A 57,465-nucleotide genomic window follows, 5' to 3' on the forward strand; every position below is an offset into this window, starting at 1 on the left:
ACTCCTCCTTTTTCCAAGGGTAAAGTTTGCCGAAAAACTAACGTCCCAGGTGGTCCAGATTTCTCATTGCAGATCACACAGCCCGCGTTCGCCGCTCGGTGCCACATGCAGGTGATAGGCGCCGCCAGCGTCGTCGGCGAGATACACGGCCGAGCCGCGCCAACCGCTCGTGCGTGTACCGGGCGACAGTGCGGCGGCGGCCACCGCCAGCGCCAGCCACGGGCTCTCGTCCTGTGGCACAAGGACGTCGTCCTTGTGCTCGATCAGAAAGGCGGTAGTCACACCGCCCGCGATGAACGCCGGATGTTCGAGACACCGGATCAACGCCTGGCGGTTCGTGCGAATGCCCAGCACCACCGTGTCGCGCAGCGCCTTGACCAGCGAGCGCCGCGCGTCCTCGCGCGTCTTGCCCGCACCGATCAGCTTCGCGAACATCGAGTCGTAGTACGGCGAGACGACGAAGCCACTGCGCACCGCGTGCTCCACGCGGATATCGTCGGGGGGCGCCCACAGTTCGATCGAACCGCTCTGCGGCAGGAAGCCGTTGCGTTCGTCCTCCGCGCACAGCCGCACTTCGATCGCATGCCCGGCAAGACGCACGTCTTGCTGACCGAAGTCGAGCGCGTCGCCCATCGCGACGCGCAGTTGCCATTCGACGAGATCGATGCCGGCGATGCATTCGGTGACCGGATGCTCGACCTGCAAGCGCGTATTCATCTCCATGAAATAGAACTCGCCGGACGCATCGAGCAGAAACTCGAACGTACCGACCCCCTCGTAGCCGAGCGCGATCGCCGCGGCAACGGCCGCGCTGCCCATGCGCTCGCGGGTTTCAACCGGCAGGCCGGGCGCGGGCGCCTCTTCGATCACCTTCTGGTGTCGGCGCTGCACCGAGCAGTCGCGCTCGCCGAAATGCACGCCATTGCCATAACGATCGACGAGTACCTGAATCTCGATGTGGCGAGGCTCGCGCACCACCCGCTCGACGATCATGCGCTCGCTGCCGAACGCCGCAAGCGCTTCGGAGCGCGCCGATTCCAGCGCGCGCTGGAACCCGCCCGCGTCTTCGACAACACGCATGCCGCGCCCGCCGCCCCCCGCGGTCGCCTTCACAATCACCGGATACCCGATGCGCGCCGCCGCCTCGGCGAGCGCGCCGGCATCCTGCGCTTCGCCGTCGTAGCCCGGAATGCATGGCAACCCGGCTTCGCGCATGAAGACCTTCGCCTCGGCCTTGTCGCCCATCACGCGGATCGCGTGCGCGGATGGGCCGACGAACGTCAGGCCCGCGTCGACGCACGCTTGCGCGAACGCGGCGTTCTCCGACAGGAAGCCGTAGCCCGGGTGAATCGCGTCGGCGCCGGCACGTTGCGCCGCCTGTACGATCGCCGCGATGTTCAGATAGGACGCCGTGGCCGGTGGCGCGCCGATGCATACGGCGCGCGTCGCCATCCGCACGTGTGGCGAGTCGGCGTCCGCATCGGAATAGACCGCGACGGTTTCGATACCCATTGCGTGGGCGCTACGGATGACACGCGCGGCGATTTCACCGCGGTTGGCTATCAACAGCCGTTTGATGCTACTCATGGATTCCGGTCTCTGGGTAAATTGTTAGCCTGGCGACTCGGCGCGTCGATGCCCCTCACGGACGCGCGACGCCGAACTGCATCGGCACGAGTTGCCGGTGCGCGGCCGCCTCGCAGAGTTCCAGCACCCTGGCGACCACGCGGCGCGTATCGCGCGGATCGATGACACCGTCGTCGAGCACATGCGCGCTCGTCGCGAACACGTCCATCTGACGCTCAAAGTTCTCGATTACCTTACGGGAAATCTCCGCGAGCCTTTCTTCGTCCACTTCACCAGTCTTGCGAAGCATCGCCGCGCGGCTCACGCTGACCATCGTCTGGGCAGCCTGCTCCGCGCCCATCACTGCCGTCTTCGCGTTCGGCCAGGAAAAGCTGAAGCGCGGATGAAAGCCCTTACCGCACATCGCGTAGTGCCCGGCGCCGAAGGACGCGCCGCAAAATATCGTGATCTGAGGAACGCTCGCGTTGCTGATTGCCTGGATCAACTTCGAACCGTGCTTGATGCTGCCCGCCTCCTCGAACGCGCGGCCGACCATGAAGCCTGTCGTGTTGTTCAGATAGAGCAACGGGGTCCGCGACTGACAGCACGCCTGAATAAAGTGTGTCGCCTTGGCCGCGCCGGCTGGCTCGATCGGTCCATTGTTGGTAATGATGCCGACCGGCCGCCCTTGCACCGATGCATGGCCGCACACGGTCGCCGAGCCGTAGCGCGCTCCGAATTCGCGGAAATCGGAATCGTCGACGATCCGGGCGATCACTTCGCGCATATCGACCGGGCGGCGATGGTCGTCAGGCATCACGCCGAGCAATTCCTCCGCGCTGTAGCGCGGATCACGGAAATCCAGTTGCCGAGGTAGCGGCGCACGCGCCTGCCAATTTAAGGAACCGACGATTTCACGCGCGAGCCGCAACGCGTCGCGATCGTCTTCGGCCAGGTAGTCGCCGAGGCCCGACACCGACGTATGCATTTCCGCGCCGCCAAGTTCCTCTTCGGTCGCGACCTCACCGGTTGCCGCCTTGAGCAATGCCGGCCCGGCGAGGAACGCGCGCGAACGTCCGCGCACCAGCACGATGTAGTCCGACAGTCCGGTCTGATAAGCGCCGCCGGCGGTAGACGGACCGTGCGTGACCGTCACGACCGGGATGCCGGCCGCCGACAGGCGCGCGAGATTACGAAACTTCTGCCCGCCGTTGACGAAGTTCTCAACGCGATAGGCCAGCAGATTGGCGCCGGCACTCTCCACCAGTTGCACGAAAGGCAGCCGGTTCTCCAGCGCGATCTCCTGAATGCGCAGCAGTTTCTCAAGCCCCTTCGGCTGGAACGCACCCGCGTCGATGCCCGAATCGGTGACGCTTAACATGCAGACAGTGCCCTCGATCGAACCGATTCCGGCGATCAGGCCGCCCCCCGCAATTTCCCGACCGTCCGCGCGCGTGGCGCCCAGACCGTAGCCGGCAATCGAACACAGTTCAAGAAACGGCGCCCCCCTGTCCAGCAGCACGCTCAAGCGCTCGGCGGGCAAGAGCTGCCCACGTTTGCGGAAACGCGGCGCGGCGGCTGCCGACACCTCGCGCGTTGTCGCCTCGATCGACCGAAGCCGTTCCAGCCGGTCGATCATTGCCCGCCGGTGACGGGCAAAAGACTCGCTGGAAGGCACCAGCGTTGACTCAAGCACTGACATGGGATTGCCTATCGTAAATATGATCCATTTAAATTTGCATCTGATGCAAATACGAGATATTCTTCTGTTTGGTCGAATTTTACGTATACAGGCATTATTTCCAAGATAAATCTGCAAATTAGCGGGTTAACACGGGTGCATAGACATAGAAATTAATAATCTATTTTCATTGAGTGCAAATGCAGAGGGTGAAATGAAGGCAACCCCCCCCAATCCCATCGGCGCGATCGAAAAGGCGTGCCGGGTCCTGAAGGCAATGAGCGATGGTCGCAACGTCCGACTTGTGGACATCGCGGATTACTGCGGCCTGGACCGCTCGACCACGATGCGCGTGCTCGACATCCTTATTCGCGAAGGCATGGTGGCGCGCGACGCCGACTCGCGGCACTACCGACTCGGTGCGGAGATCGTCAGGATCGCCAACGGCGTGGAGGAGGAGATCGATTGGCGCGCGGTGGCGCGCCCGAGTCTGCTCAGGTTGAGCGGAGAATTCGGGGACACGTCGCTGATGTCCGTGTTGAGCGGGCTGGAGATGGTATGCGCCGACCTGCAGATCGGCGAGTACCCGGTTCGTGCGAATTTCCAGGCGCTAGGCAGCCGCCGCACGTTAGGCGTGGGATCGAGCGGGCTCGCGGTGCTTGGCGCCATGCGCGACCCCGAGCGCGAGGCTGTACTGGCGCAGATTGCGCCGCGCGTCACGCACTATCCGATGCTGACGGATACGTTTTTGCGCGAGGCGATCGCGCGCGTGCAGGAAAATGGTTATGCCGTGCTGATCGATGCGGTCGTCCATCGAATGGGGGGGATCGCGGCGGCGATCCGTTCCCCTGATGGCGAGGTGATTGCCGCTGTGGCGATCTCCGCGCTGTCGGAGCGAATTTTGGAGCGGGAGACCGAGCTTGCGACGGCAGTGAAAAAGGAGGCGGCAGCTATCGAGGTCGCGCTCGCTCGCGCAAAGACTCGCGTGTGAAGCGCTAAGCAGACGAGACCCCTGCCCCCTGGTCAGGGGATGACTCGCTTAGGCATTGTTCGGGCATCGCTCAGACATGACCTGCGGATTTCGATTCGACTATGCGGATCGCCTCGGACGCGCCCCACCCTGCGATGAGGCATCGGCGCTGGTCTGACGGCTCTCGATGACAGCGCGCGTGCGCTGGGAAATTCGGGCCGCGGCCTCCTTGATCGATTCAACGAGCCGATCGAGATTGGCGAACTGCAGACGCTGCGTCGGCACGATCACCGCGAGCGCGCCGACCGCCTCACCCGAGTCGTCGGTGAATAGTGGCGACGCAAGCGCCGAAATCCCGACTTCAAGTTCGTCTTTCGAGAGATAAAAGCCTGCGCGCCGAATCCTGAGCAGCGACCCGCGAAAGTCCTCGAGCGTCGTGCCGAGCCCGCTCTGCGCGATATCTTCGGGATATTGGTCGAACAGGCTCGCGAGCTTGGCCTTGGGGAAGGTCGACAGGATCGCCTTTGACGCGGCACCGAGAAAAAGGGGACGTGGACGCCCCCGACCGTACCTGAGGTCAAGCGATGCGTCGTGCGTCTCTCGATGGGTGTCGACAAGCTCGTTCCCATACCACCGAGACATCACGACGTCGAAACCTGAATGCTCGCTGAGCTCGCGCATGATCGGCTGGCCGACGGCAAGCAGTGGATCGGACACGCGCAAGTGATAGTCGAGCTTGATGATGCGAGGCCCAAGCCCATAGTCCCCTCCCGCAAACCGCACGAGCAAACCCGCATCCACCAGCTCTCGCACATAGCGGTAAGCCGTCGGAATCGAGCAATCAAGCTCCGCGCCAACGTCTTCGGCAGACAGAAACGGCTTGGCCTCGGAAAACAGATCGAGGATGGATAAGACTCTCGTGATGCTCGACATCTGGACAGTGAACCCTGTGGACGTGCGTGAATTATAGCCAGAGCGAGCGGCCGCCTGGTCGGGCCCATTCGCACGTGCAAAGCGCGCGCGAGGGTCGGACACTCCCCCGCGGCATCACGCGAAGTCCGACCCCGATTCAAGCGACGACGCATTACCCCCTGCTTTTCGTCACCCGATCACACAAGCCCCATGCGTGCCGCCATCTCCGCCTGCCAGACGCTTCGAGGCCGGAAGCCAGGCAGGGTGCGCGCGTGGCGCTCGACATCCGCCATCAGTTCGGCGTCCGGCCGGTCGAAGTCGACCGGCACGCGCATCGGCTGGTCAACGTACCACGGCGTATCGACGAAGAGTTCCAGCCGGTTGCCCTCCGGATCTCGTGCATAGATCGACACCGCATTACCGTGGGTCACGGGGCGGATCTCGTCAAGCCCCTCCGCCACAAACTTTTGGTGGAACTGCCTGAGCGTCGCAAGACTGTCCGCCTCCAGCGAAATCTGGTTGATCGGATTGAACGCCAGATGCGCCGGTCGCCCACTCGCAAGCACGATCTGATGGTGTACCGCCGGATCACGACTCAGAAATACCAACCGCACTTCGCCATTCGGCGTCTGCAACTTGCCACGATCCGTCACCGTAAACGCCAACACCCGCGAATAGAAATTCTCGACCCGCGCCATGTCGTTCACATAGAACCCCATGTGGCTCAACGAGAGACCCTGCCGCTTCTGCTTCATTCCTTCCATGTCTGCCTCCGATAGTGATAAACCCTAACGAAAAACACGTTGTGTCATTCGTTAAATTTAGTTTATTCTCAAAATACGATAAACACACTAATTTTTTACGGCGGTGTGCCCATCAAAACCACCGTTATTTATCATCGGAGCATCAATGAAACTTGCCAGCTTCTCCACCTCCCAGGGTCCTTCGTTCGGCGTGGTTCGCGACGACGTCATCTTCGACCTGGGCAAGCGCCTTGATGGTCGCTTCGCGGACCTCAAGGCGCTGATTGCCGCCGACGCCTTCAGGGAAGCGGCTCAGGCCATCGAGGGCGCGCAGGCCGACTACGCGCTCGCGGACGTGACGCTGCTGCCGGTCATCCCCAATCCTGAGCAGATCTTCTGCGTCGGTCTGAATTACGCCGAGCACGTCAAGGAAACGCATCGCGAAGTGACCGAACAGCCCGTGATTTTCATGCGGCTGCCCGCCTCCCAGGTCGGCCACGCTCAGCCGATGCTGCGCCCGCCCGAGTCCCAGCAGTTCGACTACGAGGGCGAGATCGCGGTCATCATCGGTCGCGGCGGACGTCGCATCGCCGAAGCCGACGCGTGGGAGCACATCGCGGGCTACGCCTGCTACAACGACGGCTCCGTGCGCGACTGGCAGCGTCACACGACGCAATGGGGGCCGGGCAAGAACTTCTATCGCACCGGCGCGTTCGGGCCGTGGATGGTCACGCGCGACGAGATCGCGCCGAACGCGCTGATGACGCTCGTCACCCGCCTGAACGGGCAGGAAGTGCAGCGCGCAACCACGGAGATGCTCATCCACGGCATCGCCCGGCAGATTGCCTATCTCTCGACGTTTACGCCGCTTTTCGCCGGCGACGTGATCGTGACCGGCACGCCGGGCGGCGTGGGTGCAAAACGTAACCCGCCGCTGTTCATGAAACCGGGCGATGTGGTCGAAGTGGAAGTGGATCGCATTGGCGTGCTGCGCAATTCGATTGCCGACGAAGCGTAAGGGTCGTGACCGGGTGCGGCAGCGGCACGCCGCGCCCGGTGTCTGAACAGCGGGAAACGAACATGTCAAATCAAACTATTCCAACGCCTACATGCGACTACGATGTCGCGATCATCGGCCTCGGCCCCACCGGCGCCACATTGGGTAATCTGCTTGCGATCCAGGGGTTGCGGGTGCTGGTGCTGGAGCGCGACAAAGACATCTTTGCGCTGCCCCGCGCGGTGCATTTCGATGGCGAATGCATGCGCGTGTTCCAGACGATCGGGATTGCAGACGCCCTGCTCCCCAACCTGTTCGTCGGCCCGGGAATGAAGTTCGTGAACGCGCAAGGCCAATTGCTGATCGACTGGCCACGTCCGACCCACATTGGACCTCACGGCTGGTGCGCCAGCTACAAATTCCACCAGCCCGATCTGGAGAATGCATTGCGCGAGCGCCTCGCGCAGCAACCCAACGTTGAAGTCCGTCTGCGTCACGAGGTATTTTCGCTCGACGAGACAGCCGACGGCGTGGAAGTCCGCTTCGAGGACACGCGTTGCGGCAAACTGGGACGCACCACGGCGCGATATGTCGTCGGGTGCGACGGCGCGCGCTCCATTGCGCGGCGCTTCATGGGCACCGAGCTCACCGATCTGAAATCGCACGAACGCTGGGTCGTGGTAGACGTGATGCTCAATGCGCCACGGCCTGAACTGGGCGACGTCTCGATTCAGTATTGCGACCCGGCGCGGCCGACCACTTATACGCGCGGCCCCGGCAACCGTCGTCGCTGGGAAATCATGGTGATGCCTGGCGATGATGCGACGCAACTCACGACCCCGGAATGGCTGTGGGACAAGCTCGCTCGCTGGATCTCGCCCGCCGATGCACGGCTTGAGCGCTCAGCCGTCTACACATTTCATTCCGTCGTTGCCAACGGCTGGCGCCGTGGGCGGTTGCTGCTCGCGGGAGACGCCGCGCATCAGACACCGCCCTTCATGGGCCAAGGCATGGCCGCCGGCATTCGTGACGCGTCGAATCTCGCATGGAAACTGGGGGCCGTACTTCGCGGTGAAGCCTGCGACGCGCTTCTCGATACCTATGAATCGGAACGCTCGCCGCACGTACGCGAATTCATCGAGACCGCCGTCCAGCTCGGCGCGGTCATTCAGACCACTCACCCTGACCTTGCGAACGCTCGCGACGACGAGATGGCTGCAGCGATCCGCAATTTCGTCACGCCGCAACCGAAACTTGGGCCGGGGGAGTGGGTGGACGACCCCTCGGGCACTGCGGGACAGATTGCCCCGCAGCCTCGCCTGAACGACGGACGGCGGCTTGACGACGTCGTCGGCTACCGATTCGCACTGGTTGCCTTACCGGAGTTGCTCAGCGAGTGCCCGGATCTGCCGGATCAGGCGGCCCGCGCAGACGTCGAGCTGATCGCAGGCGACGATGCCTCGATCCGCGAGTGGTTCAGGTCAACCGGCGCCGTCGCCCAATTGGTGCGCCCCGACCGCTACGTATTCGGTGTCGCGCCTGACAGGCATGCCCTGGCACAACTGCTTGAAGAGACACTGACTCATCGGCGCACGGCAAACGCCTGATCGGCCGCCATCGCGCACGCATACCCCTCGTTGGACAAAGAAGCCAACCCTTTCTGGAGACGTCATGGAGACAACCCGCAACCCTGTCGGCGAACTTGGCCGCTCACCCTCCGCCGGCCTGACACGCTCGCAATGGAAGATGATTCTCATCGCGAGCCTGGGCGGCTCACTGGAGTTCTACGACTTTATTGTGTACGGCTTTTTTGCGCAGTACATCGCCGCGCAGTTCTTTCCGAACGCGTCGGCGCTGTTGAGCATGCTCGCCGCCTACTCCGTGCTGGCCATCGGCTATGTGATTCGACCGCTCGGCGGCATCGTGCTGAGTAGCTGGGGCGATCGTTATGGCCGCCGGCCGGTCTTTCTCGGCTCCATCGTTGTCGTGACCACCGCGACGATTTGCCTTGGCCTGCTGCCGAACTACGCGCACTGGGGGATCACCGCATCGATCTTGCTGATCGTCCTGCGCATGCTTCAGGGATTCTGTGTCGGCGGGGAAATGCCCGGCGCCATTACGTATGCAGTGGAAGCCGCGCCGCATCGCGCCGGCCTGGCCGCCGGCGTCATCATCTGCGCGGTGAACGTGGGCGTATTGCTTGCGACCGTCGTCAACCTCGTCATCCAGAGCTCCCTGTCGAGCGCGGATGCCGCGGCGTATGGCTGGCGCGCCGCATTTTTGTTCGGCGGCCTGTGCGGCATCGTGTCGTACTGGATGCGACGCAACCTCGACGAGTCTCCGGAGTTCAAGAAGATGCACGGGGCCGTGATCAAGCAACCGTTTCGCGAAACGCTTCGGCACCACGGTCAATCGGTTGCCGCTGCCGCGCTCACGATCGCGGTCATGGCCGGGGTCAATGGCATCCTGTACGGACACATGCCGGCTTACCTCGTGCAACAACTTCACTATGCGCCACGTACGGCAGCGATCGCGCAGAACGCCTATCTGATCGTCAGCTCGTTTGGCCTGCTCGCCGCGGGCTGGCTTGGCGACAAGGTGCCGCGCCGGTATCTTCTGCGCGCGTCGGCCGCGCTGCTGGTGGTATTGAGTTATCCGTTCTATTACGCGCTGGTCGGCCACACCGTGAATCTGGTGACCCTGTTCATCCTCGCGGGGGTGGTCTTCTCGCTCGCCAGCGGTACGTGGGCATCCGTGCTTGCCGATCAGTTCCCGGTTCAGGTGAGGTTCAGCGGCATCGCACTCTCGTATAACGCCTCCGTCCTCGTCTTCAGCGGTTTCGCGCCGTTGCTGGCGACCATGCTGATCCGCGAGACCGGCTCACTGGCCGCGCCGGCGTACTTCGTGATCGGGGCCTGCGCGATCGCGCTGCTCGCGAGCTTTGCCCTGCCCGCCAGCCGATCGACATCGCCGAGCGCATTGCCGACGGACCGACTCAACGGCGAACCATCGCGCTGAACCTGCACCGCCGCGCCGCCACGAGTACGGCGAAAGCCACTGATTGTGCCTTTCGCCGCCTGCACTCGCTCAGTCCGCGTGAGCGCGATCGAACGCCCACACTTCGGGAAAGCCCATCAACTCGCACATTTGCGAGAACGGATACAGGGCGTTGTCGATGCTCATCGTGCCCTTGCCGGCCTTGATCTGCGCGTACGCGTGCTCAAGGGCGCGCGCGGCGGCCAGGAAGCCCGTCGCCGGATAGATCGCGATGGAAAACCCAAGCGACTGCAATTGCGCCGGCGACAACTGCGGTGTGCGTCCGCCCTCGACGATATTGCACAGCAACGGCACATCGAAGGATTTGCCGATCGTCTCCAGCTCCTCCACGCTCTCGGGCGACTCGATGAACAGGACATCCGCGCCCGCCTTCACATAGGCCTCGCCTCGGCGCAATGCCTCGTCCAATCCGAGCGATGTGCGGGCATCGGTACGCGCCACGATCTGGAAGTTCGCGTCGTCGCGCGTCTGCGCCGCGACCTGGATCTTCTTGACCATATCGCCGGCCGGAATCACCCGGCGACCCGGCGTGTGGCCGCACTTCTTCGGAAATTCCTGGTCTTCAAGCTGAATCCCTGCCGCCCCCGCCCGCTCGTAGCCACGCACTGTGTGCATGACGTTGAGCAATCCACCGTAACCGGTGTCGCCATCGCAGATCAACGGCGTGCGGCTGTTACCGCAGAACGCCGTCACACGATTGAGCATGTCGGTATAGGTCGCCAGGCCGGCATCGGGCACGCCCAGATACGAGGCCACCGTACCGAAACCGGTCATGTAGAGGCAGTCGAACTGCATCGCGTCAGCCATGGCGACCGAGATCATGTCGTAAATCCCCGGCGCGACCACAATGTCTTGCCGAGCCAGTTTCGCTTTGAGTTGACTGCGTTTTTCTTGGGCGTTCATCACAATTCCAATAAGTCGGTGAAGCAAGATTTCCGACGCGCTGGACTATCGACCCGCGCGTCGTTTCGAATCCGGACGCCGTATGGCGCCGGACGTCAGCGTTGCGATTTCCCGGAGAATTCCGACTCGCCGAGCGCGGCCGTACCGAGCCCGCCCGCGTTCGGTGCGATGTCCTCCAGCGAGCGGCGATTGGTCTCGATGCCGAACAGCGCGAGCACGATCGACATGGCCGCCAGCACGCACGCAATCGTCGTGAGGACGTGCTGGATACCGCCGGAGGCATAGAGTGTGACGACCATCTGCGGTGCGAGAATCCCCGCGATGCGGCCGGCACAGCCCGCGACACCGTTGCCGCGCATGCGGTTCTCTGTCGCGAAAAGTTCGGGACAATAGGTCGCGATACCCAGCGCCACCATCAGATAGGTCAGCGTGAACAGCAGGAAGCCGAGTACGGTCGCCATTTCCACGCTAGTCGAGTGGCCGTAGGCCCACCCCACCACCGCCGCAAGTGCCGAGACCGCGATCATGCCGTTCTTGCGACCGATCCGGTCGGCCACGAGCACGCCCACCAGCGCACCTGCCGGACCGCCGAGCGACATCAACGTGGTGTAGCCGAGCGACGACGCCATGCCGATGCCCTGCTTCATCAGGAACGTCGGCACCCAGACGATGAAACCGTAGATCACCACGTTGATACCGATCTGCACGCAGATCGCCACCACCGTGCGACGAATCTGCGAAGGTGTAAACAGGTCCAGCAGCGTGGTGGGCCGCGTGACGACCGGCGGCATCTGGCGCACCGGGGGCAATACGCCGCCGCGCGCCGACTCGGCTTCGGCCGCACGCAGAATCGCGTCGGCCTCTTCGAAACGTCCCTTCGATTCCAGCCAGCGCGGCGATTCGGGCATCTTGGTGCGCACGAACCACATGACCAAGGCGCCCACGCCCACGATCGCGAACATCGCGCGCCAGCCAATCGAGGGAATGATCAGATAACCGAGGAACGTCGAGAAGAACAACGCGGAATTCGTGATCAGCGACAGGTAGGCCGACCACTTGCCGCGCACCGCGGGCGGCACGAACTCACCGAGCGAGCCGTAGCCAACCACGATCTCAGCGCCAAGCCCAAGCCCCATGAAGAAGCGACACACGATCAGCCACGTCATGTTGGGCGCGAATGCACCGGCGAGCGACGCCAGACCAAAGATCGCCAGGTTGAACTGATAGGTGAACTTGCGTCCCTTGCGGTCACCCAGCACACCCGCCGTCAACGCACCGAGCAGCATGCCAACAAAGGTCGCCGACAGAAACGTGGCGTTGAGCTGCATTGTCGACCATCCGCTCTTGGCCAGGGCCCCCAGCACGCCGCCGGCCAGGTAGATGTCGAAGGAATCGAGGAACATACCGCCCCCGATCAGCCACAGGATCCGGCGATGGAACCCAGAAATGGGCAGCCGGTCCAGCCGGGGCCCCGCGTTTATCGAACTCAACATGCGCTGTCTCCTCCGTCGTTATCGACGTGATGTTTTCGGGTACTGCTGATGGAACCGGCTAATCCCCTGCCAACGCGGGCGCGACGGTGTTGCCCGCCGGCGTGCGTGACGCACGGCCCAGCACCACGCTCTGCGCCGCAGCGATATGGCAGCGCACGATCGCCTCGGCCCAGACGCCGTTGCGCTGTGCAAACGCGTCGACGATTTCGAGGTGCTGTCGTGCGCTGCGCTCGCGGTCTTCGGGGTTGTAGGTGTCGAACGTCCACTTGACGAGTGGCGTCTCTTTCATCGACTTGAGAGAGCGGTCGAGGCGGCCGTTGCCAGCGCCGCCGCTGATGATCGCGTGGAAGGCATCGTTAAGCGCAAACCAGCGTTCGGTCAGCGCCGCCGTCGGCGGCTCGCGCGCAATATCGAACATCGTCACGGCCAGTTCGCGCAGCCGTGCGACATCGTCGTCGGTCGCCCGTTGCGCCGCGCGACCCGCCAGATACGGCTCGATCAGCAACCGAGCCTCGAAAATCTCGCGCGCGTCCTGCTCGGTCCACGCCCGCACGCGTACGCCATAGTTGGGCACCGCTTCGACCCAGCCCTCCGCATCAAGCCGGCGCAAGGCCTCGCGCACCGGCGTGCGGCTCACGCCGAAGCGTTCCGCCAGTTGGGTCTCACGCAGATACTGCCCCGCGGCGTACTCGTGTTCGGCCAGCGAGGTCTTGATGGCCAGGTAGACATCGGCAGAGGACAGGGTGAGCGGCGAAGACGACATTGTATGCAATGTTTAAATATTTACGAGATTTCCTACTTACTTCAGGCGAATTTTGTAAACATTGTATGCAATGTTGCGAATCGCTGGATCGGTAATTCCCCCTAGACAGGCCCTCGCGGCGACAGCGACGGCTTTGCTGCGCCCTTTTCAGGTTCCCGCGCCACCGTGGACGCGGAGGCACGCGATGGCGACGCCATTCAGGCCTTTGGGCGACGCAAATCGAACATCGGCCCGATCTCCGCATAGTCGCCGAGATAGCCCGCGCGCATCACCGGATGCGCCTTCGCCGTATCGAAGATGCCGTCTTCGCGCAGATACTCGCGGCGGATGTGCACGCCGACGACCTGCCCCAGAGCGAGCCAGTTGTCCATCGGCTTGCCGTCGAGATTGTGCAGGCGCACGATCTGCAGCAACTTGCATTCGAGCGAGGCGGGCGACTCGGCCACATGCGGTACGTCGACATTGACGCCGGCGGCCTTCGTCAGCCCTGCCAGTTCGAACTCGTCGACGTCGTGCGGCACGGGGGCCGACGTCCGGTTCATCTGCGCGACGAGCGACTTGCTCGTGAAATTCCAGACGAACTCGCGCGTGGCTTCGATGTTGGCAATCGAGTCCTTGTAGCCCTCGCTGCAGAAACCGACGATCGGCGGAAACGTCGCGAAAGCGCCGAAGAAGCTGTAGGGCGCGAGGTTGACCCGGCCGTGCGCATCGTTGCTGGAGATCCAGCCGATTACGCGCGGCGCGACAATCGCCTTGAACGGATCGTGAGACAGACCGTGACCCTTGGCCGGGTCATAGAAGTGAACGTCGTTGGACATGAGGCAGTGAAGATCCACGTGAATGAATGCCCCACACGATATCGCATTGCCACAGGCCGCAGGTCAACGACCAACCAAAGATTCGCCAGACGAAACAAGAATTCCGACAGTCAAAACACGCCACGCTTCAGGCAACCGCCCCACCTACGCCCCGAATGCCGCATGAATAAAGGCTTGCGGCGCCGCCCGGGTGGTCTCCGGCGAGATTCACCGATTTATGCGACGATTGCCCGTGTTGCGTCGCGCAAGGCGACGCGTTTTTCATTGCGCGCGCCGCCACGGCGCCGACAGACCATGCCCACCACGCTCAAGATCGATTTTGTCTCCGATGTCGCCTGTCCCTGGTGCGCCATCGGCCTCGCCTCATTGAAGACGGCCCTCGGCCGCCTGGGCGACGATGTCGAAGCCGACCTTCATTTCAGCCCCTTCGAACTCAATCCCGACATGCCGGTCGACGGCGTTCCGCTCGCCGATTACATGTCGCGCAAGTACGGCCTGTCGCCGGAACAGTTGGCACAGAATCAGGCCAACATCAGCGCGCGGGCGGCGGCCGAAGGGTTCCCGATGCGCATGGACCTGCGCACGCACGCCTACAACACGTTCGACGCGCATCGTCTGCTGCACTGGGCGCAGACTGTCGGCAACGACACGCAGCTCGCCCTGAAGGAAGCGCTGTTGCGCGCCTACTTCGTCGAGGGCAAGCGCACGAGCGACCCTGAAGTGCTCGTCGACGCCGCGCGGCAGGCCGGCCTCGACACGGCGCGTGCGCGCGAGATCCTCGCCTCCGACGAGTATGCGGAGCAGGTGCGCGCGCTTGAGCGCCACTACCAGAATCTCGGCATCCAGTCGGTGCCGGCGATCATCTTCAACAACCGGCATCTCGTGAGCGGCGGACAACCGCCGGAAGTGTTCGAACAGGCCATTCGTCAGATTCTGGCCGAGGGCTGATCCGTCATGTCGTCCCTGCCCCCGATCGCCGATACCGCGGCGGCCAGCGCCCCAGCGGCGGCGCACACGCACGAGCCGCCGGCCACCGGGCGCGGTCTCGCCATGACGGCGATTCTGCTCGCCGTCTCGCTCGCCAGCCTCGACACCGCGATCGCCAACACGGCCCTGCCGCAGATGGCACTCGATCTGAAAACAACGCCGTCGGCATCGGTCTGGATCGTGAACGCGTACCAATTGGCGATGGTGGCGACCCTGCTTCCGTTCGCTTCGCTCGGCGAGCGCGTCGGGCACAAACGCGTCTTCATGTCGGGCGTGGCGGTGTTTCTCGTGGCGTCGCTGCTGTGCGCCCTGTCGCCGACGCTCGGCTTTCTCGCAGGCGCTCGCGTCTTGCAGGGCGTGGGGGCTGCTGCGGTCATGAGCGTGAACATCGCGCTTATCCGGTTCCTGTATCCGGCGCATCAACTTGGGCGCGGGGTGGGCCTGAACGCGTTGATCGTCGGTATTTCGTTCGCCATCGGGCCAACGTTGGCGTCGCTCGTCCTCGCGTTCGGGAGCTGGCCGTGGCTGTTCCTGATCAACGTGCCGACGGCGTTGCTGGCGCTGGCGTTCTCACGCCGCAACCTGCCCGACACACCGCGCAGCGCGCACAAGCCGGACATGATCGCCGCGTTGCTCAATGTGGCGACGTTTGCGCTGCTGATCTTCGCGCTGAGTCAGAGTGCACAACGGGCCGATTGGCGTCTGACGGTGACGTGCTTCGTGGGCGCGCTCGTGTTTGGCTGGGCCCTGATTCGCCGAGAGCGTGGCCATCGCGCGCCGATGCTGCCAGTCGACTTGCTGCGTCTGCCCGCCTTCGCGCTCTCGACGCTCACGGCCATCTGTGCGTTTGCGACGCAGGGACTGGGACTCGTTTCGTTGCCGTTCTATTTCGAGAACGTGCTGCATCGCAGTCCTATCGAGACAGGCTTTCTGATGACGCCCTGGCCGTTTTTCGTGGCCGCGATTGCACCCTTGGCGGGACGTCTGTCCGACCGCTATCCGCCCGGCGCGCTGGGCGCGATTGGCCTGGCGATGCTGAGCGCGGGTATGGGGTTGCTGGCGATCATGCCCGAGCACGCGCAACTGTGGGATATCGGCTGGCGGATGGCGTTGTGCGGCCTGGGGTTTGGTTTCTTCCAGTCGCCGAATCTGAAGGCGTTCATGCACAGCGCACCGCCGGAGCGCAGTGGCGGGGCAAGCGGCATGGTGGGAACGTCGCGACTGCTGGGGCAAGCGACGGGCGCTGCACTCGTGGCCCTGGCGTTGGGCATCGCAGGCGCCCAAGGTTCGTTGTGGGCGTTGGCGTGGGGGGCGGCGTTCTCGGCCGCAGGGTGTCTTGCGAGCGGGTTGCGATTGGTGCGACGTCAAGCTTGAAAACGCAGAGGGGAAACACGACAGGGAACCGACGTGTTCCCCCAAGGCGATTCAGGAGGACGATTCGGTGACCCGCCGTTTGACCTTGATGTCGGCCACCGGGATCACCGCGGCCACCGCATCCCCGAGCAAGCGACGCAACTCGGCGGGTTGGCCGACCAGATCGGCCAACGTGTAGCGGTCGAGCACCGCAAAATAGGTGCGCAGCGCCTCGCCCAGCACGCCGCGCAGGTTGCACGCCGACGTGATGACACAGGCGTTATCGCCTTGGTGGAAGCACTCGACCATCGCGAAGTCGGGCTCCATCGCCCGCACTACTTCGCCAAGCCCGATGCGCTCCGGGGCGCGTCCCAGACGAATCCCGCCCGAGCGCCCGCGCACCGTGTGCAAGTAGCCCAATTGGCCGAGCTTCTGCACGATCTTCACGAGGTGGTTCTTGGGGATTTCGAACGCATCGGCCACGGCCTGCACGTGCACCAACTCGTCGGGGTGAACCGCGACGTAGATCAGGGTGCGCAAACTGTAATCGGTGTGGTCGGTGAGTCGCATTCGACGGGGGAAGCGCTGCAGGAACGGGTCAGGCGGCACCCAGTGCCGCCTGCGACTATCGCGAACCAGTTTAACATGGCTTTCATAGGCATCTTATGCTGCGCCGAAGCCCTGCGCCGCCGGTATGCCTCGACTCGCCAAGGGTTCGCCCTACCAGCGCACGGTCATCCCGCCCATCCAGGAATAGTCATAGGTCTGCGGATTGAGGCCGCGTCGATAGCCGACGTCCAGATCCAGCCACGACTTCGGGCTATAGATCGCCCCGAGAATCATGAACGCCGGATGGGTCCGCTGCGTAAAGTCGGGGTTCTGCGAGGCGCCCACATCCAGAATGAGTTGCGTTGTCGGCAACACGCGATACAGCACCGCCCCCGAGACCTTCCACAATGACTGGCGATCCCCTTGACGGTTCGGCTGATAAGCGGCCCCCGCGTTGAACAGAAACGTCCATTTGTCGATCTCGTATTGCGTGAGCAACGTCGCGCCGGCGTTCACCCGGCCGCTGCCGAGCCCGCGCTGGTCGTTGCCCGTCGGGAAACTCAGGTACGGCTTGAGGCCGATGCTGAACGCCCCGTCGTCGTACATCCGCCACTTGGCGCCCGTCTCCACATCGCCGACACCGTTGCCCGCTGCGTCCGAGCGGTTTTGAAGGTGCGTATAGGGAACGTCGACATACAGATCGAGCGCCTCTCCCACCCCTCGGGTGAGCGTGCTGTTCCAGAGCGTCTGGCGGCCGATTTCCGGCTGCTTCGACGTCACTTCGCCATTCGTCTCGAACTGCCAGTTGCCGTCGCCCTGTGTGCCGGTATCGTCGGACACCAGCGGATGGGCGGCGAAGGCGCTGAGCGGGCAGAGCAGCGCCAGAGACATCAGTTGCTTCTTCATGAGTCGTTCTCTTGCTTACGTGTGCCGCCCCGGTGCGGCGAGCGGCGGGGCGGGCGTGTGTGAGTGTTGGCGCCCGCCCGGCCGGGCGGGAGCGTTGTATCAAATCAATGGGGAAATGATTCGGCCGTCTCGGTCGACGCGGCCGATACCCAATCAGAACCAGCGGCCAAAGCGGCGGATGTAGATCGTCTTCACCACTTGGGCGAGGGCGATGTAGCCGAGCATGGTCGCGGCGAGCCAGTAGAAATACGTCCCCGGCAGGGCCACGAAGCCCAGCGCTTCGGCAAACGGCGAGTAAGGCAGCCAGCAGGCCAGCGCGATCGCCACCGTCGTCGACAGCATGATCGGCAGCGCCGGCGTGCTTTGCAGGAACGGGATCTTCTGCGTGCGCAGCAAGTGAACGACCAGCGTCTGCGACACCAACCCTTCGACGAACCAGCCCGAGTTCATGATGACCTGCCCCGCATCGCCGCCATGCGCGTGATACAGCGCACCCGCACCGAACACCGTCCACATCAGCGCATAGGTCGTGATATCGAATACCGACGAGGTCGGTCCGAGCCACAGCATGAAGCGCCGGATGTTGCCCGCGTCCCACTTGCGCGGCTTCTTGAGGAATTCCGGATCCATGCGATCCCATGGCAGGAACATCTGCGAAATGTCGTACACAAGGTTCTGCACGAGCAGTTGCATCGCGAGCATCGGCTGCCACGGCAGGAATGCGCTCGCCACCAGCACCGAGAACACGTTGCCGAAGTTCGAGCTGGCCGTCATGTTCAGGTACTTGAGGATGTTGCCGAAGGTCTCGCGGCCCTTGATGACGCCCTCCTCCAGCACCATCAGGCTCTTTTCGAGCAGGATGATGTCGGCGGTTTCCTTGGCGATATCCGCACCGGTATCCACCGAGATGCCGACGTCGGCATCGCGCAGCGCCGGGGCGTCGTTGATGCCGTCGCCCAGGAAGCCCACCGTGTGGCCGTTGGCCTGCAAGGCCTTGACCACGCGCGCCTTGTGCAGCGGCGCGAGCTTGGCGAAGACAGTCGTGCGACCGACCGCCTCGCGCAGCGTGGCGTCGTCCATCGGCTCGATGTCCGTGCCGAGCAGCGGCGTGCCCGGCTCGAGTCCCACCTGACGGCACACGTTGATCGTAACGATCGGGTTGTCGCCGGTGAGCACCTTCACCGTCACGCCATGCTCGCGCAAGGCGGCAATGGCCGGGGCGGCCGAGTCCTTGGGCGGATCGAGGAAGGTCAGGAAGCCGCAGACCGTCAGCCCCGCTTCGTCGGACGTCTTGTACTGCGTCTTCGTCTCGCCTGCCGGGATGTCGCGCGTCGCCACGACGAGCACGCGAAACCCGTCGGCGTTGTACGCCTCGGCGCGCGCCAGCAGGATGGCTCGGGACGTACCGTCGAGCGCGCGCACGCCCTGCGGGGTCTGCACATGCGTGGAGACCGACAGCATTTCCTCGACGGCACCCTTGGTAATCATCAGGTGCTCGCCGTGCGCGTCGGCCACCACCACCGACAGACGCCGGCGCACAAAGTCGAACGGCAATTCGTCGATCTTGGCGAAGTCGCGCGGTTGCACCGCTTCGCCGATCTCGTTGGCACGGCGGATGATCGCGACGTCGATCAGGTTGCGCTGGCCACTCTGGTGATAGCTGTTGAGCCAGCCCAGACGCAATACGTCTTCGCGCTCGTCGCCCGCCACATCGAGATGCTGTTCGAGAATGATGCGGTCCTGAGTGAGCGTGCCGGTCTTGTCGGTACACAGCACGTCCATGGCACCGAAGTTCTGCACCGAGTTCAGGCGCTTGACGACCACCTTGCGGCGCGACATCGCCATCGCGCCGCGCGCCAGGTTGGCGCTCACGATCATCGGCAGCATTTCCGGCGTCAGACCCACGGCCACGGCCAGCGCGAACGTGAGCGCACTCACCCAGTCACCCTTCGTCAGACCATTGATCATGAAGACGACCGGCACCATCACCAGCATGAAACGAATGAGCAGCCAGCTCACACTGTTCACGCCGCGATCGAAGCTCGTCTCGACCCGCTTGTGACTCACCACGTTCGTTGCCAGCGCACCGAAATACGTGTCGCCCGCCGTGGCGACGACCACGCCGGTGGCCGTGCCGCTGACCACGTTAGTGCCCATGAAGCAGATATTGGACAGATCGAGCAGGTTCGCATTGCCCTGCCCGGCCGTCGTCTCGGCGGACTTTTGCGCGACGGCACCCAGCGTGTCGTACTTCTCGACGGGCAGTGCTTCGCCCGTGAGGACCGCCTGACTGATGAACAGGTCGCGCGATTCGATCAAGCGCAGGTCGGCCGGGATCATATCGCCCGCCTGGAGCGTCACGATGTCGCCCACCACCAGCTCGCGCATGGCGACCTCGTGACGCTCCGGCTCGCCCGTCGCCGTCACACGGCGGCGAACGCTGGCCGTGGTGCGCACCATCGCCTTGAGCTTTTCGGCCGCGCGCAGCGACCGGAACTCGGAGAAAAAGCGCAACAGGCCGCTGATCGTCACCATCGTGAGCAGGATGGAGATGCCCATGTAGTCTTCATCACCTGGATCGGCGAAGTAGACGTCGGTGAAATAGCTGACGGTGGCGAGCGCCAGCAGCACGATCACGAAGGGGTTCTTGAAGGCGCCGAACAATTGCACCGCCCAGTGCGGCGGCTTGTCGTGCGCGATTTCGTTAGGGCCGTAGCGGGTCTGGCGCTGACCGACGTCGGCGAGCGTGAGACCTTTCAGGTCGCTGTCGAGGGTGTGCAGGACGTCCTGCAGCGGCTCATTGGCGAGCCGGGCAACGACGTCGGGGCCGACGAGCGGCAGGTCTGAGGATGTCGAGCGTTCGACGAAGCCGCGCTGCTTGCGGCGCGAGTGAAGGTGCTTGTTCATGACGAATTCCTGGCGCGGCTTACGCGGGTATGGCGGCCGGCCGGTCTTGTCAGGCGCTACTGGAGGTCATGTCTCCGAAAAAAACGCGCGAACGTACCCAGCCGCGCCGCGCGGCGCGCGGTCGGTGATGGTGAAAAGATTTGGGGATCGCCCGTCGGAACCCTACGTGCCATGCACAGGGTCCCGACGGGCCTCATTCGGCTACTTCCATCTTCCATATTGGACTCCTTACATTTTTATATTCGGCACACCGGCAGTCACTGGCGCCCTGTCTGGCAAGAAACACTGTTGCGACAGTGACGACGAAATCAGCCGTGTGTGGACCTGGCGCCAGCGCTCGCGTGTCGGGCCGCATCGTCGGACCAGAACACGCGGCGCACGCTGCGCTCGCCGGACAGGCGCATGACGAGCGATGTGAGCGACGCGCGCGAAGCGGCCGGACAGTCGAGCGTGACGGTGGCCGAGGCTTCGTCGCGATCGCTCCAGCGTGTGATGCTGACACGCGTGGCACGCAGGCCGAGGGCGGTGAGATCGATGAACATCTGCTTGCGCAATGCCCCAAGGGCATCGGCCAGACAGACGATGGTCAGACGCGACACCGGGGTGGGGAGCGTCGGTGGGCTCTGGAAAGCCTGAAAAGTTTGCAACGTTTGAATAGCGCGCATGATTTCCTCGCATGGCTGCGAATCGTCCCTACCGCGCACGGCACGGACGGCCGGCCGGTGCGGGCGCGCCGTTGCAATGCCAAACGCATGCGCAAGACGACAACGCCCCTCACGGGCACGACAGTGAAATTTCTGCGGGAATTGCGCCGGAGCGGTCACGCTCAAGGCGAGCGTTCGGTGGCGCTAGACACCGCATCCTGCATGAGGACGCGGCACAGGGAATGGCTGTGGATCCTCAGGCAATCAGTCGATCAAAGGTCGACTACTACTGGCATCGGAATTCACGGACAAACCCCTTAAGTGGAAGACAGGGCGGATGGTAACTGCTGCCAAATTGCAACGTCAAGCACAAATTGCTGCGCCGCACACCAGATGGGAATTTGCCCATGCCGCGCGGTGTTTTCTTCGAGGTGAAGCGCGCAACGGGCCCGCCACAGGTCAGGCGTTTCGGCCGACGTATGACTAACGCCCCGCCTCGCGGGCAGGATGTGCGCGTTCATTGTGAAGCTCGTCGCGGCACTGCGCGACACGGGCTTACTCGTTCTCTTCGAAGTAGTGCCCGAACTTGACCTGCTTGGTGCGGATATAGCGTTCGTTCTCTTCGCGCATCGGGATGTCGAGCGCTACGCGCTCACACACCGGAATGCCGTGCTTCGCGAGGGTGTCGAACTTCTTCGGGTTGTTGCTCATGAGGCGCACCGAACGCACGCCCAGAATGCGCAGAATCGCGGCTGCCGAGTCGTATTCACGGGCGTCGTCGGGCAAGCCCAGATCGAGATTCGCCTCGACGGTATCGCGGCCCTGCTCTTGCAGCAAATACGCGCGAATCTTGTTGCTCAGGCCAATACCGCGCCCTTCGTGGCCCCGCAGGTACAGCATCACGCCGCGCCCTTCCTCGGCAATCTTGCGCATCCCCGCATCGAGTTGCTCTCCGCAATCGCAGCGATAGGAACCGAAGACGTCCCCCGTCAGGCATTCGGAGTGCAGACGCACGAGCGTGGGCGCATCGCCGCCGACATCGCCCATGACCAGCGCGAGGTGCTCGTTGTCGCTGCCCTTGACGCGAAACGCGTGAGAGGTGAAGGTGCCGTATCGGGTCGGCAGGGTCGCCGTTGCGACAAGCTCGACGCATTCGCCAGCGTCGCACGCGGGCGTGGCAGAGGCAATACCAGGGGACTTCATGTTGACGTTCAAACAGGCCGAAATTGGGGAGTCGCCCGCCACCGGATGGCGGGGCGTGCGCTAGAAGTGTAACGCCATTTCCGAATTTCGGCCGGCAGCGGCATGCAACACACCGTTTCACGGCGCCTGATCATCGGCTGACACCCGGCCAGCGTCCAGTCAACGTCGATCTAATGTATTACGCGCTGCGGCACGTCGCGCACTGGGTAGGCTACGGCGCAATGTCGCGCCGCGCCGCGCCGGCAAGGACGCCAACGAGACCATCGTGCCCCCGTTGCGCCAGCCGTCACGATGTTACGATGCCCGGGCGCACCGTCATGCCTGCGACACCGGCCAATGCTTCCGCGCCTTCCGTTGCGTCACCGAAAGCACCGCTCCCTCTGCCCATGATCGATATCACCGTGCTTCCCTACTTTCTGGTCACCGTCGCCGTACTCGTTGCGATTCCGGGACCGAATACGATCTACATCGCGACCGCGAGCGCCAGCCAGGGATTTCGCTTCGGGTTGGCGTCGTGCTTCGGCGTGATGCTGGCCACGCTTGTCCACGTTGCCCTCGCGGCTGGCGGACTGACCGCCCTGCTGCTGGCCTCGCCACTGCTGTTCGGCGTGATCAAATGGCTCGGCGCGGCCTATCTCATTTTTCTGGGCATCAAAGCGATGCGTAGCCGCCCCGCAACGGTGGGTGCAGTGCCGCCGCCCGCACGCTTGCTCGGCACGTCGATCAAGAAGGGCTTTCTCGTCAACCTGCTCAACCCGAAGACAGGCCTGTTCATCGCCGCCTTCCTGCCGCAATTCGTGAACGCCGCTTCTGGCCACGTCCCCCTGCAAATCGTCACGCTCGGTCTGCTGCTTGTCCTGATCGGCGGATTGAGCGACTTCACGTACGCGGCACTCGCCCGCACGATCGGCAAGGCGCTCACCCACCGGCGCGCAACGCCGGGGGTCGGGAAATACGTGACCGGTCTGCTGTACATCAGCCTTGGCGTCGCGGCGCTGGCCACGTCGAACGGCACGACGCGGTAACGCCACTTCGCACGCGCGGCGTGGCCTCGCCCCTGCCGGACGCCCCACCTGGCGTCGTTCCCGCCCCCCGCAGACACCTTTCATTTTTGTAATCTCCCGGTAACGATCGGGTCAGCCCCTGAACCGCAAAATGCCTTCAACGCTGAGACGCCAACGTCACGGCGGGACCGGCCGGCGCGAAGCGTTCGCGTTGGCACTCACAACCAAACCGTTGAGGCAAAACATCATGAAATCGATCGTAAAGTCCGTCATCGTCGCTTGCGCGCTCGCCATCCCCGCCCTGTCGTTTGCTCAGGCATCGCAGACAACACGTGCAAGCGTTCAGCATGAGCTCGTTCAGATGGAGAAGGCTGGCTATGTTCCCTCCGCAAGCAACGCTCACTATCCGGACAACATTCAGGCTGCAGAAGCCAAGCTGCAATCGCAACCCCAAACCGCGAGCACGTCGAGCCTTGGCGCTGCACCGCAAGTCCTGAGCCAGCAAAGCACGAGCGACACGGCGGCGATGTACGTTGGCTCGTGATCGTGTCGCGAGTTGATGCGCACGGCGAACGGTCACCGGCGGCAATGGAATTTGCACCGTGGCTCGTCCGCCGTGCCGCGAGGCTCGTCAACAGGTCAGCCCCCGCGAAACCGCTCGCTCGTGACAACACGCCGACACAATGCCCGGAGCGGACTATCGCCGAAATGGCGTTCAAGACGCGCTCCGCGTTCGGCTATCATGGGCAAGCGTAGCGTCGGCCAATGCGGCGCGACGCGCCTATTCCGAGGCGACAAAGCATGCGCGTTCTGTTGATTGAAGATGAACCGAAGACCGGCGCCTACCTGAAAAAGGGATTCGAGGAATCCGGCATCTCGTTGGATTTGGCAACCGACGGCGCGCAGGGGCTGCTGCTCGCCCAGGAAGAGGAGTATGACGTCATCATTCTGGACGTCATGCTTCCCGTCATGGACGGATGGGCCGTGGTCAAACGCCTTCGCGCGACCAAGGGAACGCCCGTGTTGTTTCTCACGGCGCTGGACGACGTCCACGATCGGGTTCGCGGCCTCGAGGCCGGGGGCGACGACTATCTCGTCAAACCTTTCGCCTTCGTTGAGCTGCTGGCCAGAGTCCGTACGCTTGCCAGGCGGGGGCCTCCGCGAGACTCGGAAACGCTGCGCGTCGGGGATCTCGAAATTGACCTGCTGCGCCGGCGTGTCAAACGGGCCGGCCATCGGATCGAACTCACGCCCCGGGAGTTTGCCTTGTTGCAACTGCTGGCAGGACGGCAAGGGGAAGTGCTCACGCGCACGCAAATCGCCTCGTATGTCTGGGACATGAACTTCGACAGCGACACCAACGTCGTCGAAGTTGCCATCCGCCGGTTACGATCGAAAATCGACGATGACCAAGCGCTGAAGCTGATACATACCGTGCGTGGCGTAGGGTATGTGCTCGAGGTGCGAGACGAATCATGATTCGCCGTTCCCTTGCCGCAACGCTGGCCCTGTCGTTCGGCGTCACGCTACTTGCCGTTTTTGTCCTCGTGGGGTGCTATCTATATGTGGCGCTGGACCGTCAGGTCATGACGGAGCTCGACTCGGATGTCGTGCTGGCCAGTCGTCACGTAAGACGTCTGGCGTCCGAACTCGACACCAAGGACGACGTGAAGTCGCACACGCCCCGCTTGATGAGTGCCGTGCTGGGCGATCGCGCGTTGTCCCTCGTGCTGTTCGACCCGAAAGGCGATCGACTCCTCTCCTATGGCCCGAATCAGGTCGTTGACGACCTGGATTCCGCAACGGGTAAAAGCCTCCGGCTCGACCCCGCCACCATACCGTTGCAGCAGGCGCGCGTGTCGGACAACGCCAAGATCGCCTCGTCGGATGTCGTCGCGTGGACAACGGATCAGAAAATCCCGGTCAGGAGCGTTGCTTTTGACGTTCGGCTGCGCGACGGGACCCGTTTGAACGGGATCGTGGTTCGCGATGTCAGGGCCCCGCTCCGGTTGCTGGACAAATACCGGGATCAGCTCACCATGGCGGGCATCGTCGGCAGCCTGGTCACGATGCTTGCCACCTATCTGTTGATTCAATTTGCCCTTCGGCCGCTACGTCAAATGACCGCTGACGCCACCGACATTACTGCGACCCGTCTCGATACCCGCCTGCAGGTCGTGCAATCGCCAACGGAACTCGGCGCGTTGGCAATGTCGCTCAATCGAATGCTGGCGCGCCTGGAGGAAGGGTTTCAGCGACTGTTCCAGTTCACTGCGGACCTCGCCCATGACATGCGAACGCCCATCGGCAATATCAAAGGGGCGACAGAGGTCGCCCTTCGTCGACCGCGCAGCGTCGACGAATATGAAAATTTGCTGGCGTCGAATCTCGAGGAGTGCGACCGCCTGTCTCGGATGATCGAGAATGTGCTGTTTCTCGCACGAGCGGAGCACCCCCAATTCATTACCCATATGCAAGTGTTCAATGTTGCCGACGAACTCGGGAACATAGCCGGCTATTTTGAAGGGTTGGCAGACGAAGCCGGGTCGGCGATTCACGTATCAGGCCGCGCCGATACGATGCTGAAAGCCGATTTGGAATTGTTCCGCAGAGCCGTGGGGAATCTGCTCGCCAATGCGATCCGGCATACCCATGTCGGCACGATTGAAATTTCCGCCGAGCTCAAGGCAGGCCGAGTCGACGTATCCGTGTCCAACCCCGGCGTCGCGATCGACGATGAAGATATCGAGCGCATTTTCGACCGCTTCTACCGGGGGGACAAATCACGACGGCAGTCGTCGGGCGTCGGCACCAGCGGCGCTTCGGCCGGGTTGGGGCTCGCCATTGTGCAAACGATCATGGGGCTTCACGACGGGCGCGTCGCCGTCACGAGCCGCGACGGCAGAACGACATTCTGCCTGTCGTGGCCCCAACGTTGACAGTTTTTTTCCGGGCAATCTCCGGCGTCAAGCGTCCCGTGCCCCGGGCGCTTCAAGCATCCGGCTCACGGCGAGCGGCAGCCCCGCGTGCGGCTTCACCGGCGGGCGCTGGAAGCTGCCCAGGCGCGCCATGCCCGGTTGCAATGCCATCAGCGACTCACAATGCCGGACCGCGCTGGAAACGCCATCGACGACTGGCACCGGAATGCGATCGCGCAATGTCCGCGCCAGTCCTGCCAGCGGCGCGCCCGCCACCACGATCACGTCGGCGCCATCTTCCTCCACGGCTTGCCGACTCAGCTCGATGAGGCGCTCCGCGTGGTCCTCCTGCACGGTCGCAATATCGCGCAAGGGCGACGTCAGGCTGCGAATGCTGGCGAGCCGCGACGTCAGCCCGTTCGCTTCGACACACTCCCGATACCAGGCTTGAATCCGGTGCGAGATGGCAATGATCGAAAAGCGCGCGCCGAGCAGGCACGCGCTCGCCAACGCCGCTTCGGTCATGCCCACGACCGGCACGTCGAATAACTCCTTGATCCCCCCCAACCCGGGGTCGCCAAACGCGGCGACCACGAGGCCATCGAACGTGCCCGCCTGTTCCGCAGCGGCACACGCCGTGGCGTAGCCGCCGACGAGCGCTTCGAAACGCGTCTCGATATAGGCAACGCCAAACGACGCCGTCGCGAAGGCGAGCGTCGTTTCCGGCGATGCGGCACGACGGGCTTCGGCCTCGATCAGCCCCGTCACGCTTGTCGAAATATTCGGATTCACCACAAGTAAGCGCATGAAATCTCCTGCCACTGTCGTTGTCTTGCGTCACACCAGGGATGGCGCGTCTGCGGGCAGAAAACGCCCTCGCCCCGCAGTGGGCGCCAGATATTGCCCGCCGGCCACGAGTTGTTCACCGCGCGAGAAGCAGTGGACCGGCCAGCCGACGACCTCGCGCCCCTCGTACGGCGTGTAGTCGACGGCATGATGCAGTTGGGTGTTGCGAATCGTCGTGCGCACCTCCGGATCCCACAGCACGATGTCGGCATCGGCCCCCACCGCGATGGTGCCCTTGCGCGGATACAGACCGTAAAGCCGCGCCGGACGGTACGACGTCAGCTCCACGAACTGATGAATCGACAGGCGCCCGCGATGCACGCCATCGAACAGCAAGGGCAGGCGCGTCTCAATGCCGGGAATGCCGTTGGGGATATGCTCGAACGACTGGGGCTTGCCCCCCGGTTTCTTGCCCTGTGGATCTTCATAGTTGAACGGCGCGTGATCCGACGAGAATACCGAGAACACGCCTTGCTTTAACGCCTTCCACACGGCCTCCTGGTTGTCGGCATCGCGCGGCGGCGGGCTGCAGACGCATTTGGCGCCCGCGTAACCGTCATCGCCCGGATGATTCATGTCCTCGGCGCTCAGATACAGATACTGCGGACACGTCTCGGCCAGAATCTGCATGCCCCGGCCCTGTGCCCAACGAATCTGACCGATGGCATCCTTGCCCGAGACATGGACAATAAGGATCGGCACGTCCACCAGTTCAGCGAACGTGATCGCCCGGTGCGTCGCTTCGCGCTCGACGGCCGCGGGCCGCGCGAGGCCATGGAACTTCGGCGCAATGCGCCCCTGCCCGACGAGCTTGTCCGTCAGCCATGCGATGCAATCCGAATTCTCCGCGTGCACCATCACCAGCGCGCCATGCTCGCGGGCCACGGACAACACCTCCAGAATCTCACGGTCCGAGAGCTTCAGATCGTCGTAGGTCATGTAGATCTTGAACGACGTGTACCCTTCGCGAATCAATTGCGGCAGCTCTTCGCGGAGCACCTTCTCCGTCGGATCCGCAACGATCAGATGGAACCCGTAGTCCACCACCGCACGCCCCTCGGCGCGGCGGTGATAGTCGTCGACGGCCGCGCGCAACGAACCGCCCTTCTCCTGCGCGGCAAACGGGATCACCGTCGTCGTGCCGCCGCACACAGCGGCGCGTGTACCGGTGAAGAAGTCATCGGCCATGCGCAGGCCGTCCGGCATCGGCTGGTCGAGATGGCAGTGGCCGTCGACACCGCCGGGCAGCGCAAGCAATCCCGAGGCGTCGACCTCACGCGCACCGCTGGCCAGATTCCGGCCCAGCGCGGCGATCACACCGTCGCGCACGCCGATGTCGCAAGTAAAACGATCGGCGGCCGTGACCACGTCAGCGTGCCGAATGACCAGATCGAAGGTGTCGCTCATCGTCTTACTCTCCTTGCTGGAACAGTTGGCCCCAGTCGCTCAGGGCGCGCGTGTCGACGCCGGCGAGCCGCAGCGACTTCCAGAGCACCGTCGAGATGGTGTCGTACACGGGAATGCCGGTCTTGGCTTCCAGCGCGCGGGCGAGCGGCGCGGCGTGCAGGTTGGTGCAGAACGTGGTGATGGCTTGCGGGCGCGCTTGAGCCACCTCGTTGACGAGTGCCTCCAGCGTCTGCGCGCTGACCTCGGAAAACTCGAAGTTCTTGCTCAGCCCCAGATGGCGCTCTGCCGTGCAACGAATGCCTCGACGCGCATAGTTCGCGACGATGCGCTGCTGCACGTCTTCCAGGTACGGGGTCACGAGACCGAGCTCGGTCACTCCGGTGCGCGCGAGGATCTCGTTGAGCGCCAGCACGGACGTGGTGGCGGGAATGCCTGTCGTTTCGGTGATCTGTCGGCACAGCGCTTCGTCGGTCTCGAAGCCCAGCCACCCGGCGGAAGTGCCGTTCCACGCGATGACATCGACTTCGGCGTCGGCGAGGAGCTGCGCCGCGTCGAGAATCTTTTCCAGGTCGAATTGGCCAAGCGCGTTCTCGCCGAGAGAAATCTGCGTGACGCGAAAGCGGGAGAAATGGACAGAGACATGATCGAGGTCAGCCACCATCGCGCTGGTAATCGGTTCCAGCGCGGTGTTGGAAGACGGCGTGAGCATGCCAAGCAGTTTACGTTTTTGGGTCGTCATGGTCTTACCAAAAATGCGATGACCGGCCGCCTGGACGGCGTGCCGATCAAGGGAGAAACGTGTGTCCGATGAATCAAACCGGAAGCTTGCGTTCGTAGTCGATCAGCGTCGAGCAGATGAACAGCCCGACACCGGCGGCCGCGAAGAACATCAGCGCGAGGAAATACGAACCGGTGGTCTGCACGATCACGCCGACAATCAGCGGAACACTGATGCCCCCGATGTTGCCGCCGAGATTCATCACCCCGCCGAGGAACCCGACCTTGTTGCGCGTGCCGAGAATGGACGGAATGCACCAGTACAGGCCACACCAGCGCAGGAAGAAGAGCGTCGAGGACAGCAGCACCACGGTGATGACATCGCTCTTCACGTACGCCACCGAGAAGATCGACGCGGTCGCGATGACGGCAGCAATGCCGAAGAGGGTACGCATGACCTTATTGGGTGAGCCGCCCGCGGCCTTCCACTTGTCGCCGACCCAGCCGCCGAACAATTCGCCGATGAAGCCGCAGAAGAAAATGATGAAGCTCGCGCCGCCCATCTGCTTGATGTCGAAGCCGTGCACCTTGTGCAGGTAATTCGGCATCCAGGTCAGCAGACCGTAGAAGACCGTGTTGAAGCACATCCAGCCCAGTGCCATGCACCAAACCGAGCGGTATTTGAAGAAATCCAGCGAACGACCGGAGAGATTAGCCGGCTCGGCGCGGTGTTCGTTCGCCTGCGCTTCCTCGATGTAGGTTGCCTCTTCGTCGTTGACGGCCGGGTGTTCACGCGGGGTGTTGCGGATGTAGCGCCAGGCGACGTAGCCGGCCAGCACGGTGCCCACGCCTGCGACGACAAACGCCAGACGCCAGGAGCCAAGCATCGTGATGAGCCAGGTGATGATGATGGCACCAAGGGCAGCCCCCAGCGGTGCGCCGCCATCGAGCAGCGTTGCGCCACGGCCGCGCTCGTACTGCGTCATCCAGATGGCATTCAGCTTGCCGCCCGCCGGATAGATCGGCGCCTCCGCCGCGCCGAGCCCGAAGCGCGTGAGCAGAAGTGCCATGGAGCTGGTGCACAGCGCGGCAGCCGCCTGGAAGATGCCCCAGAAAACCGTGGCCAGCGCGATCACGATGCGCGGCTTGTACTTGTCAGCCAGCATGCCGCCCGGAATCTGCATGACGGCGTACGTCCAGAAGAATCCGCTCAGGATCAACCCTTCCATCGCGGGCGTGAGGTCGAACTCCTTCGAGATCAGCGGCATGGCCACCGACAACGACGCCCGATCGATGTAGTTGATCGAGATCAGACACAACATCAAGAAAAATATCTTCCAGCGCACAGCGCTCTTCGTGCCTGCCATAGCGGCAACCCTGCCTGTCGACTGCATGGTGAATCTCCAGAGTAGATGACTTACATACCTTTCGTCGCGACTTGAGAGTGAGTATAGAATCTGTAATCTGTAATTACAATATCTGTAAATAATTGATTTCATTGAAATCTACGCTAGGGATTTCCCTACGTGGTAGGATGTTTATGACACTGATAAACGCGCTAGAGACCGTGACCCTTCCCCTTCAGAAGTCCCTCAAACTCCGCACGCTAGGCATGGCGGCCGAAATTACGGCGCGCTTGCGCGTCATGATCGAAGAAGGCGAGCTGCCGCCGGGCGAGCGCATCGACGAGAAGGCGCTTTGCGAAATGTTCGACGTCTCGAAGACGCCGTTGCGTGAAGCGCTGAAGACGCTGGTATCAGAAGGACTGGTGCTGCATCGGCAATACATCGGCTACCGGGTCGCGCCACTCGATCTCGACGAGCTTCGCGCGACGTTCGAGATCCTGCATGGCCTGGAACGCATGGCGGGCGAGTTGGCATCTCAGCGATTGACCGAGAGCGCGCTGGCCGCGATCGAGAGGAAGCACGAGCAGATGCTCGACGCGCATGGCAAAGGCCTTCGGACGGAGTACTTCCGGATCAACCAGCAGATCCACCAGATGATTGTGGACGGCGCGGCCAACCCGGTGCTCTCATCGCTCTATGCCACGCTGATGAGCAAGGTGCACCGCGCACGCGGCGCCGCGAACGCGGATCTATCGCGTTGGCAGGAGTCGCACGAAGAGCACGACCGGATCATGGCGGCCCTGCGCGAAGCCGGACGGCCGCACTTGGGCGAGGTGCTCAAGGCGCACTCAGAGAACACAGGGACCGAAGTGCTTAGCGTGGTCGCCGAAGCGATTCGTCTCGGCGAGCCCCACCGTCGTGGCCGCGAGATCGGGGCAAGCTGACGCGTCATGCCCTCGCATCGGCCGCCGCGACATTGGTAAAAAGGCGCATCGGGATGGCGTGAGCCAATCTTACGGCCGGTACCGGTGTACCGAACGCCTCCCCCTGCGCCACACCGGCGACGCCATCGGCAAGATTGCCGATATTCTCGAACCCCAGACCTCCCGATCCTGACCATGACGCTCGATTCGACCCTCCTTGCCGCGTTTGCGCCGACTGGCGTGCTGCGCGCCTGCATCAACCTTGGCAATCCGATTCTGGCGGGGCTTGATGGGCAGTCCCGGCCCATTGGCATTTCGGTCGATCTGGCGGGAGAATTGGCAAGGCGGTTGGGCGTCGAGCTTGCGCTTGTCGTGGTCGATGCCGCCGGCAAATCGGTGGAGACGGTGACGAACGAGCAGGCCGACGTGGGCTTTTTCGCCATCGATCCGCGCCGCGCCGCGACGATCGGTTTCACGGCACCGTACTTGCTCATCGAAGGCTTTTACCTGGTGCGCGACGCCTCGCCGGTGACGACCAACGCCGACGTCGATCAGGCGGGCACGCGCGTTGTCGTCGGTAAAGGCAGCGCGTATGACCTGTTCCTGACGCGCGAACTCAAGCACGCGGAAATCGTGCGCGCGCCCACGTCGCCGACGGTGGTCAAGACGTTCATCGAGACGGGTTGTGAAGTGGCCGCTGGCGTGAAGCAACAACTCGAACACGACGTGGCCGCGCTGACGGGCTATCGGCTGCTCGACGAGCGTTTCATGGTCATTCAGCAAGCGATGGGTATGCCGATCACGCGCGGCGAAGCGGCTATGGCATTTCTGACGACGTTCGTGGAAGACATGAAACGCGAAGGGTTCGTGGCGGATGCCATGCAACGTCATGGTGTGACGGGGGTCAGCGTTGCGCCGGCGGCGTGAGACGCCTTACGTCTCCGAAGCAAGGACAAAGACGGCGAACCGACGTTGACCGGCTCGCCATCGGCGAGGCCCCCTTTCCGAATCGGAAACGCGTTGACGGTGTGTGAAGCTCATACTTGCCGATCCGGCGCGAGCAGCAAGATTCGCTCAATTTAGCTGCACGATCCCGATCTGAATCTGATCGAGATCTCCGAGAGGGCCGATGCGCGATGGCGGGCGGCTCTCCGGATATCCCCCTCCCGCTAGCAATCGGCGCCACCCCCTCACGGCGGATTATCGACGTGGTTACCGACAGCAAGCGAGTGCAAAATGTTGCCGGGCGTGTTACTTACCGGCCGGTGCTGGCGCGTTCATCAAATCCGGCTGGCGATTGGCGCGATCTCGTTTGAATCCCCAGAAATAAGTAACCGCAAGACAAGGCACCAGCGACGTAATCGAATAGGCCACTCCTGCCAGTTGGTTGCCGGTCAGCGCTACCAGCGACAGGCTGATGAGCGGTAAAAATCCGCCAAACAGGATGTTGCCCAGTTGCTGCGCGAGTCCGAATCCGGTTGTCCGACTCTGAGGCGGGAAGCACTCAGCGATAAATGCCGGTAGCGGCGCCATGATCATGGCGGTCAACACGGCGAGTAGAGTGATAAATGCCGCGACCACACCCCAGGCTTCGTTGAGCACACCCGTGCGGATCCCCGCAAAGGCCGGATACGCGCTGGCCATCCATAGCAGAATGCCGATGAACATCACACGTGCCCGCCCGATTCGATCGGATAAGCGGCCAAACACCGGGAACATCGGTGTCGCGATGATGATGCCGACCGCCACGCAAAGACTGGCGTGAGTCGGCTCGACCTTGAGCACGTTCTGCAGAAAGTACAGCATGTAGACAATCGACGTGTACAACGATACCGAAGTGCCCCCTTGGGCACCGAAAATCGCCACGAGAATGGCTTTCCATGAGGATCTGCTGGTCACCGTGTCGGACAGGGGCGCTTTCGACAAACGCCCGCTCACCTGCATTTCCACGAACACCGGCGTCTCCTTCATGCCCAACCGAATCATCGTTGCAATCGCGACGATCGGTGCGGAGACCAGGAACGGCACGCGCCAACCCCAGGTGGCAAATGCTTGGGCGTCAAGCGTCATTCGCAACGCTGACACTATCGCTAGGGCGAGCAGCAGGCCGACCCCGGCCGTGCTCTGCAAGACGCTCGTGAACATGCCGCGCTTGTCCTTCGGTGCGTATTCGACCACATAGACGACAGCTGAGCCGTACTCCCCACCGAGCGCAATGCCTTGCGTAATACGCAGCACCAGCAAAGCGACGGGGGCGGCCACCCCGACTGCGCCATAAGTCGGCAAACAACCGATGCCGACAGTCGCGACACCCATCAATGCAAGTGTGATGACAAAGGTCTTTTTGCGCCCGATACGATCCGCCATGGGGCTAAAGATAATCGTGCCGATGGGTCGCGCGAGGTAAGCAATGCCAAAAGTCGCGACGCCCGCGAGCGCAGCGACGGTTCTGTCCTGCGACGGCAGAAACAATTGCGTCAGTGTGCCCGTCAGCGCGACGTACACGAAGAAGTCGTAGTACTCGAGCATCGTTCCCAAGCTTGAGGTTGTGATGATCTTCAACATTTGCCGTAGCGCCGCCGGTTGGCGATCATGCGTGTTCATGACTGTCTCCTTCCATTGATTTTTATTTGTATTACATAGCGCACGTCGTCTACCGACGCTTCACTTGAGAAACCGGCGAACCGCGGCCTTGTGCTCGTCACCGCAAAGAAGAATGGCCTGCATCGATGCGGCCATCTCCAAGGCTGTCGGCAACGATGCTTGCGCCGACTGGCGAACCAGTTGCTTGGCCATTCGCAAAGCGTGGGGAGGGCTGCTGGCGATTGTTTCAGCCAGTCGCTCCGCCTCCGCGTCCAATGCGTCGTCGGCCACGACTCGCGAGACGATGCCGGCATCAAGCGCTTGGAACGCATTGATGAATTCGCTGGTCAACGTCAACTCCATGGTCTTGGCGACCCCGACAATCCTAGTGAGGAACCAGGCTCCGCCGATGCCAGAGACCAAACCGAGCCGCAGAAAGCTTTCCGAGAAACGGGCATTTTCCGCGGCAATGCGCAAATCGCACATCAATGCGACGTCGAATCCCGCGCCCACTGCGGCACCATTGACGGCGGCGATGGATGGCACCGGCAGCGCATGCAACGCGCGGGGAATGCGATGCAGGCTACCCGCGAGGCGCTCTCTGACCGCCTCGACAGAGCCTTGCATCAGATCGGCACCAGCCTCCATGTCTTTCACGTTGCCACCCGTGCAGAAATGCTTGCCCGAGGACCGCAGCAACACGCAGTGCACGTTCGAGAGCCCGCTCGCCCGCTCCAGGGCATCTGCCAGCGCTTCGGTCATCGCCACATCGAGCGCGTTACCGGTTTTCGGTTCATTCAGCGTGATTGTCATCACACCGTTGGCGACGCGGGTCAAAATCAATCCTTCGCTTTGAGCGTCGTCGGTCGTCATGACATCCTGTCTGGTGTTCATTGCGTAGCGATTCATACTGATACTCACTTATTGAGAAATTCCGGCGCTCGCTTCTGCAAGAGCGCCGCCATGCCTTCCTTCTGATCGTGCAACGCGAAGCCAGCATGAAAAAGCCGTCGCTCGAATAGCAGACCGTCGTCCAGGGACGACTCAACGGATCGGCCCTCGGCTTCCTGGATCGCGATTAAAACGGGCGATGAGTGTCTTGCCATCGAATTAGCCATATCGAGCGCTCCAGCAACTGGCGGTTTGCAACGCGCCCGGAGGCGATCGCAGTTCCGGCCAACGTAGTCCGATTGAGAAGCATCGGCATATGTCAGCGCCGACATCGCCGCTATGTCAGCGCCCGCTGCAAATTTCCTGTCAGAGCCAGTGATGAAAGTTGCATGCACTGGGTCGTCGGAATCGATCCGACCAACCGCATCAGTTAGCGGATTACATGGATTGTCAGATGCCAGCCTGAGCAACGTGACCCTTCGTGGCTTCTCGATAAGTACGGCAGCGAACGTCACCCCCACCTCCTACAGAGAGACCTGCGCATCTTGCGCAGCGGTGGTCTGAATCACGCCCAGGCTGATCAGCCTGGTGATCTCCTCGTGGGTAACACCGTATTCCGCGAGAACCTCGATTGAGTGCTGCCCGACTAACGGCGCGGCAATATCCGCGGCACACGTATCGTCGCTTTTGCCGAAGACAAAGCCAGGCAGCCGCACCTTACCGGCAATCGGATGATCGACGCTCGAATCGATACCGCTTTCGCGATACTCGCGAGAATCCACCACCTCGCTGTATGTCGAAACCGGAGCGCACAGAATGTCGCGAGTGGCCAACAGGTCGAGCCATTCGGATGTGGTGCGGGTCGCAAAGCATTCCCCCAGCGCGCGGCGCAGGGCAGCCCGATTGCGCACGCGATCCGTGTTGGTGACAAAACGTGGGTCCGATGCGAGATGCGGCAAGTCAACCGCCTCGCAAAGCGACACCCATCTTTGCGGGTGATAAGCGGCAATCATCAGCCAGCCGTCACGGGTTTGGAACGCTTCGTTGGGAGACGCATAAGGCGCGGCACTGCCGACCTTTTCCGGGTTGGTATCGGAGGCGAGAAACGACGTGAAGCCGACCTGTTGCAGCGCGATGGCTGCTGTGAACAAGCTGATGTCCAGGTGCTGGCCGGCGCCACCGCCATGGACCTCGTGCAGCGCCGCGAGCACAGCGATGCTGGCCATATAGCCGCCCACCATGTCCGCCACAGGAACCGGTACCTTCAATGGCGCCGAGCCCGGCTCACCGAGCGTGCTCATCAGTCCGCTGGCGGCCTGAATGATGCCGTCCACGGCGGGACGACTGCGCGCAGCACCAGTTTGTCCAAACGCGGAGATCGAGCAGTAAACGAGCTTGCCGTGAGTTGCTTCAAGCGACGCATAATCCAGACCCCACGTTGCCATGACCCCGGGCCGGAAGTTCTCGACAATCACATCGGCCTGCCGAACCATCTCCCTTATCGTTCGCTGGCCAGCCTCGGCTTTCAGATCAATCGCCAGACTGCGCTTGTTGCGATTGACACTGAGATTGGCGACGCTCTCGCCGTTGATCCATGGCGGCCCGATCTTGCGCCCCAGCTCACCGAACGGCGGCTCGATCTTGACCACGTCCGCACCGAGATCGGCCAGCATCATGGAACAAACCGGCCCGGCCAGCACGTGCGAAAAATCCAGCACGCGTACGCCTCGAAGACTGTCTCTTATCATTTTTTCCTATCCGGTTCTGCGCTGCAAATGACTTTCGTGTCACCGATTTGCAGCCATTGAGAACAGGATAGAGAGCGCAATCCGCGCGGACAAACGACTTTATCGACCGTACCTTTTGACTTTTTGTAAAGAGATGTGCCCTACCATCATCGCTAGCTGTGCACCACGGTGGCAAGCCATTCGCGAAGCGCGCGCAATGCCCCTGTCTGCCGCTTGCCCGAGGGCCATGCGAAATAGTAGGTGTATGCGCCGCGATCGAGTGTCGGCCCAAACGGGATGACCAGGGTGCCGTCGGCCAAATCCTTCTCGACCAGCGCCTTCTGTGCGATCGCCACGCCGTGCCCCTCGATCGCCGCCTGGTATGCCAACAGCGATGTCTCATAACGCATGCCGCGCAACGCGTTGATTCTCGACACGCCCGCGGCGGCCAGCCACAGCCCCCAGTCGTCGGGGCGAGCGAGCGAATGCAGCAGTGTTTGACCTTCGAGCTGTCTCGGCTTTTTCAAGCTGAGCATGGGCGCAGCCACCGGCACCAGTTCGTTGGGAATCAGGCGCTGCGTGTTCATGCCGGGCCAGTCGCCATCGCCCAGTTGAATGCCCGCGTCAATGTCTTCCAGCGCGAAGTTCAGCGGCGCCGACGACGTGGTCAATTGCACATCGATGTTTTGATTTAGCCGGTGAAAGCTGGCCAGCCTCGGAATCAGCCAGCGCACCGCGAACGTGGCCGGCGAGCGGATGCGCAGCACATTATCGCTCTGGCTGCCTGACACGATCGCCTCCGTCGCTTCGCGCAGCGTGGCGAAAAGTGGCATCAACTCCGACAGATAACGAGCGCCCACCGTGGTCAACACGAGACCGCCGCGCACCCGTTCGAACAGCGGCGCCTTCAGAAAATCCTCGAGCGTTCTGACCTGCCGGCTCACCGCCGCGGGGGTGACGGCCAACTCGTCGGCCGCCTTCGAAATGCTGAGCAGACGCCCGGTCGCCTCGAAGGCGCGCGTGGGATTGAGTGGCGGAAGCGAGTCGCGGCGGGCCATGTTCGAAGGTTGTCCAGAGTGTATGGGTTAGTGCGACGACACAAAAATCGACGGCGCGCCTTCGGCGGGCAGCGCAAAATTGCGCTTCATGCGCGCGATTTCCTGTAATGGGCTGCCGCCGAACAGCCGCTTGAACTCGCGACTGAATTGAGACGGACTTTCATAACCGACCTGGCTACTCGCCGCCGCCGCGGTCGTGCCGAGCCGCGCCATCAGGAGCCGCGCCTGATGCAAGCGCGTGGACTTGATGTACTGCAGGGGCGAGGTGTCGGTCACCGCCTTGAAGTGCACATGGAAAGTCGGCACGCTCATGCGCGCTTCGGCGGCGAGTTCCTCCACCGTCAACGGTTCCGCAAAATTTGTATGAATCTTGCGGATCGCGCGGGAAATGCGGCCGAAATTGCCTTGGCGACTCAAAGCGGCGCGCATCGAGCCGCCCTGCTCGCCCAAGAAAACCCGGAAATAAATTTCCCGCACCAGCGCCGGCCCGAGGATCTGAGCCTCAAGAGGATTCAACATGGCCTGCAAAAAGCGCAAGACGCTCTGCCCCAGCGGTATATCGAGCGTGGTCGTTGCCATGCCGCGAGGTGGCATCGGCGTCAGCGCGTCGTGCTCCTCGAGCTGTAGCAGCAAATCGGCGGCAATGCCGAAATCCAGCCGCAAATAGATCGCCAATAACGGCTCGGCTTCGCTCGCGTCGGTCTCCATCGAAAACGGCAACGGCACCGAGACCACCAGATAGCGCTGGGCATCGTAAAGATAGACCTGATCGCCCCAGAAGCCGCGCTTGCGCCCCTGGCACACGATCACGATGCCCGGCTCATAGAGCACTGGCGTTCTGGTCAACGACCGATTCGAACGCAGGAAGCGTATGTCTGGCAGCGGTGAAAGGTTATAGCCCTCATTGGGCGCGAGCTCGAGCAACAACTCGATCATCTGTTGGCGCACGCGCCCCTGACGTTTCGATGCGGATTCCATGGCGGAGACGAAACAAACCTTAGCGGTCGACGAGCGCAGTTTCGCATCCAGTCGGGAAAAGCACCAGCCACTCATAGGATCAGGCAAGAATCACAGACGAATGCGCGTTTTCCGCCTTGTCCCGCGCTCATAACATTTCCACAGGTTGTCGCATGCGGTTGTGCCGAGGGCGCGTCTTCGGTCGACGAGCGCCGCGCACGTCGCGTGCTTTGGGCGTATTTCCCGCTCACGACAATCACCCTTCCAACATGAACTCAAGGATACTTCATGATCGAAGTCAGGAATCCCGCGGACGGCAGCGTGGTGGGTCACGTCAAGCATCATACTGAACAGGACGTGCGTGAGGCGATCGATCGCACCTGCGCCGCTTTTTATCAATGGTCCCGAACGCTGGCCAGGCAGCGCAGCGACTTGCTTCGCAAATGGTTCGAGCTGGTCAGGCAAGACAGGCGGGAATTCGCCGAACTGATCTCGCGTGAGAACGGAAAGTGCCTGACCGAAGCGCTCGGCGAAATCGACTATGGTCTGGGCTTTATCGAATGGTATGCGGAAGAGGCCCGGCGCGTGTATGGCGATACGATTCCATCGCACGCCGCCGACGCTGCAGTGCTGGTTACCAAGGAGCCGATCGGCCCTGTAGCGTCGATCACGCCTTGGAATTTTCCGTTCATGATGATTGCACGCAAGGTCGCGACCGCACTCGCTGCGGGTTGCACGATCATCATCAAGCCTGCCGAGGAGACGCCGCTGACTGCCTACAAGTTGCTTGAATATGCAAGGCGCGCCGGCATTCCCGAGGGCGTTTTTGAAATGGTGACGGGCGACCCTGCGTCCATCGGCGGCATGATGACCAGCGACCCGCGCATCCGGAAGATTTCGTTCACCGGGTCGACCAGAATCGGCCAACTGCTCGCAAGGCAATGCGCGGATACGCTGAAAAAGCTGACGATGGAACTCGGTGGCAACGCGCCGTTCATCGTGTTCGATGACGCAGACATCGAACAGGCAATTTCGGGGCTCGTTGCGGCAAAACTACGCAACTCGGGACAGGTCTGCATCTCGCCGAATCGCATCTACGTGCAGGCCGGCATTCATGATCGCTTCGTGCTGCGCCTGAAGGAAGCCGTCGAGCGCATCCGTGTCGACCAGGGATTACAGCCCGACTTCGTAGTGGGGCCGCTGATCAATCAGGCGGCACTCGACAAGGTGTCGCGGCTCGTCGAGCAGGCGCAAAAGAGCGGCGCGAAGACGCTGCTCGGCGGGCGGCGGCACGACAACGGTGGTCTCTTTTATGCGCCGACTATCCTCACGAACGTCGCCGACGACATGGATATCTGCTCGACGGAACTCTTCGGTCCGGTATTCCCGGTTTACACATTCGCCTCCGAGAAGGAGGTAGTTGCGCGTGCGAACGCCACCGAATACGGTCTGGTCGCTTACGCATTTACCCGCGATCTCGGGCGGGCATTTCGCCTCTCGCGCGACATCGAGGCAGGCATGGTGATCCTGAACTCAGGCTCGGTAGGTACGGCTTCCGTTCCGTTTGGCGGGGTCAAGCAGTCAGGCTATGGTCGGGAGGGAGGCTATTACGGCATCGAAGAGTATGTTCAAGTGAAGTATGTGCTGATGGCTGGGTTGGCGGAGGCTGCCCAATAGGTTCGATTGGAGGTGCGGACAAATACATGAACTACCTGGAGGTCATTCATGTATTGACCCAGTGAGCGCCCGCTCACGTCATTTTCGAGGGTCAGACGATGAGCTAGGCATCGGAAGAAGACATCAAAAGACGGACGGCCAGGCGCAAGATATAGGTTCCCCTACCGTCTTGCCGAAAATTGAGCCATAGTCTGGCCGGCCTTATTCCCCCTAACCAGGCGCTCTCGCCTCGTTGCTTCCCCTATTGAATGGGTGCGCATACATCGCTGGCGAATTCGGCCCACGAATATGTTTCATGCCCGGGTTGATCTTATGATGGGATCTGTTATCCCATGGGTGGCCAGATGAGTTCCCAGCATAGTGAAAGCGATTCGCCGGCATTCTGGAGAGAGCAGGAGATGCTCCTTCTCCAACAAATAATGAGCCTCGTAGGCAAAGGGCTATCGCCGGACGTCATTCTTCGTGAAACGCTCCATCTGATGTCCGAACTCCTCGGGCTGAACCGTGGGCGCATCGTGCTTCTGGACGATGCCGCGACTGACAGTTGCAGGATCCAATATGCGTATGGCCTCAAGCCGGAAGAAATCGAACGGGGGCACTACAAGGTCGGTGAAGGCATAACAGGGCATGTACTGCGCCATGGCCAGTTGACGATCGTGCAGGACATCGATCGAGACGATGTCTTTCTTGCGCGGGCGGTTACACGAGACCGCCTTCCGCCGGGGCCCGTGTCGTTTATCGCGCTCCCCATCCGAATTGAAGATCGAAGCGTCGGCGTCCTGGCGTGCCATCGAATTCGTGTCCGCAATCGCGCATTATCGAGCGACGTGTCTATTTTGCGGATCTTGTCGACACTGGCTGGCCACCTCCTTCATCTTGATTCGATGATGAAGGCAAAGACTCGCGCACTCGAAGAGCAAAACGAGATGTTGATGCACGCGCTTGAGCATGAGAGCGCGAAGTACGGAATCGTGGGAACTTCGCCTGCGCTGCTTAAAGCGATCTCGGAGCTGGAGCGCGTCTCGGATGCATCGGCAAGTGTCTTGCTGCTCGGCGAGTCAGGCACCGGCAAGGAGCTGTTCGCCAGAGCACTGCACTTGTCGGGTCAACGCCGTGATAAGCCGTTCATAAAGGTGAACTGTGCAGCCATCCCCGACACGCTTTTCGAATCCGAATTGTTTGGCTACGAGCGGGGCGCGTTTACGGGTGCGACGGGTGTGCGAGAGGGACTTTTCGAACAGGCGTCTTCGGGGACGATCTTCCTTGACGAAATTGGCGAGCTGCCGCTCACGTTGCAGGGAAAGCTGCTTCGGACATTGCAGGAGGGAACGATAACCCGGCTGGGTGGGAAGCGTGAAATCAAGGTGGACGTCAGACTTGTAGCGGCGACGAACAGAAGCCTGGAAACAGATGTTTCGAACGGCCTGTTCAGACAGGATCTCTACTACCGACTCAACGTTATTCCCATTCGTCTTCCGTCGTTAGCCGAGCGCAAAGGTGACATTCGCGCTTTGGCATTGCATTTTCTCAGCCGTACAAACCAGGCAAACCAGCGCAACGTCAATCTTGCGCCCGATGCAATCGCAAGGCTCGAGGACCACCAATGGCCTGGCAATATCCGCGAACTCTCGAATTTTATCGAACGCGTCGTGCTGCTCGCCGACAGGCCAATACTCCATTCGGAAGATGTTGAACGGTTTCTACCCGCAGCGGAACCGGCGCCACTGTTTGAGACTCCCGGCTCCACCCTGCAGCAGAGGGTTCAAATTCCGGAAGGGGTGCGTCAGTACATGGCGAACGACTCACATTCGGAAGATGAACTGCGTCAGGCATTGCGCTTGGCTGGCGGCAACAAGTCGCGCGCAGCGCAACGGCTCGGGTTGACGACGCGTCAGTTCTCGTATCGCTGGCAGAAAATCTGCGGCTAGATGCGACCGACAATGTTCAACAAATTGTCGACATTGTAAACAATTTGGGATTGGGTGCTCATTGGGCTTGCAGCGTGGTCGGCCATAAAAAATATAAGGAATACAGCACCCTATAGATTTTTACACCCCCTGGCACGGTCTTTGCATTGATGGACGTGCGATCTCGCAGATCGTTTCATCCGCCTCATATGCCACGTCTGTCACCAGGAGAATTACCTTGAGTACCGAAACCGTCACCACCTACCTGCGCCCCATCGACCGCGAAGGCCTTTTGAAGTTTGCCGCCGCCGGCCGTGAAAATCCCGAGCGCAAGGGCAGCAACAAGGTCCATACGGTCATGCAGGGGCAGTTCCGCTCGTGGAGCTATGTCGGCACCCACAACCCGGTCGTCGTGGACGAGCCGGTCCATCTCTTCGGTGAAAACACGGTGCCTGCGCCGGGCGAGATCGCGCTCTCGGCGCTGGGCGGTTGCCTGAGCGTCGGCATTACGGCGGTGGCGACCTACCGCCAAGTCAAGCTTTCGCGTCTCGAAATCTTCCTGGAAGCCGACATCGGCAATACCGCCGCGTGGGGCGCTGGTGGCGCCGAACGTCAACCCGCGCAAATGGGCTTCCAGGAAATTCGTGTGAAGGTCCTCATCGAGGGCGACGCCACGCGCGAAGCACTGGACGACATCGTCAAGCACGCCAGTCACTACTCGCCCGTTGCAAACACCATGCGCAATCCCGTCCCGTTCAGCATCGCGCTCGCGGAGTAAGCCGCCGCACGCTCCATCACACTGAATAACGGGAGTATCGCATCATGAAAGCGGTTGAATTTCCTGGCGACCGGATCGATTCGACGTGGACCGATTCCCACGTCATGGCAAACGTGACGGCCATCTCCGACGGCCCGCTCGCGCAAGCCGCGCATCGTATCGATGAGGGCCATTACCCGCTCGAAATCCTGGGGTCGCTCGGCGCCGCAGGTGCATTCGGCGCGCACCTCGAGCGAGGCGGTCGTAGGGTTGGCCTGGCGCTGGACGCTATGCGCGCGGTGAGTCGCCGTTGTGGATCAACAGGCTTTCTCACATGGGCACATGACGTCTGTGGGCTTTACATGGAGCAATCCGGAAATCCTGCGCTGACTGGCGAACTGCTCGATGATCACACGATGGGGCGTACCTTCGGAGGTACGGCGCTTTCGAACCCGATGAAAGCAATTGCCGGCATCGAAAAGATGCTGCTACGCGCAGTGAAGGTGTCCGGCGGCTATCACGTTAGCGGCGCGCTGCCGTGGGTAAGCCATATCGCGCCGGGACATTACTGCGGCGCCATGGCAGGCGTGTTCCGCGACGATGGCTCGGTGTCGCACGAGATTATGTTCCTGCTGAAGCTGACGCCCGAGGTCGTATTGCGCCAATGCCCCGAATTTTCGGGCATGGAAGGAACCAGCACCTGGGGCGTGCGCCTCGACAATTACTTTGTCGACGACGCCGCAATGATCGCGGATCCTGCTCGTCCTCTCATTGCGAAGATACGCGCTGTATTTGTGTTGCTGCAAGCCGGAATGGCAATGGGCATTGCACAGGGCAGTATCGACTCTATCCGCGAAGTCGAGCCAGTCCTTGGTCACGTCAACCAATTTCTGGAGGACGGTCCGGCCGAGCTTCAAGCGGAGTATGACGAGCTGGGGAGTCGCGTCGCCAAGCTCGCGCAAACGCCATACGACGGCAGCAAAGACTATCTACTTCATGTGCTGGATGCACGCGTACAAGGCGCGCAACTGGCACTGCGTGCCGCGAATTCTGCGCTTATGCATCAGGGTGCGCGCGGCTACCTTATGAGCGCTGCGCCGCAACGCCGTATTCGTGAGGCTCAGTTCGTCGCGATCGTAACGCCTGCCATCAAGCACCTGCGTTGGGAGATGGCTCGTCTGTCGAAAGAGGAGATCCCCGAATGAGCACCCCGACGAATTTGCCGTGGCGGCAATTCCTCTGTCGCGCCTGCGGCTTGATTTACGACGAGGCATTGGGCGACCCCGATAGCGGGCTTGAACCGGGGACGAGATTTGAGGACATTCCGGAGGACTGGGCTTGTCCGCTCTGTGGCGTTGTAAAGGCAGATTTCGAGCCTTACGAACCGTTGGAGTGCACTGCACGCTCGGACGATGTCGCGGTCGTTGCGCCGACACGTGAGCTCGGCGTCGTGATCGTGGGCGGTGGCATTGCCGGTTGGAGCGCAGCAGAGGCGTTGCGTGCGCTCGACCCCGCCGTACCTATTACGCTCGTGACCGCATGCAACGGCGACAGATACCTCAAGCCCGAACTGTCCGTCGCGCTCGGGCGCAACCTAAAGCCTGCCGATCTGGTTCGGGAGTCCGCCGCCAATGCAGCGCGGCGCCTTAATGTGCGTCTGATGACGGAAACGTTTGTCGTCGGCATTTCTCCGTCCATCAAACAGGTACGTACCACGCGAGGCGCAATTCGCTATACGAAGCTCGCGATCGCGCAGGGCGCGCGCCCTGCACTACCGGAGCAGATGCCGGCCTCCCTATGTTGGCGTGTCAATGATTTGGCGGGATGGTCGGGGATTCACGCACGCCTGGATGGCGCGAAAAAGACCGTTGCGATCGTCGGTGCCGGGATGATTGGGTGCGAACTCGCGGAGGATTTTGCGCGTGCAGGCCATGCCGTGTCGCTTATCGATGTCAACCCCGGCCCGCTGGCCAGTCTGGTTCCGGCGGTCGTCTCTGACAGGCTGCTGACGGGCCTACAGGATGCAGGTGTCAGATTCTTGGGAGGGCGTCGCATCGAGAGGATCGAGAAAGCGGAAAACGGCCAAAGGACCATTCAAATGCAAGGCAGCGAGCAAATTCGCGTTGACGAAGTCGTCGCTGCGACGGGGCTCGTCACTGAGACCCGCCTCGCGAAAATGGCCGGGCTTGCGTTTGATCGAGGCATCGTTATCGATCCGCACACGATGCAGACAAGCATCGAAGACATTTATGCGATTGGCGATTGCATCAGCGTTGCCGGCGTGCCGTGCCGATTCATCGAGCCGATCGCGCGGCAAGCGGGGGCGCTTTCGCATCACGTGCTCAACCGCGAGCATGCCGGCTATGTTCACAGCACGCCGCTGATTCGCCTGAAAACGAAGGCATTCCCCATCGTTATCCACGGCGTCCCGAGCCCCAAGGGTACATGGGGTGCTCCCGATGATCGAGATGGTCAGATTCGGATTGAGCAACGCCTCGATGGTCGAGTCATTGCCCGCCTCGAAGCGGGCTTCACGCAGCAGCGGCTAGTCGCTTGAATGCCTTGCCGCCCGTGGGGCGGCCAACCCGAGTCCGGATCAAACCAGGTGCGTCGAACATGAAAGATGAAAATCCGTATCGTCCGTATAGCCCAGACCACTCGCTGGAGCGCTGCTCATGTGGCAGGCACGCCAGTCAGGACGAACACGATGCCCGCAGCGGCGTTGTAGCTCACCGCCCAGTGCACGATGAAGACGTCCAGTCGCGTCATTTCCTCGAAATGGCGGCTGTCAGGGCGCTGTTCCCCCACGACGCGCTGCGCCGGCGATTCCTTCGTACGGTCGGCATCAACGCCGCGCGTGCCGCCATTGCCAGCGTGCTCCCATTGGCCGACCTTCAGGCGATGGCGGAAGAAAGGCGTCCTCTGGAGAAGAAGGACCTGAAAATAGGTTTCATCCCGATCAACTGTGCCACACCGCTGATCATGGCGGATCCCATGGGCTTTTATCGGGAGCAGGGTCTCAACGTCTCGCTTCGCAAGACGGCCGGTTGGGCGCTGGTTCGAGACCAAATGCTTAATCACGAGCTCGACGCGTCGCATTTCCTGGCACCGATGCCGCTCGCCATTTCCATGGGGCTGGGGTCTTCCGCCCAGCCCATGCGAGTTGCGGCAATTCAGAACGTTAACGGTCAGGCAATCACATTGGCGCTGAAGCATAAGGACAACCGGGACCCGAAGCACTGGAAGGGCTTCAAGTTCGCCATTCCGTTCGAGTATTCCATGCACAACTTCCTGCTCCGCTACTACCTGGCAGAGCATGGACTGGACCCCGACCGTGATGTTCAGCTCCGCGTGACTCCGCCTGCGGAAATGATCGCCAATCTGAGGGCCGGCAACATCGATGGGTTCCTCGGACCGGATCCCTTCAATCAACGCGCTGTGTATGACCAGGTGGGTTTCATTCACATCTTGTCGCGCGACATTTGGGACGGGCACCCGTGCTGTGCGTTCGGTGTAGCGCAGGGGTTCATTGACCAGAACCCGAACACATTCGTGGCGTTATACCGTGCGTTGCTGAAGGCGTCCGCGAGCGCTCACAAGTTAGAGAACCGTCCAGCGATCGCGCGCGCCATCGCGACGCCAAACTATCTGAACCAGCCGGAATCGGTCATTCTGCAGGCGCTCAATGGCCACTACGCCGATGGGCTCGGAAATGTGCGTGATCAGGCAGATCGCACGGATTTTCAACCGCTTCCGTGGTACTCGATGGCCACCTGGATGCTCACGCAAATGCAGCGATGGGGCTACATCAAGAAGCAAATTTCCTACGACGACCTTGCCAAGAAGGTGTTCTTGCTTACGGATGCGAGTGCGCAAATGAAGGCCCTGGGGCAGGAAGTCGACCACGATGCGTTGGCTGGCGGGATGCGGAAATTCTCAGTGATGGGCCGTGAATACGACCCTGCCAACCCGGCCAACTACCTTGCAAGTTTTGCGATCAGGCGGACCTGATTCAGAGGATATGAGATGAAGTCTTCAATTCGATTGCAAGCTGCACTGGTGTCACTCGCCATGGTTGCGATTTTTCTCGTTTGCTGGCAATTCGCGACAACGGCGGGGAAGCAGGCTCAGCACGCGCCCATGACAGCGGAGCAAAAAGAGTATGCACAGTTGATGGGGCAGACGCCCGACGACCCATCGTCGGAGCCGAAGAACGACGGTTTCCCCACACCCGCACAGTTCTTTGCTGTCGCAGCGCAGAACCTCGCGCACCCATTTTACGATCATGGTCCCAATGACAAAGGAATCGGCATTCAGTTGGGCCATTCGCTTCTGCGTGTCGCTGGCGGCTACCTACTCGCCGTCGTCGTGTCGATCCCTTTGGGCTTCTTGATTGGCATGTCTCCGCTGCTATATCGCGCTTTTGATCCATTCATTCAGTTGCTCAAGCCGATCTCTCCGCTCGCGTGGATGCCAATCGCGCTATACACGATCAAGGACGCCTCTGTCTCTGCAATTTTCGTGATTTTCATCTGCTCGCTATGGCCGATGCTGATCAATACCGCGTTCGGCGTGGCGAACGTAAGACGTGAGTGGCTAAACGTTGCCCGCACTCTCGAAGTCTCGCCGTTGCGCAAGGCGATGCAGATTGTCTTGCCCGCCGCTGCGCCAACCATCATCACCGGCATGCGCATCTCGATGGGGATTGCGTGGCTTGTCATCGTGGCTGCTGAGATGTTGGTCGGGGGAACGGGCGTCGGCTATTTCCTGTGGAACCAGTGGAACAATCTTTCGCTGACAAATGTCCTGTTTGCGGTGCTCGTCATCGGCGTGGTTGGGATGCTGCTTGATCAACTTTTTGCCCGCCTGCAAAGGAAGGTGACCTATGCAGAGTAATGACAATCGTGCCGCAAGCGGCAGTGCTTTCATTGAGGTCGACAACCTCTCGAAGCGCTATCGCGCCGATCTTCCGCCGGTCTTCGAAGACGTGACATTCAAGATTGATCGTGGCGAGTTCATTTGCGTAATTGGTCACTCCGGCTGCGGAAAGAGCACGATTTTGAACGTACTCGGAGGGCTTGAGCAGGCGAGCGGCGGCGGTGCCGTCATGGGCGGGAGAGAGATTGCAGGCCCGAGCCTCGATCGCGGGGTCGTGTTCCAAGGTCATGCGTTGCTACCCTGGCTCACCGCGAAGCAGAACGTCGAATTCGCCGTTCGCTCCCGGTATCCGGATTGGACGCGCCAGCAAATCGAAGAGTGCGCAATGCGCTTCCTCGATATGGTCGGCCTCACGCGCGCGATCGACAAAAAGCCATCGGAGCTATCGGGTGGCATGCGCCAACGCGTGGGGATCGCTCGTGCATTCTCCGTCGCACCCAAGATGCTTCTGATGGACGAGCCGTTCGGGGCACTCGATGCGCTCACGCGTGGTGTGATCCAGGATGAACTTCTGCGCATCTGCCTGGCGACGCATCAGACCGTTTTCATGATCACGCACGATGTCGACGAAGCGATCTTACTTGCTGATCGAATCTTCTTGATGAGTAACGGGCCGCGAGCACGCCTTGCAGAAATTGTGGTGAATACGATGCCACGGGAGCGAACGCGAGAGACGCTTGTCCACGATCCTCAGTTCTACCGGATTCGAAACTATCTTATCGATTTTCTGGTGAGACGCTCCGCCACGATTCAACAGGATATTGAACACGGTCGTGAAACGCATCAAACGACGCAAATTGTTCGTCCAGGCTTATCTCAGGACAACGTTACGGAGCTTGATCAAGGCCGCGCGCTCCGCATGGGCAATACGGCTTAATTTTCCAGTGGTAGTTTTTTCGAGGATAGTCACATGATTTCGAGTCGCACGCAGGTTACCGAGATGATCGTCTCGGCGAAGGTTCGCAAGGGCCTCAAGTGGGCAGATGTTGCGGAAAAAGTCGGCATGGCCAAGGAGTGGACGACTGCCGCATGCCTCGGTCAAATGCAGTTGAGCCGGGAGCAGGCTGCCGTCGTCGGTGAGATCTTCGAGCTTTCCGACGAGGCCATCGCATGGCTGCAGATCGTTCCGTATAAGGGCTCACTGCCGACGGCGGTTCCGACGGACCCGCTGATCTACCGCTGGTACGAGTTGGTGAACGTCTATGGCACGACCATCAAGGAACTGATCCACGAAGAATTCGGCGACGGCATCATGAGTGCAATCGACTTCTCGATGGACATTCAGCGTCAGGCGGACGCGAAGGGCGACCGCGTCAACGTGGTGCTTTCCGGCAAATTCCTGCCGTACAAGTCCTACTGACCGGCTGGCAGGGAGGCCTATGACGCTCATCGGGGCCATCTAAGGCCTGGCCATTGGCGCCGTGCCCGGCCTGACTGAAACTGGCGCGTGATGGCCGGGCACAACGTGCGCAATCGACGCTGCGACAAAGCGAAGTCCACGAAGTGAATTTTGCGGAGCAGATGGTATTTTGCGGAACAAAAATACGGCGGATTTCCGGAACGCAAAATCGCTGAAAGCCTTGTGGCGGAAAGCAGCCGGAGTCGAACCGACCTGGGAGCGGCTGACGCCCCCAACCGGGTTTGAAGCCCGGCCGCATCACCGGATACGGATGCCTTCCTTCGGACAACGTAATGTGACTAAATAAATCGTCATGCACGGGCTCAAGCATCGCTTGAATCACCTGAGCTCGACATCCTGACTACTTTACGCCGCGCCCCATTCCGCCCCGGGGCGCCGCACATGCCAATCGCCAACGCGGCGAGTATATCCCGCACGATCGAAGAACTCCAGAATCTGGATCGCACGCTTGCGTCCCAAGCCCGTCGCGTCGCGAAACGCGCCCGCTTCGACCTTGCCGCCCGCGTCGGCGATCATGCCGGCGAGCGTCTGGACACTCGCGTCGTCGAAAAAAAGATCCTTGACGATCTGATGCACTCGTCCCTGTCTCGCAAGCTTGCGCAAGACCGTGCGCACCCGCTCTTCGGGCACGCTCAACGCACGGCCCATATCCCTTACCCAAGGCGGATCGAAGCGGCCCTGCGCCAGCAGCGGCGTCAACGCCTCGGCCAACGCACTCTCCGCGTCCGTCATCTCCACGCGGTGCGTCGGCAGATGCCACCACGCCCCGGTACGCGCCAGCGCCCCGTCGCGCAACATGGCCTGCACCACGACGCGCCAACGCCACGCGTCCAGCGACGGCCACGTCATGCGGCCCAGCCGCGCCGCATCGAGTCCCGGCTCGTCCGGCAGGCGCGCATGATAGTCGCGAAGCACATCGAGCACGCGCGTGCGCACGGCGTCCCACGCCTGAGGGGCGAACGCGAGCGACTCGCCCTCCGCCCCCGCCAGCACCACCGCGTTCGCCGGCCACTGCCACTGCCCCGCCGGCAATCCGGTGAGCGCTACGACCCGCGCGCTCGTCAATCCAAACGCAGACTGCGCAAGCAGCGCATCCAGTCCTTCACCGTCGAGAGAGCGCGCCACCGCGTCGAGCCACGCCAACCGTGTCGCCGAACGCCGCTTGCGCTCCGGCGCCGCCGGGTCGAGCACCCGCCCGCCACCCACCGTTGCCGTCGCCTGCGGATTGCGCACGATGAAGCGGTCGCCCGGCATCGTGCACACTGGCGCGTCGAAAACCAATTGCACGCGCATCGTGCCACCCGGTGCCAGCGTGTCCCCCTCCAGCAGTACCGTGCGCGCCTGCCCATGCGTCGTGCCGAGATGCACATGCAGCGGAAACCACTGCGTGAGTGGCGCACCGTCTTCAAGCCAGCGCAGTTCGACATCCACATGCGTCGACGGCCCCGGCAAACCCGCCGCCACGATCCAGTTGCCCCGCCGAAGCTGGTCGCGCTCCACCCCGGCCAGATTCAGCGCACAACGCTCCCCGGCGCGCCCCGCTTCCACCGGACGGTTCTGCGCATGCACGCTGCGCACGCGCACCGGCAGTCCCTGCGGCATCACGGTAAGGTTGTCCCCCACGCGCACCGTGCCCGCGAACGCCGTGCCGGTCACGACCGTGCCATGGCCTGCCAGCGTGAAGACACGATCGACGGCGAGACGAAACAATGCGTCCTCGCGACGCGTCGCATTGCCTGACGTGTGCAATGCCTGCGCCGCCTGCGTCAGTTGCTCACGAAGCGCCGCCACGCCCGTGTCGCCCGGCGTCGTCGCTGACACCGGCACCGTCTCGGCCGCGGCGAACGGCGTGTTCGCAAGCCATTGCGAAATCTCCTGGGTCACAGCGGCCAGCCGCGCCGCGTCGACGCGATCCGCTTTCGATAGCGCGACCACACCACGCCTCACCCCCAGCATCGAAAGAATGGCGAGATGCTCGCGCGTCTGCGGCATGATGCCGTCGTCCGCCGCAATCACGAGCAGCGCGAAATCAATGCCGACGGCCCCCGCGGCCATCGTGTGAATCAGCTTTTCATGGCCGGGAACATCGATGAATCCCAACACCTCGCCATCCGGCAATGGGGTGTAGGCGTACCCCAATTCGATGGAAATGCCGCGCGCCTTTTCTTCTTTCAGACGGTCGGTGTCGACCCCGGTCAACGCGCGAACGAGACTCGTCTTGCCATGATCGATGTGACCGGCGGTGCCCACGATCATGTGCGTAGCTCCACGAACTGCAACGCCAGACGCGCTTCGTCAGTCGCTTCGAGACATCGCAGATCGAGCCATAGCGTCTGATCGGCAATCCGGCCGATCACCGGATACGGCAGCGCGCGCAACGCGGCTTCGAGCGCTGCCAGCGCACGTCCGCTGCCGCGTTTGCTGCCGCCCGCAGGCATGATCGTCAAGCCATAACTCGGCAACTGCTCGACCGGTAGCGCGCCGCTGCCGATCTGGCTCACCATCGGCGCGGCGCTCACGGTATAGGCATCGCCCAGCGACTGCGCGAGCACCGGCGCCAGACGCTGCGCCTGCGCCATCATGTCGGCGCGCGTTCGCGTGAGCAACCGCAACGTGGTGAGCCGCTCGGCCAGATGATCGGGATCGCGATACAGACGCAACACCGGCTCCAGCGCCGCAAGCGTGAGCTTGCCCACGCGCAGCGCTCGCTTGAGCGGATGTTTCTTGATCCTCGCGATGAGATCCTTGCGCCCGACGATCATGCCCGCTTGCGGACCGCCCAGCAGCTTGTCGCCGGAGAACGTCACGAGATCGGCGCCGGCGGCAATCGTCTCCTGCACGGTGGTCTCGTGCGGCAGCCCCCAGCGCTCCAGCGGCGTCAGCGTGCCGCTGCCGAGATCGACCGCCACCGGCACGCTGTGCGGCTTCGCAATCTGCACGACCTCGGCAACGTCAACGCTCTTGGTAAAGCCGGTGACCGCGTAATTGCTGCAATGGACCTTCATCAGCAATGCCGTCTTCTCGCCGATGGCATTGCCGTAGTCGGCCGCATGCGTACGGTTGGTCGTGCCCACTTCGACAAGTTTCGCGCCAGCATGCGTCATGATGTCGGGAATCCGAAACGCACCGCCGATTTCCACCAGCTCACCGCGTGACACCACGACGTCGCGGCGCTTCGCAAGCGTCGCCAGCATCAGCAGCACCGCCGCCGCGTTGTTGTTCACCACGGTTGCCGCCTCGCCGCCCGTCAACTCGCACAGCAAGGGCGCGACGAGATCGTCGCGGTCGCCGCGTCCGCCCGTTGCAAGATCGAATTCGAGGTTGGCCGGCGCCGTGAGCGCTTGCATGACCGCTTCCACGGCGACCTCGGGCAGCAACGCCCGCCCAAGGTTCGTGTGCAGCACGGTGCCGGTGAGATTGAAGACCGGACGCAGCGCCGCCCGGTTGCGCTCGGTCAACGCACGCGTCACGCGCGCCCCGAAGGCAGCCGGGACCAGCGTGTCGTGTGTAAGCGTGCCCGCAAGCGCCGCCGCGCGGCACGCGTCGAGATCGCGACGCAACGCGTCGGTCACCTGCGTGCGACCGAAGTCGGCCAACGCTGCCTGAAAGTCGGGCATCCCCAGCAGCCGGTCTAGCGACGGGAGATCCGCCGCCCCCGCAAACTCAAGATCGTGCTCGGCCATCCGCACCCCCGCAATTCCCTACGCCGTTTCGGTGTTCTGCCAGAGCAACGGATTGCCGTTGGCGCGCGCGTACCCCGCTTCGCCCATCAGAACGTCGAGGGCCAGGCTCGCGAGATCGTCGGCAACCGGCTCCACGAAAGGATCCTTGTCCTGGTAGAAGATCTTGCGATAGCTATGACAGTCGTCGCACGACTCTGCCCGGATCGGGGATGACGCCACGCGCTTGGCCGCGTCGTCGAGCGCCGGACGACCATCGGCACCCCTGAGAACCTCCCCTTCGACATGTGCCGCCTGCAGGTCCGCCCCCGATGCCGCCGCATCCCCGGTTCTGTCGAGCACGTGATAAGCGACATGCTGGCTCGCTTCACAATGCGTGCATTTCACGCGAACCATATGCCACTCGGTCGAGCACAGCCCGCACGCGAGATAACGATAGCCCTCATGCGCCCCGCCAATGCGCACGACGCTCGCCACCGGCAGCGTGCCGCACATGGGACAGACGTTGGGGACGTCGAGCATCGGCACGTCCCCAGCGTCGAACGTGCTTGCCACGCCCGTCCAGAGCACTTGCAGCGCCGCCGTCAGGAACGGCGCGCTGGCGGCATCGACGCCCTTGCCATGCCCGGCGAGCAACGATTGCGCCGCCGAGTCGAGCGCGGCCGGACTGGAGGCACGAACGCGTTCAAGCACAGCGCGTACCGGCGCGGGCAAGTCCGGCAGTGCCGACATGGCATCGAGCAACCGGGCGAGCAGCGGCTGCCATCGGCCCGCGTCGTATCCCCCGCTCGCGGGCACGAGCGGCATGCAGTGCAATTGCGCCTGCTCGATCGACTCGGCCGTCGGACGCTCCGCCTGAAAAGCGTCGAGCACGCGCTGCTGCGCGTCGACCAGCGAGGCCATGAGGCGCAGGTAGTCGCCGAGTGGATGGCCGTCGGCCAGTTGACGCAATCGTGCCGCGCGCGCCGAGAAAACTTCGGCGCGTTGCGGCATGCGTAGACGGGGGATGGCGGTCCGATCGAGCGACTCGATCTGTCCGGGTTCAAGGATGCGTTGCAAGGTAGCCGGCCTCGTAAGAGCGCCCGGCCACCGGGGCCGGACTCATTTGTTGAGCTGCTTGTACCAGGCGCGATGGTGCTTCCACGCCCAGCCGCGGGTGACGGTGCCGCGCGTCATCGCGCGTACGGAACCCTTGATCCAGATCGCGGCATAGATGTGCGTAATGATGCCGCAAATCAAGACGAATGCACACACCGCGTGTACGTCGGAAGCCAGACGAATTAGCCCGATCGGGAAGTAGAACGCGAAGTAGGCGCGCCAGATCACGATGCCCGAGAGCAACAGCCCGATCATGCACAACACCATCACGTAGAAAAGCAGCTTCTGGCCGGCGTTGTAGCGCCCGACTTCCGGCAGATTCTCTTCACGATTGTTCAGCACGTCGCCAATTTTCTTCATCCACTCGGTGTCTCGCGATTCGAACCGGTTGTAGCGCGCGAGCCGCAGGGCGAGGCACACGAAGGTGACGAACATCACCAGGCCGACAAAGGGATGCAGAATCCGTGTCCACGATCCACCACCGAACAGCGTGGCCAGCCAGAACATCGACGGATGGAACAGCGCCAGCCCGGACAGTGCGAGCAGAATGAACGTGCCCGCGACAATCCAGTGGTTAATGCGCTGCCCGGCACTGTAGCGCTCGATCAGATCGTCGTTGCCCGCCTGACGATCACTGCGTTCGTTCGACATGGTCAGACCTCCTCGTGCGTGGCGGCGCTCTTCTGGCCATCGGGACCGTTACCCTTTCGGGATGCGTCGTAGCGGCGGGCCGCCGCCTCATCGTCCTCGGTCGTCTCGTTCGGACCGGTCTTGATGTAGTGGAAGAACCCGGCGAGCGCCGTCAGCGCCATGGCGGCCACGCCCAGCGGCTTGGCGATGCCCTTCCAGAGCGTCACCATCGGACTGATGCGCGGATTGTCCGGCAGACCGTGATACAGCGACGGCTTGTCGGCATGATGAAGCACGTACATCACGTGCGTGCCGCCCACCCCCGCCGGATCGTACAGCCCGGCGTTCTCGAAACCCCGTGACTTCAGGTCTTCGATGCGCTCGGCCGCCTGATCTTTCATGGCGTCCTTGGTGCCGAACAGGATCGCGCCGGTCGGGCACGTCTTCACGCACGCCGGCTCCAGCCCCACCGACACCCGGTCGGAACACAAGGTGCATTTGTACGCCTTGTGATCCTTCTGCGAAATACGCGGGATGTTGAACGGGCAGCCGGTGATGCAGTACCCGCAGCCGATGCAAGCCTCTTCGTGGAAGTCGACGATGCCGTTGGCGTATTGCACGATGGCCCCCGGCGACGGGCATGCCTTCAGGCAGCCCGGGTCTTCGCAATGCATGCAGCCGTCCTTGCGGATCAGCCACTCGAGGTCGCCCTTCGGGTTCTCGTACTCGGTGAAACGCATAAGCGTCCACGAATCCGCCGTCAGGTCTGCGGGGTTGTCGTACACGCCGACGTTCGTGCCGACCTCGTCGCGCAAGTCGTTCCACTCCATGCACGCCGTCTGGCAAGCCTTGCAGCCGATGCATTTCGACGTGTCGATGAGCTTGGCGACCTCGCCCGTGTACGACTCGCGCACCGAGGGCGATGGCAGGGTGGTGGCCGAGCGCCGTTTGATATCCAGTGATTGCAATGCCATGGCGCCCCCTTATGCCTTCTCGACTTTCACCAGGAACGACTTGAACTCGGGTGTTTGCGAATTCGCGTCGCCCACGATCGGCGTCAGCGTATTCGCGAGGAACCCGGGTTTGGTCAGCCCCTTGAAGCCCCAGTGAATCGGAATGCCCACGTGGTGAATCATCTTGCCGTCCACCTTGAGCGCACGAATGCGCTTGGTCACGACCGCCTTCGCCCTGATGACGCCGCGATTGGACGAAACCTTGACCATGTCGCCCGACGCAATGCCGATCTCCTTTGCGAGCGCTTCGCCGATCTCGACGAACTGCTCGGGCTGAATGATCGAGTTGAGCAACGCGTGCTTGGTCCAGTAGTGGAAGTGCTCGGTCAGACGGTAAGTCGTCCCCACATAAGGGAACTTGTCGACCGTGCCCATCTTGGCCAGATCGTCCGGGAACACGCGGGCGCCCGGATTGCTCGTGGCCGCCGGCTGCTTCGGATGCAGCGGGTTGTACCCGAGCGGCGTCTCGAACGGCTCATAGTGCTCGGGGAATGGCCCTTCCGCCATGCTCGCCTTCGCGAAGAAGCGCCCCACGCCCTCGGAGTTCATGATGAACGGACTCATGCCGAGCGCCGGATCCTCGTCGACCTTGTAGTCCGGTACGTCAGCGCCCGTCCAGGCTTTACCGTTCCACCACACGAGCTTGCGCTTCGGATCGAACGGCTTGCCCTCAAGGTCGGCAGACGCGCGGTTATATAGAATGCGACGGTTCGCGGGCCACGACCACGCCCAGTTCAGTGTCTGCCCGATGCCGGTCGGATCGCTGTTGTCGCGGCGTGCCATCTGGTTACCCGCTTGCGTCCACGCGCCGGCAAAGATCCAGCAGCCCGACGACGTACTGCCGTCGTCCTTCAACTCGGCGAAGCCCGCCAGTTGCTCTCCGGCCTTGCGAGTGACCTTGCTCGGATCCTTCGGATCGACGAGGTCCTTGAGCGCACGACCGTTATACTCCTTGGCGAGTTCTTCGGGAGATGGGCTCTCCGGCCGGGCGTACGGCCACGACAGGTTGACAATCGGATCGGGGAATTTGCCGCCCTGCGTCTTGTACATCTCGCGCAGACGCAGGAACAGCCCCGTCATGATCTCGATGTCCGTGCGCGCCTCACCCGGCGGCTCGCCCCCCTTCCAGTGCCATTGCAGCCAGCGCCCCGAGTTGACCAGCGCGCCGTCTTCCTCGGCGAAGCACGTTGTCGGCAGGCGGAACACCTCCGTCTGAATCTTGCTGGAATCCACGTTGTTGTGCTCGCCGAAGTTCCGCCAGAACTCCGACGTCTCCGTGGCCAGCGGGTCCATGACGACCAGGAACTTGAGCTTGGCGAGCGCCTGATCCCACTTGAACTTGCCCGGTCCCGCCGCGAGCGGGTTGAAGCCCTGCGCGATGTAGCCGGTCATCTTGCCCTGGTTCATGAGCTCGAGCACCTGCAGCATGTCGTATGGCTTGTCGAGCTTGGGCAGATAATCGTAGCCCCAGTGGTTCTCGGGCTTTGCGGCATCGCCCCACCACGCCTTCATCAGG

General features: G+C 62.3%; 50 protein-coding genes and 1 tRNA gene (1 of these 51 only partly in view). 21 read left to right on the plus strand and 30 right to left on the minus strand.

From position 1 onward, the window contains the following. Positions 1–63: 63 nt before the first annotated feature. The gene (locus PCE31107_RS21925) at positions 64–1,587 is read right to left on the minus strand and encodes an acetyl-CoA carboxylase biotin carboxylase subunit (protein ID WP_150610648.1); all 1,524 of its coding nucleotides are present in this window, start codon (positions 1,585–1,587) and stop codon (positions 64–66) included. Positions 1,588–1,642: 55 nt separating this feature from the next. Beyond that, entirely contained in the window at positions 1,643–3,268 is a 1,626-nt protein-coding gene (locus PCE31107_RS21930; protein ID WP_130027774.1) for an acyl-CoA carboxylase subunit beta, read from the minus strand. A 193-nt stretch (positions 3,269–3,461) separates the two neighbouring features. Here PCE31107_RS21930 and PCE31107_RS21935 point away from each other — a divergent pair, with 193 nt between their 5' ends. Then, positions 3,462–4,238, plus strand: coding sequence for an IclR family transcriptional regulator (locus PCE31107_RS21935; RefSeq protein WP_150610649.1), 777 nt, complete (start codon positions 3,462–3,464; stop codon positions 4,236–4,238). 99 nt (positions 4,239–4,337) lie between these two features. Here the strand turns inward: PCE31107_RS21935 and PCE31107_RS21940 are convergent, their stop codons facing one another. After that, a complete protein-coding gene (locus tag PCE31107_RS21940; RefSeq protein ID WP_130025450.1) occupies positions 4,338–5,150 on the minus strand; it encodes an IclR family transcriptional regulator in 813 nt (270 codons plus the stop codon). A gap of 176 nt (positions 5,151–5,326) precedes the next feature. Beyond that, positions 5,327–5,893, minus strand: a complete 567-nt coding sequence (locus PCE31107_RS21945; protein ID WP_150610650.1) for a VOC family protein — start codon at positions 5,891–5,893, stop codon at positions 5,327–5,329. A 145-nt stretch (positions 5,894–6,038) separates the two neighbouring features. Between PCE31107_RS21945 and PCE31107_RS21950 the strand changes: the two genes are divergently transcribed. The 3 genes from PCE31107_RS21950 (at position 6,039) to PCE31107_RS21960 (ending at position 9,887) form a co-directional block, all read left to right on the plus strand. Continuing rightward, positions 6,039–6,890: a fumarylacetoacetate hydrolase family protein gene (locus PCE31107_RS21950; RefSeq protein WP_130025448.1), complete on the plus strand. Its 852-nt coding sequence runs from the start codon at positions 6,039–6,041 to the stop codon at positions 6,888–6,890. A gap of 62 nt (positions 6,891–6,952) precedes the next feature. Beyond that, the gene (gene mhpA, locus PCE31107_RS21955; protein ID WP_150610651.1) at positions 6,953–8,476 is read left to right on the plus strand and encodes a bifunctional 3-(3-hydroxy-phenyl)propionate/3-hydroxycinnamic acid hydroxylase MhpA; all 1,524 of its coding nucleotides are present in this window, start codon (positions 6,953–6,955) and stop codon (positions 8,474–8,476) included. A 64-nt stretch (positions 8,477–8,540) separates the two neighbouring features. Next, a complete protein-coding gene (locus tag PCE31107_RS21960; RefSeq protein WP_150610652.1) occupies positions 8,541–9,887 on the plus strand; it encodes an MFS transporter in 1,347 nt (448 codons plus the stop codon). 69 nt (positions 9,888–9,956) lie between these two features. On the opposite strand, the gene PCE31107_RS21965 is transcribed toward PCE31107_RS21960, so the two are convergent. From PCE31107_RS21965 to PCE31107_RS21980, 4 genes are all read right to left on the minus strand, one after another. Beyond that, a complete protein-coding gene (locus PCE31107_RS21965; protein ID WP_174966755.1) occupies positions 9,957–10,829 on the minus strand; it encodes an isocitrate lyase/PEP mutase family protein in 873 nt (290 codons plus the stop codon). Between the two features lie 95 nt (positions 10,830–10,924). After that, positions 10,925–12,322 carry an MFS transporter gene (locus PCE31107_RS21970; protein WP_150610653.1) on the minus strand — a complete coding sequence of 466 codons (1,398 nt, stop codon included), beginning with the start codon at positions 12,320–12,322 and terminating at the stop codon, positions 10,925–10,927. A gap of 58 nt (positions 12,323–12,380) precedes the next feature. After that, the gene (locus PCE31107_RS21975; protein WP_130025446.1) at positions 12,381–13,085 is read right to left on the minus strand and encodes a GntR family transcriptional regulator; all 705 of its coding nucleotides are present in this window, start codon (positions 13,083–13,085) and stop codon (positions 12,381–12,383) included. Positions 13,086–13,282: 197 nt separating this feature from the next. After that, entirely contained in the window at positions 13,283–13,903 is a 621-nt protein-coding gene (locus PCE31107_RS21980) for a flavin reductase family protein (protein ID WP_150610654.1), read from the minus strand. Positions 13,904–14,197: 294 nt separating this feature from the next. Between PCE31107_RS21980 and PCE31107_RS21985 the strand changes: the two genes are divergently transcribed. Continuing rightward, positions 14,198–14,851: a DsbA family oxidoreductase gene (locus PCE31107_RS21985; protein WP_174966756.1), complete on the plus strand. Its 654-nt coding sequence runs from the start codon at positions 14,198–14,200 to the stop codon at positions 14,849–14,851. 6 nt (positions 14,852–14,857) lie between these two features. Beyond that, positions 14,858–16,264: an MFS transporter gene (locus PCE31107_RS21990; RefSeq protein ID WP_150610656.1), complete on the plus strand. Its 1,407-nt coding sequence runs from the start codon at positions 14,858–14,860 to the stop codon at positions 16,262–16,264. 51 nt (positions 16,265–16,315) lie between these two features. Here PCE31107_RS21990 and PCE31107_RS21995 read toward each other — a convergent pair whose 3' ends face one another. The 5 genes from PCE31107_RS21995 to ribA form a co-directional block, all read right to left on the minus strand. Next, positions 16,316–16,813, minus strand: a complete 498-nt coding sequence (locus tag PCE31107_RS21995; RefSeq protein ID WP_150610657.1) for an Rrf2 family transcriptional regulator — start codon at positions 16,811–16,813, stop codon at positions 16,316–16,318. 150 nt (positions 16,814–16,963) lie between these two features. Then, positions 16,964–17,698: a transporter gene (locus PCE31107_RS22000; protein WP_150551291.1), complete on the minus strand. Its 735-nt coding sequence runs from the start codon at positions 17,696–17,698 to the stop codon at positions 16,964–16,966. 153 nt (positions 17,699–17,851) lie between these two features. Then, complete coding sequence (gene mgtA / locus PCE31107_RS22005; RefSeq protein WP_150610658.1) at positions 17,852–20,605, minus strand: magnesium-translocating P-type ATPase; 2,754 nt, start codon at positions 20,603–20,605, stop codon at positions 17,852–17,854. Positions 20,606–20,913: 308 nt separating this feature from the next. Continuing rightward, positions 20,914–21,270: a hypothetical protein gene (locus tag PCE31107_RS22010; protein ID WP_150610659.1), complete on the minus strand. Its 357-nt coding sequence runs from the start codon at positions 21,268–21,270 to the stop codon at positions 20,914–20,916. 534 nt (positions 21,271–21,804) lie between these two features. After that, positions 21,805–22,452, minus strand: coding sequence for a GTP cyclohydrolase II (ribA, locus tag PCE31107_RS22015; protein WP_150610660.1), 648 nt, complete (start codon positions 22,450–22,452; stop codon positions 21,805–21,807). Positions 22,453–22,838: 386 nt separating this feature from the next. Here ribA and PCE31107_RS22020 point away from each other — a divergent pair, with 386 nt between their 5' ends. The 4 genes from PCE31107_RS22020 to PCE31107_RS22035 all read left to right on the plus strand — a co-directional run bounded on the left by PCE31107_RS22020 (position 22,839) and on the right by PCE31107_RS22035 (position 26,395). Continuing rightward, entirely contained in the window at positions 22,839–23,477 is a 639-nt protein-coding gene (locus PCE31107_RS22020; protein WP_150610661.1) for a LysE family translocator, read from the plus strand. A gap of 226 nt (positions 23,478–23,703) precedes the next feature. Then, the gene (locus PCE31107_RS22025; RefSeq protein ID WP_150610662.1) at positions 23,704–24,000 is read left to right on the plus strand and encodes a DUF4148 domain-containing protein; all 297 of its coding nucleotides are present in this window, start codon (positions 23,704–23,706) and stop codon (positions 23,998–24,000) included. Between the two features lie 257 nt (positions 24,001–24,257). Then, positions 24,258–24,935 carry a heavy metal response regulator transcription factor gene (locus tag PCE31107_RS22030; protein WP_130025430.1) on the plus strand — a complete coding sequence of 226 codons (678 nt, stop codon included), beginning with the start codon at positions 24,258–24,260 and terminating at the stop codon, positions 24,933–24,935. Continuing rightward, entirely contained in the window at positions 24,932–26,395 is a 1,464-nt protein-coding gene (locus PCE31107_RS22035) for a heavy metal sensor histidine kinase (protein WP_150610663.1), read from the plus strand. The genes PCE31107_RS22030 and PCE31107_RS22035 overlap by 4 nt, the downstream gene beginning before the upstream one ends. Positions 26,396–26,422: 27 nt before the next feature. Here PCE31107_RS22035 and PCE31107_RS22040 read toward each other — a convergent pair whose 3' ends face one another. From PCE31107_RS22040 to PCE31107_RS22055, 4 genes are all read right to left on the minus strand, one after another. After that, positions 26,423–27,181 carry an aspartate/glutamate racemase family protein gene (locus PCE31107_RS22040; RefSeq protein WP_150610664.1) on the minus strand — a complete coding sequence of 253 codons (759 nt, stop codon included), beginning with the start codon at positions 27,179–27,181 and terminating at the stop codon, positions 26,423–26,425. A gap of 30 nt (positions 27,182–27,211) precedes the next feature. Next, positions 27,212–28,627 (minus strand): dihydropyrimidinase, encoded by a 1,416-nt coding sequence (gene hydA / locus PCE31107_RS22045; RefSeq protein ID WP_130025428.1) that lies wholly within the window; start codon positions 28,625–28,627, stop codon positions 27,212–27,214. Between the two features lie 4 nt (positions 28,628–28,631). Then, a complete protein-coding gene (locus tag PCE31107_RS22050; RefSeq protein WP_130025427.1) occupies positions 28,632–29,366 on the minus strand; it encodes a maleate cis-trans isomerase family protein in 735 nt (244 codons plus the stop codon). 73 nt (positions 29,367–29,439) lie between these two features. Next, a complete protein-coding gene (locus tag PCE31107_RS22055; RefSeq protein ID WP_130025426.1) occupies positions 29,440–30,738 on the minus strand; it encodes an MFS transporter in 1,299 nt (432 codons plus the stop codon). Positions 30,739–30,956: 218 nt separating this feature from the next. On the opposite strand from PCE31107_RS22055, the gene PCE31107_RS22060 reads away from it, so the two are divergent. After that, positions 30,957–31,634, plus strand: coding sequence for a GntR family transcriptional regulator (locus tag PCE31107_RS22060; protein WP_343032359.1), 678 nt, complete (start codon positions 30,957–30,959; stop codon positions 31,632–31,634). Between the two features lie 174 nt (positions 31,635–31,808). Further along, on the plus strand, positions 31,809–32,540 hold the full coding sequence (locus PCE31107_RS22065; protein ID WP_150610666.1) for an ABC transporter substrate-binding protein: 732 nt from the start codon (positions 31,809–31,811) through the stop codon (positions 32,538–32,540). A 324-nt stretch (positions 32,541–32,864) separates the two neighbouring features. Here the strand turns inward: PCE31107_RS22065 and PCE31107_RS22070 are convergent, their stop codons facing one another. The 6 genes from PCE31107_RS22070 to PCE31107_RS22095 all read right to left on the minus strand — a co-directional run bounded on the left by PCE31107_RS22070 (position 32,865) and on the right by PCE31107_RS22095 (position 38,850). Continuing rightward, positions 32,865–34,217 (minus strand): MFS transporter, encoded by a 1,353-nt coding sequence (locus PCE31107_RS22070; protein WP_150610667.1) that lies wholly within the window; start codon positions 34,215–34,217, stop codon positions 32,865–32,867. 60 nt (positions 34,218–34,277) lie between these two features. Next, positions 34,278–35,069, minus strand: a complete 792-nt coding sequence (locus tag PCE31107_RS22075) for an enoyl-CoA hydratase-related protein (protein WP_130025423.1) — start codon at positions 35,067–35,069, stop codon at positions 34,278–34,280. Positions 35,070–35,113: 44 nt separating this feature from the next. Next, complete coding sequence (locus PCE31107_RS22080; protein ID WP_130025422.1) at positions 35,114–35,602, minus strand: Clp protease/crotonase-like domain-containing protein; 489 nt, start codon at positions 35,600–35,602, stop codon at positions 35,114–35,116. 9 nt (positions 35,603–35,611) lie between these two features. Then, positions 35,612–36,835 carry a CaiB/BaiF CoA transferase family protein gene (locus PCE31107_RS22085; RefSeq protein WP_150610668.1) on the minus strand — a complete coding sequence of 408 codons (1,224 nt, stop codon included), beginning with the start codon at positions 36,833–36,835 and terminating at the stop codon, positions 35,612–35,614. A gap of 152 nt (positions 36,836–36,987) precedes the next feature. Further along, positions 36,988–37,872, minus strand: coding sequence for a LysR substrate-binding domain-containing protein (locus tag PCE31107_RS22090; protein ID WP_130025420.1), 885 nt, complete (start codon positions 37,870–37,872; stop codon positions 36,988–36,990). Positions 37,873–37,899: 27 nt separating this feature from the next. After that, complete coding sequence (locus PCE31107_RS22095) at positions 37,900–38,850, minus strand: AraC family transcriptional regulator (RefSeq protein ID WP_150610669.1); 951 nt, start codon at positions 38,848–38,850, stop codon at positions 37,900–37,902. A 267-nt stretch (positions 38,851–39,117) separates the two neighbouring features. Between PCE31107_RS22095 and PCE31107_RS22100 the strand changes: the two genes are divergently transcribed. From PCE31107_RS22100 to cynS, 9 genes are all read left to right on the plus strand, one after another. Continuing rightward, the gene (locus tag PCE31107_RS22100; RefSeq protein ID WP_150610670.1) at positions 39,118–40,506 is read left to right on the plus strand and encodes an NAD-dependent succinate-semialdehyde dehydrogenase; all 1,389 of its coding nucleotides are present in this window, start codon (positions 39,118–39,120) and stop codon (positions 40,504–40,506) included. Positions 40,507–40,904: 398 nt separating this feature from the next. Further along, positions 40,905–42,434, plus strand: coding sequence for a sigma-54 interaction domain-containing protein (locus PCE31107_RS22105; RefSeq protein ID WP_217425224.1), 1,530 nt, complete (start codon positions 40,905–40,907; stop codon positions 42,432–42,434). A gap of 217 nt (positions 42,435–42,651) precedes the next feature. Next, positions 42,652–43,191, plus strand: a complete 540-nt coding sequence (locus tag PCE31107_RS22110) for an OsmC family protein (RefSeq protein ID WP_150610672.1) — start codon at positions 42,652–42,654, stop codon at positions 43,189–43,191. Positions 43,192–43,235: 44 nt separating this feature from the next. Beyond that, on the plus strand, positions 43,236–44,375 hold the full coding sequence (locus tag PCE31107_RS22115) for an acyl-CoA dehydrogenase family protein (protein WP_150610673.1): 1,140 nt from the start codon (positions 43,236–43,238) through the stop codon (positions 44,373–44,375). Beyond that, positions 44,372–45,727, plus strand: coding sequence for an FAD-dependent oxidoreductase (locus PCE31107_RS22120; protein WP_150610674.1), 1,356 nt, complete (start codon positions 44,372–44,374; stop codon positions 45,725–45,727). The genes PCE31107_RS22115 and PCE31107_RS22120 overlap by 4 nt, the downstream gene beginning before the upstream one ends. 59 nt (positions 45,728–45,786) lie before the next feature. Continuing rightward, positions 45,787–47,181 carry a CmpA/NrtA family ABC transporter substrate-binding protein gene (locus PCE31107_RS22125; RefSeq protein ID WP_150610675.1) on the plus strand — a complete coding sequence of 465 codons (1,395 nt, stop codon included), beginning with the start codon at positions 45,787–45,789 and terminating at the stop codon, positions 47,179–47,181. 15 nt (positions 47,182–47,196) lie between these two features. Further along, a complete protein-coding gene (gene ntrB, locus PCE31107_RS22130) occupies positions 47,197–48,066 on the plus strand; it encodes a nitrate ABC transporter permease (RefSeq protein WP_150610676.1) in 870 nt (289 codons plus the stop codon). Further along, positions 48,056–48,985 (plus strand): ABC transporter ATP-binding protein, encoded by a 930-nt coding sequence (locus tag PCE31107_RS22135; protein WP_130025412.1) that lies wholly within the window; start codon positions 48,056–48,058, stop codon positions 48,983–48,985. Before ntrB ends, PCE31107_RS22135 begins: the two co-directional genes overlap by 11 nt. A gap of 33 nt (positions 48,986–49,018) precedes the next feature. Continuing rightward, positions 49,019–49,468 (plus strand): cyanase, encoded by a 450-nt coding sequence (gene cynS / locus PCE31107_RS22140; RefSeq protein ID WP_130025411.1) that lies wholly within the window; start codon positions 49,019–49,021, stop codon positions 49,466–49,468. 223 nt (positions 49,469–49,691) lie between these two features. Here the strand turns inward: cynS and PCE31107_RS22145 are convergent. The 7 genes from PCE31107_RS22145 to fdnG form a co-directional block, all read right to left on the minus strand. Further along, a tRNA-Sec gene (locus PCE31107_RS22145) sits at positions 49,692–49,787 on the minus strand. An 86-nt stretch (positions 49,788–49,873) separates the two neighbouring features. Beyond that, positions 49,874–51,784, minus strand: a complete 1,911-nt coding sequence (selB, locus tag PCE31107_RS22150; protein WP_150610677.1) for a selenocysteine-specific translation elongation factor — start codon at positions 51,782–51,784, stop codon at positions 49,874–49,876. After that, entirely contained in the window at positions 51,781–53,211 is a 1,431-nt protein-coding gene (selA, locus tag PCE31107_RS22155; protein ID WP_150610678.1) for an L-seryl-tRNA(Sec) selenium transferase, read from the minus strand. The genes selB and selA overlap by 4 nt, the downstream gene beginning before the upstream one ends. Before the next feature lie 18 nt (positions 53,212–53,229). Further along, complete coding sequence (gene fdhE, locus PCE31107_RS22160; protein WP_150610693.1) at positions 53,230–54,258, minus strand: formate dehydrogenase accessory protein FdhE; 1,029 nt, start codon at positions 54,256–54,258, stop codon at positions 53,230–53,232. Positions 54,259–54,309: 51 nt separating this feature from the next. Beyond that, complete coding sequence (locus PCE31107_RS22165; RefSeq protein WP_150610679.1) at positions 54,310–54,957, minus strand: formate dehydrogenase subunit gamma; 648 nt, start codon at positions 54,955–54,957, stop codon at positions 54,310–54,312. A 2-nt stretch (positions 54,958–54,959) separates the two neighbouring features. Beyond that, on the minus strand, positions 54,960–55,910 hold the full coding sequence (fdxH, locus tag PCE31107_RS22170) for a formate dehydrogenase subunit beta (protein WP_150610680.1): 951 nt from the start codon (positions 55,908–55,910) through the stop codon (positions 54,960–54,962). Positions 55,911–55,919: 9 nt separating this feature from the next. Next, positions 55,920–57,465, minus strand: the 3' portion of a protein-coding gene (fdnG, locus tag PCE31107_RS22175; RefSeq protein ID WP_150610681.1) for a formate dehydrogenase-N subunit alpha. Its footprint extends 1,523 nt past the window's final position; only the last 1,546 of its 3,069 coding nucleotides appear in the window; its start codon lies beyond the right edge, outside the window; its stop codon occupies positions 55,920–55,922.

It is taken from the genome of Pandoraea cepalis (genome assembly GCF_902459625.1).
Classification (GTDB): domain Bacteria; phylum Pseudomonadota; class Gammaproteobacteria; order Burkholderiales; family Burkholderiaceae; genus Pandoraea; species Pandoraea cepalis.

What these genes read in the sequence shown, in the direction of transcription:
- PCE31107_RS21925 (WP_150610648.1), bottom strand. Translation starts at nt 1,587, where the DNA reads ATGAGTAGCATCAAACGGCTGTTGATAGCCAACCGCGGTGAAATCGCC.
- PCE31107_RS21930 (WP_130027774.1), bottom strand. Translation starts at nt 3,268, where the DNA reads ATGTCAGTGCTTGAGTCAACGCTGGTGCCTTCCAGCGAGTCTTTTGCC.
- PCE31107_RS21935 (WP_150610649.1), top strand. Translation starts at nt 3,462, where the DNA reads ATGAAGGCAACCCCCCCCAATCCCATCGGCGCGATCGAAAAGGCGTGC.
- PCE31107_RS21940 (WP_130025450.1), bottom strand. Translation starts at nt 5,150, where the DNA reads ATGTCGAGCATCACGAGAGTCTTATCCATCCTCGATCTGTTTTCCGAG.
- PCE31107_RS21945 (WP_150610650.1), bottom strand. Translation starts at nt 5,893, where the DNA reads ATGGAAGGAATGAAGCAGAAGCGGCAGGGTCTCTCGTTGAGCCACATG.
- PCE31107_RS21950 (WP_130025448.1), top strand. Translation starts at nt 6,039, where the DNA reads ATGAAACTTGCCAGCTTCTCCACCTCCCAGGGTCCTTCGTTCGGCGTG.
- mhpA (WP_150610651.1), top strand. Translation starts at nt 6,953, where the DNA reads ATGTCAAATCAAACTATTCCAACGCCTACATGCGACTACGATGTCGCG.
- PCE31107_RS21960 (WP_150610652.1), top strand. Translation starts at nt 8,541, where the DNA reads ATGGAGACAACCCGCAACCCTGTCGGCGAACTTGGCCGCTCACCCTCC.
- PCE31107_RS21965 (WP_174966755.1), bottom strand. Translation starts at nt 10,829, where the DNA reads ATGAACGCCCAAGAAAAACGCAGTCAACTCAAAGCGAAACTGGCTCGG.
- PCE31107_RS21970 (WP_150610653.1), bottom strand. Translation starts at nt 12,322, where the DNA reads ATGTTGAGTTCGATAAACGCGGGGCCCCGGCTGGACCGGCTGCCCATT.
- PCE31107_RS21975 (WP_130025446.1), bottom strand. Translation starts at nt 13,085, where the DNA reads ATGTCGTCTTCGCCGCTCACCCTGTCCTCTGCCGATGTCTACCTGGCC.
- PCE31107_RS21980 (WP_150610654.1), bottom strand. Translation starts at nt 13,903, where the DNA reads ATGTCCAACGACGTTCACTTCTATGACCCGGCCAAGGGTCACGGTCTG.
- PCE31107_RS21985 (WP_174966756.1), top strand. Translation starts at nt 14,198, where the DNA reads ATGCCCACCACGCTCAAGATCGATTTTGTCTCCGATGTCGCCTGTCCC.
- PCE31107_RS21990 (WP_150610656.1), top strand. Translation starts at nt 14,858, where the DNA reads ATGTCGTCCCTGCCCCCGATCGCCGATACCGCGGCGGCCAGCGCCCCA.
- PCE31107_RS21995 (WP_150610657.1), bottom strand. Translation starts at nt 16,813, where the DNA reads ATGCGACTCACCGACCACACCGATTACAGTTTGCGCACCCTGATCTAC.
- PCE31107_RS22000 (WP_150551291.1), bottom strand. Translation starts at nt 17,698, where the DNA reads ATGAAGAAGCAACTGATGTCTCTGGCGCTGCTCTGCCCGCTCAGCGCC.
- mgtA (WP_150610658.1), bottom strand. Translation starts at nt 20,605, where the DNA reads ATGAACAAGCACCTTCACTCGCGCCGCAAGCAGCGCGGCTTCGTCGAA.
- PCE31107_RS22010 (WP_150610659.1), bottom strand. Translation starts at nt 21,270, where the DNA reads ATGCGCGCTATTCAAACGTTGCAAACTTTTCAGGCTTTCCAGAGCCCA.
- ribA (WP_150610660.1), bottom strand. Translation starts at nt 22,452, where the DNA reads ATGAAGTCCCCTGGTATTGCCTCTGCCACGCCCGCGTGCGACGCTGGC.
- PCE31107_RS22020 (WP_150610661.1), top strand. Translation starts at nt 22,839, where the DNA reads ATGATCGATATCACCGTGCTTCCCTACTTTCTGGTCACCGTCGCCGTA.
- PCE31107_RS22025 (WP_150610662.1), top strand. Translation starts at nt 23,704, where the DNA reads ATGAAATCGATCGTAAAGTCCGTCATCGTCGCTTGCGCGCTCGCCATC.
- PCE31107_RS22030 (WP_130025430.1), top strand. Translation starts at nt 24,258, where the DNA reads ATGCGCGTTCTGTTGATTGAAGATGAACCGAAGACCGGCGCCTACCTG.
- PCE31107_RS22035 (WP_150610663.1), top strand. Translation starts at nt 24,932, where the DNA reads ATGATTCGCCGTTCCCTTGCCGCAACGCTGGCCCTGTCGTTCGGCGTC.
- PCE31107_RS22040 (WP_150610664.1), bottom strand. Translation starts at nt 27,181, where the DNA reads ATGCGCTTACTTGTGGTGAATCCGAATATTTCGACAAGCGTGACGGGG.
- hydA (WP_130025428.1), bottom strand. Translation starts at nt 28,627, where the DNA reads ATGAGCGACACCTTCGATCTGGTCATTCGGCACGCTGACGTGGTCACG.
- PCE31107_RS22050 (WP_130025427.1), bottom strand. Translation starts at nt 29,366, where the DNA reads ATGACGACCCAAAAACGTAAACTGCTTGGCATGCTCACGCCGTCTTCC.
- PCE31107_RS22055 (WP_130025426.1), bottom strand. Translation starts at nt 30,738, where the DNA reads ATGCAGTCGACAGGCAGGGTTGCCGCTATGGCAGGCACGAAGAGCGCT.
- PCE31107_RS22060 (WP_343032359.1), top strand. Translation starts at nt 30,957, where the DNA reads ATGGCGGCCGAAATTACGGCGCGCTTGCGCGTCATGATCGAAGAAGGC.
- PCE31107_RS22065 (WP_150610666.1), top strand. Translation starts at nt 31,809, where the DNA reads ATGACGCTCGATTCGACCCTCCTTGCCGCGTTTGCGCCGACTGGCGTG.
- PCE31107_RS22070 (WP_150610667.1), bottom strand. Translation starts at nt 34,217, where the DNA reads ATGAACACGCATGATCGCCAACCGGCGGCGCTACGGCAAATGTTGAAG.
- PCE31107_RS22075 (WP_130025423.1), bottom strand. Translation starts at nt 35,069, where the DNA reads ATGACGACCGACGACGCTCAAAGCGAAGGATTGATTTTGACCCGCGTC.
- PCE31107_RS22085 (WP_150610668.1), bottom strand. Translation starts at nt 36,835, where the DNA reads ATGATAAGAGACAGTCTTCGAGGCGTACGCGTGCTGGATTTTTCGCAC.
- PCE31107_RS22090 (WP_130025420.1), bottom strand. Translation starts at nt 37,872, where the DNA reads ATGGCCCGCCGCGACTCGCTTCCGCCACTCAATCCCACGCGCGCCTTC.
- PCE31107_RS22095 (WP_150610669.1), bottom strand. Translation starts at nt 38,850, where the DNA reads ATGGAATCCGCATCGAAACGTCAGGGGCGCGTGCGCCAACAGATGATC.
- PCE31107_RS22100 (WP_150610670.1), top strand. Translation starts at nt 39,118, where the DNA reads ATGATCGAAGTCAGGAATCCCGCGGACGGCAGCGTGGTGGGTCACGTC.
- PCE31107_RS22105 (WP_217425224.1), top strand. Translation starts at nt 40,905, where the DNA reads ATGCTCCTTCTCCAACAAATAATGAGCCTCGTAGGCAAAGGGCTATCG.
- PCE31107_RS22115 (WP_150610673.1), top strand. Translation starts at nt 43,236, where the DNA reads ATGAAAGCGGTTGAATTTCCTGGCGACCGGATCGATTCGACGTGGACC.
- PCE31107_RS22120 (WP_150610674.1), top strand. Translation starts at nt 44,372, where the DNA reads ATGAGCACCCCGACGAATTTGCCGTGGCGGCAATTCCTCTGTCGCGCC.
- PCE31107_RS22125 (WP_150610675.1), top strand. Translation starts at nt 45,787, where the DNA reads ATGAAAGATGAAAATCCGTATCGTCCGTATAGCCCAGACCACTCGCTG.
- ntrB (WP_150610676.1), top strand. Translation starts at nt 47,197, where the DNA reads ATGAAGTCTTCAATTCGATTGCAAGCTGCACTGGTGTCACTCGCCATG.
- PCE31107_RS22135 (WP_130025412.1), top strand. Translation starts at nt 48,056, where the DNA reads ATGCAGAGTAATGACAATCGTGCCGCAAGCGGCAGTGCTTTCATTGAG.
- cynS (WP_130025411.1), top strand. Translation starts at nt 49,019, where the DNA reads ATGATTTCGAGTCGCACGCAGGTTACCGAGATGATCGTCTCGGCGAAG.
- selB (WP_150610677.1), bottom strand. Translation starts at nt 51,784, where the DNA reads ATGATCGTGGGCACCGCCGGTCACATCGATCATGGCAAGACGAGTCTC.
- selA (WP_150610678.1), bottom strand. Translation starts at nt 53,211, where the DNA reads ATGGCCGAGCACGATCTTGAGTTTGCGGGGGCGGCGGATCTCCCGTCG.
- PCE31107_RS22165 (WP_150610679.1), bottom strand. Translation starts at nt 54,957, where the DNA reads ATGTCGAACGAACGCAGTGATCGTCAGGCGGGCAACGACGATCTGATC.
- fdxH (WP_150610680.1), bottom strand. Translation starts at nt 55,910, where the DNA reads ATGGCATTGCAATCACTGGATATCAAACGGCGCTCGGCCACCACCCTG.